Below are 57,671 nucleotides of genomic sequence, written 5' to 3' on the forward strand. Positions count from 1 at the left end.
AACGTCCGAAGGGTGGTTCAGGCGGCGGTTTTCGATCTGAGACACGTGTACCAGACCGTCGCGCTTGCCAAAGAAGTTCACGAAGGCGCCGAAATCGACGATCTTCACGACGGTGCCGGTGTAGACCGCGCCCTCTTCGGGCTCTGCCACGATCGAATAGATCATGTCGTAGGCCTTTTTGATGGCGTCGCCATTGGCGCTGGCGATCTTGATGATGCCTTCGTCGTTGATGTCGACCTTGGCGCCAGAGACTTCGACGATCTCGCGGATCACCTTGCCGCCGGACCCGATCACTTCACGGATCTTGTCGGTGGGGATCTGCATGGTCTCGATGCGCGGTGCGTGCACGGAGAAGTCCGCTGCGCCGGAGATCGCTTTGTTCATCTCGCCAAGGATGTGGATACGGCCTTCTTTGGCCTGAGCCAGAGCTTTTTCCATGATCTCGGGCGTGATGCCTGCAACCTTGATGTCCATCTGCAGCGACGTGATGCCCGCTTCGGTCCCGGCCACTTTGAAGTCCATGTCGCCGAGGTGGTCTTCGTCACCCAGGATGTCCGACAGGATCGCGTAGGAGCCGTCATCTTCGAGGATCAGACCCATCGCCACACCGGCCACAGCCGATTTCAGCGGCACGCCCGCGTCCATCATCGAAAGCGAACCACCGCAGACGGATGCCATGGAAGACGAGCCGTTGGATTCGGTGATCTCGGACACGAGACGGATGGTGTAGGGGAAGTCTGTCGCTGCGGGCAGAACCGCCTGCAGGGCACGCCAAGCAAGCTTACCGTGGCCGACTTCGCGACGGCCGGGAGGGCCCACGCGACCAACTTCACCAACCGAATAGGGAGGGAAGTTATAGTGCAGCAGGAAGTTCGATTTGAAGTTGCCGTGCAGCGCGTCGATGAACTGTTCGTCATCGCCGGTGCCGAGCGTGGTCACAACCAAACCTTGCGTCTCACCACGGGTGAAGAGCGCCGAACCGTGGGTCCGCGGCAGGATGCCGGTTTCGGCCACGATGTCGCGGATTTCGTCGGTGCGACGACCGTCGATACGCTTGCCGGTTTTCACCACGTCGCCACGCAGGATGCTGGCCTCAAGGCCCTTCATCGCGGAGCCGAGGTTTTTGTCCTCAAGCTGCTCTTCGGTGAGCTTGCCTTTGATTGTCTCGCGAGCGGCGGCAACAGCGGCGGTGCGCTCTTGCTTGTCGGCAATGGCGAATGCAGCGCGCATTTCGTCTTCACCGGCGGCTTTTACAGCGGCGGACAGATCAGAGTAGTCGTCGGGCTGGAAGTCAAACGGCTCTTTCGCGGCGTCTTCGGCCAGATCAATGATCAGGTCGATAACCGGCTGGATTTGCTCGTGGGCAAATTTCACCGCACCCAGCATTTCCTCTTCCGACAGCTCATAGGCTTCGGATTCGACCATCATCACGGCGTCTTTGGTGCCGGCGACAACCAGATCGAGGCGCTGCTCGGGGTTCAGGCGCAGGTCCTGCATGTCGTCGATTGTTGGGTTCAGGATGTAGTCGCCATCCTCATAGCCCACGCGGCAGCCAGCAATCGGGCCACGGAACGGCGCGCCGGAGATCGTCAGCGCGGCGGAAGCGGCGATCATGGCGACCATATCGGGGTCGTTGACCAGATCGTGGCTCAGCACGGTGCACATCACCAGAACTTCGTTTTTGAAGCCGGGGACAAAGAGCGGGCGGATCGGACGGTCGATCAGACGCGCGGTCAGGGTCTCTTTCTCGGTGGGGCGGGCCTCACGCTTGAAGAAGCCACCCGGTACTTTACCGGCGGCATAATATTTCTCTTGGTAGTGCACGGTCAGGGGAAGAAGTCCTGGCCCGGCTTTTGCTGACGTGCGTACGTCACGTTGGCCATAACGCTGGTTTCCCCCAGCGTGGCAATCACCGACCCGTCCGCCTGACGGGCAACCTTACCGGTTTCCAGTGTCAGCGTCTCTTCGCCCCACTGGATCGATTTTTTCGTTACATTAAACATCTACGTTTCCTTTTTGGCCCATTGGCCATTGCATAGGGGCCGTATTGCCCCTGACTCCGGTATCTTCTTTTTCAGGCGCAGGAGTCCGCGCGCCGGATTTCAGATTGCGCGGACATACAGGTTTTCAAGGCAAATGGGAAGCGTTCTGTCAGGGCGGGGGTTTAAGCGGCGGCTTCTTTCCACCGCGCCGGGCGATGGTTTGTGCGCAATAAAAAACCTCCCGGCGCGGGCCGGGAGGTTTTAGTAGTCCTGTCACCGGGAAACCCGGTGGGCGTGCGCTTAGCGGCGCAGGCCCAGACGCTTGATGAGGTCCTGATAACGGGCGTCATCTTTGGCCTTAACGTAATCCAGCAGCTTGCGGCGCGTCGCGACCATTTTCAAAAGACCACGGCGGCCGTGGTTGTCTTTTTTGTGGGTCTTGAAGTGCTCGGTCAGCGTGACGATGCGCGAGGTCAGAATGGCAACCTGTACTTCGGGCGAACCTGTGTCGCCTTCTTTGGTGCCGAAATCTTTCATGACTTTTGCTTTTTCTTCAGCAGTAATCGACATCGGGGTCTCCTTTCGAAAAGAGTTTAAATGGATGGCGCAGGCCGGGATGTCGTCCAGCTCAGGCCCATGGAGATATCACCCGCTGACGGAATCAGCAGGCGATGGGGGCGTATAGGGCGAATTTGCGCCTTTGGCAAAGGGTGATTTGTGCGGCGGCGGTTGCATGCGTCACGCGGCAGGAACAAGTGCAAGGGCCGCGCTGAGCGGGATCAGAGCAATATCTTCCAGCGCGACACTATCTCCGGCGACCCGCGCGACGATGATGTCATCCAGCAGGACGAGCGTCTGGTTCGGTTGGTCGGGATCGGGAAGGATGGAAAGGGGCGGCTCTGACCCGGTGGCGGTGCTGTCATCCCAGACAAACAAAAGCGAATCATTCTGTGCGTGATAGTCCATGATCTGTGCCGCGCCCTGCTCGGTAATCCAATCCCCCAAAACAATTTGATCCGTACCTTCGCCTGACGTCACAACGTCCTGCGCGCCTGCGACAATCAGGTCATCCCCGCCGCCGCCATTAAGGTAGTCGCGGCTCTGCTCGTCATCCGCCCCGGTGAGCGTGTCATCCCCCAGCCGCCAAAAAGCGTATCTTCGTCGTTGCCACCCCGCAGCGCATCATCGCCAAGCCCGCCTTGGAGTGCGTCGTTTCCTGCGTCGCCATTCAGCAGGTCATCACCCGCAGAGCCTTGCAGCGCGTCATCACCCGCGCCGCCATAGAGAAAGTCATCGCCATTGTGGCCAAAAAGGCTGTCGTTGCCCGCGCCGCCGAAAAGGTCATCATCACCGTCATTGCCGTGCAGGCTGTCGTTACCTTCGTCGCCGTGCAGCGTGTCATTGCCGTCATGGCCGTGCAGATCATCATTGCCAGCAGCACCATTCAGCAGATCATTCCCGCCGTAGCCGCCAAGTTGGTCCTCGCCGCTACCGCCCTGCACCGCCTCACCGGCATCGCTGCCGGTAAGGATGTCCCCCAAAGTAGCGCTGCCGCCGCGCGGGTGTCGGCTTCAGGCGTATCATCCTCTGACGGTGTTTCGATTTCCACAAATGTGACAGCGCCAACCGCCATTAATCCCATCATTCCAGCCAGCCACAGCATCCGCAGTTCCACCGTTCATTGCCTAATGCCCTACACATCATCCCACCCTTAAAAGGCCATGGCGCGGCTTTAAAATCAAAGGAATAGACGGAGAATGGTTAACGCGTGGTTGCTAGCGCAGTGCGCTAGGGCTGCCACAAAACCGGCTCCTGGGTATAGGGCAGGTAAAGCGGATGGCGCGGGTGGCCAGCTTTGGAGAGACCAAGGTGGTAAAGCGGTTTATCCCCCGCGCCAACCGAGCGGCGACGGCCAAACCCCGGTCCAGATGTGCGCCATGCACGCCCCAAGCGGCGATGATCCGGTCAGCCCAACCGGCCCCCTCGATAAGCGTGGCGTCATTCTCGGGGCCGATGGGATCAACCGCCGCGCGCATGTCGCGCGGATCGGTGGCGCGGAAGGCAAAGATATTGGTCACCCGGAAACCGCCAAAGCCCAGCACCCGCGCCCGGCGCTCGCAACGCTCGACGGTGGGATCGTTCTGCACCTCGGTCGCGGTGGAGGGGTTCAGCATGACAAACATCACCCGCGGCGCAGCGTTGTCCCAGATCCGTGTGAGGCTGTAGCGATACTGCTCACAGGGGGAGTAGACAGCGGTCGAGGGCGCATCGCCCTTGGTATGGCTGCGGGTGATGAGGGCCATTCAGCCCTCGTTCGTGTCCGAAGATAGGTTGAACACCCGGCTGGGGTGCAATTCGCCTGCTTTGAAGCGGCCCACGGCGACGGGCTGGCCATCGAGCGAGGCCCAGCATTCATCGCCGTATTCCACGTCATGGGCGATTACCATGCCGGGGTTGCCGTTGCGCAGACGCGTCGCGCCTTCGGGGGTGGCTTTGACCTCGGGCAACTCCGCCAGCCCTTCGGCGAGCGGCAGCAGATGCGTGTCGAGTTCCGGGGTGCGGGCGATCTCGTCGATCTGTGCCAGTGTTAGGGCATTTGCCGCCTCAAACGGGCCGGACCACGTGCGGCGCAATTCGCGGACGTGGCCAAGGCAGCCAAGCTTCTGCCCCAAATCTCGCGCGATGGAGCGGACATAGCCGCCCTTGCCGCAGACCATTTCAAGCGTGACGTGATCGGCGTCGGGCCGGTCGAGCAGCAGGAGGCTTTCCACCCAAAGCGGACGGGCGGCGATCTCCATCTCTTCGCCATCGCGGGCGCGTTTATAGGCGCGCTGGCCGTCGATCTTCACGGCAGAGAACTGCGGCGGCACCTGCTGGATGTCCCCGATGAAATCGCTCAGCGCGTCCTTGATGGCCGCATCGTCGGGGCGCAGATCAGAGGTGCCGATCACTTCGCCTTCGGCATCGTCGGTGTTGGTGGCAATGCCCAGACGCACGGTGAACTCATAGGCTTTCAGCGCGTCGGTGATATAGGGCACGGTTTTGGTCGCTTCGCCCAAGGCGATGGCCAGAACGCCGGTCGCTTCGGGGTCCAGCGTGCCCGCGTGGCCCGCCTTTTTGGCCTCCAGCGCCCAGCGGACCTTGTTGACCACGGCGGTCGATGTCGGCCCGGCGGGTTTGTCCACCACCAGCCAGCCTGAAATATCGCGACCCTTGCGTTTGCGTGCCATGTCTTGCCCCTTCGCCTTTGTGGTGCTGCCCTCTAACGGAGCCATGCCGCGCTGCCCAGCCCCCAAGCAGGGAAAAGGTCACTTTGCAGGCGTGACGATGCCGACGATCGGCCCCAGCGTGGTGAACCCCGCCCCGGTGCGGCGCAATCCCGGCGCCCGCAGACGCGAGATATTGCCGTCGAAATACAGCGCGTTAGGCAGGTCCAGCTCATCCCGGTAGAGCCGGGCAAACTCATGAAAGGTGACCACGTCATTGGAAATCGCAAAGACCGCGCGTTTGCCATCGGTGCTGGTACCAACCCCATTGCGGATATAGCGCGAGGTGCTGTCGGGCAAAAACCGCGGATGCAAAGCGCCATCGATTACCAACATCGGGCCGGATTGCGTGGCAAAGCGGCAGGCGGGCCTGTTCCTAAGATAGCGCTTGGTCTCGATCACATCGGCGCGGCCATCGCGCAGGCAGAAGACGCCATTGGGCAGCAGGCCAAAGTTGCCGGGCCCTGCGCTGTCGATCACGCCGCGCGCCTCGACACCCTCTTCGATGTAATGTCCGACCGGAGAGCGATCCTCGTGGTACATGCCCGCGTTCATCGCAAAGCCGAGCCGCAAGCCCTGCGCCTTCAAGGCCTCATCAAGCGAGCCGAAGAACCCATAGGGCGCGCCTGCGTCATCGTTGAGAAAGAGCCGCAGATCGTCACGCTCCAGATCGACCTCGCAAACGGTGTAGGAGCTGCCGTCGAACGTGATGTTGCGGCATTCAGCAGCGTCCGAAGGCGTGCCTTTCAGCGCGATCAGCGCCATTGCGATCAGACCGGCGCGGATCACTGATCCGGCGCGCTGTCTGCAGCGTCATCGTCTGGCGCGTCCGCATCGCGGCGCACCACATCTTGGTTCAGCATCCGGCGCGTGTCGTCCATCCGGTCGAATGTCCGATCCAATTGGAACCGCAGATCAGGAGAGAACTTGAGCGTGAGTTTCTTAGCCACTTGCCGGCGCAATTCGTTCTTATTGCGCGCCAGCAGTTTGAGCACCTCATCCTGACCTTCACCGCCCAGCGGCAGCACATAGGCCGTTGCGATCTTGAGATCAGGAGAGATGCGCACCTCGCCCACGGTGATCGACAGCCGGTTGAGATCGGTGTCATGCACGTCCCCACGTGCGAGAACATCAGACAAGGCGCGGCGGACGGTTTCGCCCACGCGGAGTTGTCGTTGCGACGGGCCTGCGCCCTCATGAAACTTGTTCTTTGCCATGAACCCCATCTAAGGCTTCGGTTGCACTTTGCCAAGCGCTCGCCGACGGGCTAAACCAGCCGAGCCATTCATGCCCCCGAACCGCAGGAGTTACCTCATGACACAGACCCCCGGCATCGCCGTTACAGGCGCCTCTGGCCGCATGGGCCAAATGTTGATCCGTGAGATCACCGCCAGCGAGAAGATGCATCTGGCCGCAGCGGTAGAGCGGACGGGTCATGATTGGGTGGGGCGCGATGTGGGCGAGGCGATGGGTGGTGCGGCGCTGGGCGTCACCGTGACCGATGATGCCGCTGAGGCGTTTGCCAAGGTGCAGGCCGTGATCGACTTCACCGCGCCCCAAGCCACGATCGCCTTTGCCGCTGCGGCTGCGAAGGCCGGGATCGTGCATGTCATCGGCACCACCGGGATGACCGATGAGGAAATCGCGCAGCTTGCCCCAGCCGCCGAACAGGGGGCCATCATCATCCGTGCAGGCAATATGAGCCTTGGCGTGAACCTGCTGACACAGCTCACCCGTCAGGTCGCCGCTGCACTGGACGTGGATTACGACATTGAGATCATCGAATCGCACCACAACCAGAAAGTCGATGCCCCCTCTGGCACGGCTCTGATGCTGGGCGAAGCCGCCGCCGAAGGGCGCGGCGTAAAGCTGGCTGATGTGTCAGACCGGGGCCGCGATGGGATCACCGGCGCGCGGCAGCAGGGCGATATCGGTTTCACCGCGATCCGGGGCGGTGACATCGTGGGGGAGCATGACGTGATGTTCGCCGCCGCCGGGGAGCGGATCATCCTGCGCCACATCGCGTCTGACCGCGCCCTTTTCGCGCGCGGCGCGCTGAAGGCCGCGCTTTGGGGGCAGGGGCAGACGCCGGGCGAATATGACATGCTTGATGTGCTGGGCCTGAAACGCTGAACCAGATGCAGATTATCTGAAACTTTACCTCTTTTGCTTACGTGAATGCCAAAGGCAATTCACCAAGGGAGGTTTCGATGAGGATTACCTTTGCACTCGCCGCGACTGCGGTGCTGGCGCTAAGTGGCCTGCCCGCGGCGGCGGAGTATGCCCGTATTCAGAGCAAGTCAGATTTTGTCGCGGCAGTGAATGGCAAAAGGCTGACCCGTCCGCTCGTCAATCTGCAGGTGACCCCCGGCGGGGCCATCGCTGGCAAGGGGGCCGCTTGGCAGATCACCGGCAGTTGGTCGTGGAAAGACGGCTATTTCTGCCGCACGCTGGTTTGGGGCGGCAAGGATTTGGGCTATAATTGCCAAGTCGTGATGCGCGATGGCGCGAAACTCCGCTTCACCTCTGACAAGGGTGCGGGCGAGTCGGCGGTGCTGACCCTGCGCTAAGGCCGCTTAGAAATCGACGGCGATGCCTTTTTTCTCCCAATCGCCATAGCGCACCGGCTCTGGCCCATCGCGCCCGCCCAGTTCAGCGGGCAGGTCCAGCGCGGCTGCGGCCTTGCGGCGCGCGGCGGCCTCGGCCAGCGCGCGCTGTGCGGCGGCAGGCAGATCGGGGCCGGGCTGCGGCGTCGGGTCATGCGGCGTGTCGGGGATGGGCTTTGGCCCCGGTTTGGGCTGCGGTGGCAGGTCCGGCGCGGGGCTAGGGGTTGGGTCAGGGCCGGGTTTGCTGTCGGGAATGGGGCGTTGATCGGGCATCATGGTCCTCTTGAGCCAAGTTCTCCCTTGATATACGTCGCGCGCTGGCCCAGACAACCCGGCAACCCCTCAAGCGAGACCCAGATAGGACATGACCATGGCAGACACAGGCGTTCAGGCCCGCAGAAGCGCGGTATATCTGCTGGATCAGATTTTGGGCGAAGAGCCGCGACTGATGTCCGAGCTTCTGGCCTCGGGTGCGCTGGACAAGCTGCCCCCCGATGACCGGGCGCGGGCACAACGTCTGGCACAGGACACGCTACGCGGGTTGGAGCGTGCCGACCGGCTGTTGCAAAAACATCTGCAAAAGGCCCCGCCGTTGACCGTGCGCAACGTGCTGCGCGTCGGCACGATTGAGCTGTGTCAGGGCGGCGCGGCGCATGGGGTCGTGAACACGATGGTCAATCTCGTGTCGCAGCATCGCACGCTGAGCCATCTCAAGGGGCTGACCAACGCCGTGCTGCGCAAGATCGCCGCACAGGGGCCTGAGGCTTGGGGCGCCCTGCGCGCACCGCGCTTGCCCAAATGGCTGCGCGGTCCACTGGCCGAGGCTTGGGGCACCGACGCCATCGCCAAGATGGAAGAGGCGCATTTCGCGGGCGCACCGCTGGATCTGACCGCCAAGGGTGATCCGGCCGCCTTGGCCGAGGCCGTGGGCGGCACGCTCTTGCCGACAGGATCGGTGCGCGTAATGAACGCAGGGCAGGTCTCCACCATGCCGGGATTTGCCGAAGGTGACTGGTGGGTGCAGGATGCCGCCGCCGCGATCCCGGTGCGGGTGCTGGCCCCGACGGAAGGTGAAGCCGTGCTCGACCTCTGCGCCGCGCCGGGGGCAAGACCATGCAGCTTGCCGCTGCGGGGGCCGTTGTCACTGCCGTCGACCAATCGCATCCACGGATGCAGCGGGTGAAGGAAAACCTTGCCCGCGTGGGGCTTAAGGCCAAGACGCTCACCAAGGACGCCCGTGCCGTAGAGGGCGCGTTCGACGCGATCCTGCTTGACGCGCCCTGTTCCGCCACCGGCACCATCCGTCGCCACCCCGATCTGCCCCATGCCAAGGATGGCTCGGAATTCGGGGACCTGATTGAACTGCAATCCGAGTTGATCGACCACGCATGGACCCTGCTGAAACCCGGCGGGCGGCTGGTGTTCTGTACCTGTAGCCTGCTGCCCGACGAGGGCGAAGTGCAGGTCGATGAGGCGTTGGAACGGCACGGCGACATGACGGTCGACCGCGCTGCGCTGGAGTTGCCGGGGGTCGCGGCTGAGTGGGTCACCGAAGAGGGCGGGTTGCGTCTGCGTCCTGACTTTTGGGCTGACAAAGGCGGGATGGACGGTTTCTATATCGCGTGTCTGCGGAAGGGCTGACCCTCACGCCCCGTCGGGTGGGGAGGGCACAGCGAGGTATGCGGATTTCGGTATCTCGACCAGGCCGCGCAGGCCCAGCGTCGCGGCATCCTCGGGCGTAAGCCCGGCGATGGCATCGCGGACCGCTGCAAATGTGGCTTCGCGATCGGTATCTGCCGCCGCGATATAGGGCAGGCCGGGCGTCGGCGTCGTGGTTTCCAGCACCCGCAAGCCACCCGCGAAAGCGTCATACCGCTGGATCAGCCGCCACGACACCCCGTCCAGCGCCGCAATATCCGCCCGCCCCTCGGCCACGGTTTTGGCGGAGTTCCGGTGCCCGTGGCTTTGACTGCGATCTGCAAACCAGAAACCCTCTGCGCTGCAATGCGCGTAGGCGGCGGCGTAGCCTGACTGCGAAAACGTCTGGTTGTAGGTGAACCGCGCTGCGCGAAAGTCGGAAATTGTTTCACGGGGATCATTGGCGCGGACCACGAAGACGCTGTTGTAATAGCCCGGCGGGCAGCCCTCGACGGCAAAGTCTGGTGTCCCGATCAGCGCAACTTGGTCGTGCAGCCACAGGCGGTAGGGCATCCCGCAGGTTTGCGAAAGGGTCAGGTCGCGGGCTTTCCAGACCGCGAATTCCTCTCGCGCATTGTCCAACTCTTCCGGGGCCACAACGCCTCGCGCGCGCAGCCCGTCGCGGATCAACGCCCAGTAGCGGGCCGTGGCCGCGGCGGTTTCTGGCCGTAGGTACATCATCAGGCTGGCGATCATCGGTGCGCTCCGGTTGCGGTGCCCTTGTTTAGGCGGCACCCCTGCGGGCTGGCAACCGTCCGTTCCCCGCCGATCCCCCGGCGCGCGGGGAAAATCCGGTGACTCATTGCAGGGCCGCGGTTATGCTGCCGCCAAACGCCATCAGAGCGTCAGGGGCAGCTTGATATGATTAATCTTTCCAGCGTCATGGCCCGAAGGGTGCGGTTTTTGAACCGCTGGCACGCTTGGCGTGCGACCCGGGGCCGGGGGCGGGTGGCGGGTTTCACCGCGTCGCCCGAGCCGCGCACCATCGGCTCTTTCGCGCGGGGGCGGCAGTTGATGGCGGGCAATTACCTTTTTGCCGGCAGCCTGCTGACCGCGCCGCAGACCGCGATGTGGGATCTGACCCCGCCTGGCCCTGCCTTTGCGGCGGAACTGCACGGTTTTGCATGGCTGGATGATCTTGCCGCCGTGGGGGATGCACGGGCGCGGGCGTCAGCGCAGGATTGGCTTTGGGGCTGGATCGACCGTTTCGGGCGCGGGCAGGGGCCGGGCTGGACCCCGGCGCTGACCGGTCGGCGGCTGATCCGCTGGATCAACCACGCACTTTTCATGCTGCGCGGGACGGACACCGCGCAGAGCGATGCCTTCTACCGGTCCCTCGAACAGCAGACCCGTTTCCTGTCAAAACGCTGGCGCGCCTCTGCGCCGGGCCTGCCGCGTTTCGAAGCGCTGACCGGGTTGATTTACGCGGGCCTGTCGCTGGAGGGGCTAGAGGAACTGGCCGATCCCGCCATCAAGGCATTAGCACGCGAATGTGCCAGCCAGATCGACGCCGAGGGCGGTCTGCCGACCCGAAACCCCGAAGAACTGCTCGCCGTTTTTACCCTGCTTACATGGGCCGCAGCGGCGCTCAGCGATGCAGGCCGCAGCACGCCCAAAGAGCACCTTACCGCGATTGAGCGTATCGCGCCGACCCTGCGCAGCCTGCGTCATGCCGATGGCGCCTTGGCGCGGTTTCATGGCGGCGGGCGCGGTATGGAGGGCTGGCTGGACCACGCGCTGGCGGCGGCCAAGGTCAAGACGCGGCAGCCTGATGGGCTGGCCATGGGCTATGCAAGGCTGTCGGCAGGGCGCACCAGCGTGATCGTCGATGCGGCGGCTCCGCCGGGCGGCGCGGCGTCGGGCAATGCCCATGCCTCGACACTGGCGTTCGAGCTGACCTCGGGGCGGCGGCCCTTGGTGGTGAACTGCGGCTCAGGCGCGTCTTTCGGGCTGGAATGGCGGCGGGCGGGGCGGGCCACGCCGTCGCATTCGGCCCTGTCGCTTGTCGGCCATTCCAGCGCCCGCCTGGCGGAGCCCGACCCCCACAGCGGGACAGAGGCGCTCATCGCGGGTCCGCGCCAAGTGCCAGTGGAGATCGGAGAGGCGGCGGATGGGCTGCGTTTTGAGGGCGGCCATGACGCCTATCTGCGCAGCCACGGGCTGACCCATGCGCGGCGGCTCGAACTCACCTCGGACGGGCGCGGGCTGACGGGGGAGGATATGCTGCTGGCGATAGAGGGGGCAGAGAAGCGGCGCTTTGATAAGGTGTTGAGCGCCACACAACTGAAGGGCGTGCCTTTCGACATCCGTTTTCACCTGCATCCGGATGTCGATGCCACGGTCGACCTTGGCGGGGCTGCAATATCCATGGCGCTGAAAAGCGGTGAAATTTGGGTGTTTCGCCATGACGGTACGCATAATCTGTCTTTGGAACCGGGGGTTTACCTTGAGACGACGCGGCTGAAGCCACGTGCTGCGCAGCAGATCGTGCTGACCGGATATGCCATGAACTATGCCACGCGGGTGCGCTGGTCGTTGTCAAAAGCGCAGGAAACTGCGATTGGCGTGCGAGATTTGTCGATCGACGATCCCTATGCTGATGAAGACTGACCAAGGAACCAGCCCCATGCCCGACCTCTATCCCATCAAACGCGCGCTTCTTTCCGTATCCGACAAGACCGGTCTTTTGGACCTTGGCAAAGCTTTGGCGGCGCGGGGCGTTGAGTTGCTCAGCACCGGCGGCACCGCTAAAGCGCTGCGCGAGGCGGGGCTTGAGGTGCTGGATGTGGCCGATGTGACGGGCTTTCCCGAGATGATGGACGGGCGCGTGAAAACGCTGCACCCGGTGGTCCACGGCGGTCTGCTGGCCCTGCGCGACAACGATGAGCACGTCGGCGCGATGACCGAACATAACATCGGCGCGATCGATCTGGTGGTGGTGAACCTTTATCCGTTTGAGGAAACCGTCGCCAAGGGCGCGGAATACGGCGAGGTGATCGAGAACATCGACATCGGCGGCCCGGCGATGATCCGTTCGGCGGCCAAGAACCACGGCTTCGTCAACGTCGTGGTCGATGTCGAGGATTACGCCGAGGTGATCGCTGAGATGGAGGCCAACGACGGCCAGACCACCTATGCCCTGCGCCAGCGCTTGGCCCAAACCGCCTATGCCCGCACCGCGGCCTATGACACTGCCGTCAGCACTTGGATGGCCGAGCAGGTCGCAGGCACCCCGCGCCGCCGGACCTTTGGCGGCACGCTGGCGCAAACCCTGCGCTATGGTGAGAACCCGCACCAGCAGGCGGCTTTCTACACCGATGGCTCCACCGCCCCCGGTCTGGCGAACGCCGTGCAGCATCAGGGCAAGGAACTGTCCTACAACAACATCAACGACACCGACGCCGCCTTTGCGCTGGTCAGCGAATTTGACCCTAAAGTCGGCCCCGCCTGCGCGATCATCAAACACGCCAACCCCTGCGGCGTGGCACGTGGCGAGACGATGCTGGAGGCCTACAAACGTGCTTTTGACTGCGACCGCACCTCGGCTTTTGGCGGCATCATCGCGCTGAACCAGCCACTCGACGGCCCCACCGCCGAAGCGATTGCTGCGATCTTTACCGAGGTCGTCATCGCCCCCGGCGCGGATGAGGATGCCAAACGCATCTTTGCCGCCAAGAAGAACCTGCGTCTGCTGACCACCGAAGGTCTGGCCGACCCTGCCGCCGCCGCTTTGGCCGTGCGTCAGGTCTCGGGCGGGTTCCTTGTGCAGGACAAAGACGTGGGCCGCGTGAGCCGCGATGACCTCAAGGTCGTGACCAAGCGCAAGCCGTCGGATCAAGAACTCGACGACATGCTGTTTGCTTGGACCGTGGCAAAACACGTCAAATCCAACGCCATCATCTATGTCAAAGACGGTGCCACAGTCGGCGTTGGCGCAGGCCAGATGAGCCGGGTGGACAGCACCCGCATCGCCGCGCGCAAGGCCCAAGACATGGCCGAGGTGATGGACATCGACGCACCCCTGACCCAGGGCTCGGTCGTGGCATCCGATGCGTTCTTCCCCTTCGCGGACGGTCTGATCACAGCGGCAGAAGCTGGTGCCACGGCACTGATCCAGCCCGGCGGCTCCATGCGCGACGACGAGGTGATCGCCGCAGCGGATGAAGCGGGCCTTGCCATGGTCTTCACCAACATGCGCCACTTCCGGCACTAAGCGAAGGGCAGCACTATGCGGACATTCGGCATCGCGGCCTTCGTGGCCTTTCTCATCGACCAGATCAGCAAATATGTGGTCATTCACATGATGGAACTGGCACGTATCCGCTCCATCGAAGTGCTGCCTCCGGTGCTGAATTTCCGCTATGGCGAAAACCGGGGCATCAACTTTGGCCTCGGTGGGGATATGAGCCAATGGGTGCTGATAGCGGTGGCGCTAGCGATCTGCGCGGGCGTCACTCTCTGGTTCTGGCGCAGCCCGCATGGGCGGTGGGCACAGCTGAGCGGCGGCCTGTTGGTCGGCGGGGCGCTGGCGAATGTGGCGGACCGGCTGATCTATGGCTATGTGCTGGATTTCCTGAACAACTCTTGCTGTGGCATTAACAACCCTTTCGTCTACAACTTGGCGGATGTCTTTATCTTTGCCGGGGCCTTGGGGCTGATCCTCTTTACCGGAGAGCCAAAAAGCGCGCCCAAGCGCCGGGGCAAAAAAGGTCAGTGACATTGCCCGCTTGCCTGCGATATTGAACAAGCAGACCCCGAAAGGAGACACCATGCGTCGCATTGCCCTCATCAGCTTGATCCCGCTGGCCCTCGCCGCCTGCAGCAATCAGGGCCTTCGCGATTTGCAGCCGACTTCTGATGGGCCGGATGAATTCCTGATCCAGCCGGTCAAGCCGCTGGAACGCCCCGACAATCTGAACGCCCTGCCGACCCCCGTGCCGGGACAGGCGAACCTGACCGACCGGTCGGCGGTGGCCGAAGGAGTGGCGGCATTTGGCGGGCGTTTGGACACTTCTACCGCCATCCCCGCAGGGGACGCCGCACTGGTGCAGCACGCAGGCCGGATGGGTGTACAGCCCGGTATTCGGGCCGACTTGGCCCAGTCTGATGCGGAGTTCCGCAAGGGCAAAGGGCGCTTCACCCAGTTCCGCATCGTGCCGGTGGACCGCTACAGCCAAGCCTATAAGCGCCAAACCCTTGACGCCCATACTGAGGCGGAACGCTGGCGCAATGCGGGCGGGCGCACGCCGTCTTACCCTCCGCAAGACACACGTTTTCGCTAGGCTTCTTGAAAGTAGCGCCAGACCGCGTAGGTAATGCGGGAGGCGATATATTTCGAGGTAAGCAATGATCCGACTGCCGATGATGGCGGCCCTGGTGGCGACGCTCTTCACAGCCCCCTCCGCGCAGGCGCGCGATAACGAGAATGAGGCGGTAACCCATTTCACCCTCGATAACGGCATGGAGGTTGTTGTCGTCGAAGACCACCGCGCCCCGGTCGTGCAGCAAATGGTCTGGTACCGCGCAGGCTCAGCCGATGAACCCAAAGGGTCGTCCGGCGTGGCGCATTTTCTTGAACACCTGCTGTTCAAAGCCACCGATAAGCTGGAGTCGGGCGAGTTTTCGGCCACCGTCGCGGCCAACGGCGGGCGCGACAATGCCTTCACCAGCTACGATTACACCGCCTATTTCCAGCGCGTCGCTGCCGACCGCCTCGGCCTGATGATGGAGATGGAGGCCGACCGGATGAAGAACATCCGCCTGACCCCCGAAAACATCGAAACCGAACGCGATGTGATCTTGGAAGAGCGCAACCAACGGACCGAGAACAACCCCGCCGCGCTTTTCAGCGAACAGCTCAACGCCGCGCAATTTCTCAACCACCGCTACGGCGTGCCGATCATCGGGTGGAAACATGAGATGGAGGAGTTGGACCTTGAAGATGCGCTGTCGTTCTATGAGCTCTACTATTCGCCCAACAACGCCATCCTCGTTGTCTCCGGCGATGTGACGCCAGAGGACGTGCGCGAATTGGCCGAAGCCACCTATGGCCAGATCCCCGCCAACCCTGACCTGCCCGAGCGCCTGCGCACCGAGGAGCCACCGCAGATTGCCGAACGCCGGTTGATCTACAAAGACGCCCGCGTGGCCCAGCCCTATGTGCGCCGCTCTTACCTCGCTCAAGAGCGTGACAGCGGTGCGCAGGAAGAGGCGGCGGCGCTCTTTCTTCTCAGCGAATTGCTGGGCGGCGGCACCACCTCCTACCTCGCTGAAAAGCTGCAATTCGACGAACAGATCGCCAACTACACCGGTGCCTTCTACAAGGCCGATACGCTCGACGACACGACCTTTGATGTCGTGGTGCTGCCCGTGCCCGGTGTCAGCCTCCAGCAGGCCGAAGAGGCGCTGGACGAGGTGCTCGTGCAGTTCATGGAAGCCGGGGTGGACCCCGAGCATCTTGAGCGCCTCAAATCACAGTTGCGCGCCGATCAGATTTACGCCCGCGACGATGCCGACCGCGTTGCAAATCGCTACGGCTCGGCCCTTGCCATCGGCCTGACCGTCGAAGACGTGCAGGACTGGCCCGATGTGCTGCAAGCCGTCACCGCCGAAGACATCATGCAGGCGGCCCGCACCCTGTTCGACAAACGCGCATCGGTCACCGGTTGGCTGATGAAGGAGGACGCGCAATGAAACTGTTCTACGCCCTGATCCTGACGGTTTTCGCCGCACTTCCCGCCCGTGCCGAAGTCGACATCCAGCCCGTCACCAGCCCCGGCGGCATCGACGCTTGGCTGGTCGAAGAGCATTCTATCCCCTTTGTAGCGTTGGAAATCCGTTTCCGGGGCGGCGCGTCACTGGACGCCCCCGGCAAACGCGGCGCGATCAACCTGATGACCGGCCTCTTGGAAGAGGGCGCAGGCGACATGGACGCGCGCGCCTTTAGCCGCGAGACCGAAGCGCTGGCAACCAACCTCAGCTTTGACGTGTCGGACGATTCGCTTTCCGTCTCGGCCCGTTTCCTGACCGAAAATCGCGAAGCCTCCATCGAGCTTCTGCGCGCCGCATTGTTAGAGCCGCGTTTTGACGAAGACGCGGTAGAGCGGGTGCGCGGTCAGGTGATCTCGAACATCCAGTCGAACCAGAAAGACCCGAACGACATCGCCCGCCAGACCTTCGACAAGATCGCGTTCGGCGACCACCCCTACGGCAGTTCGCTCAACGGCACGCTTGAGACGGTGGCCGGGTTGACCCGCGAGGACCTGATTGGGGCGCATAAGGCCGTGCTGGCCCGTGATCGCATCTATGTCGGCGCGGTAGGCGACATCACCCCCGAAGAACTGGGCGAGTTGCTCGATACGCTGTTGGGCGATCTGCCCGCCAAGGGCGCGCCGATGCCCCCGACTGCAGATGTGGATATCCCCGCGGGCACGACAGTGGTCGATTTCGCCACACCGCAATCCGTTGCGATCTTCGGCCAGCCCGGCCTCGCGCAGGATGATCCCGATTGGTTCACGGCAACGGTGCTGAACCATGTCCTCGGCGGTGGCGGTTTCGAATCCCGCCTGATGACCGAGGTACGTGAGAAGCGCGGTCTGACCTATGGCGTCTATTCCTACCTCGCCCCGCGCGATCTGGCTGAGACCTACCTCGGCTCCGTCAGTTCAGCCAACGACCGTATCGGTGAGGCTATTGAGGTGATCCGCGCCGAATGGGCCAAAGCCGCGACCGAAGGCATCACCCAAGAGGAACTGGAGGCCGCCAAGACCTATATCACCGGCGCCTATCCGCTGCGGTTTGACGGCAACAGCCCGATTGCCAATATCCTCGTGGGGATGCAGATGCTCGGCCTGCCGACCGACTATATCGCGACCCGCAACGACAAGGTCGAAGCGGTCACGCTGGACGACGTCAAGCGCGTCGCGGCGGATTTGCTGGACCCCGAAAACCTGCATTTCGTCGTCGTCGGCCAGCCCGAAGGGCTTGAGGCTTCTACCCCACCACAAGAATGAAAAAAGCGCCGCTCCCACGGGGGCGGCGCTTTCAACTTGTCTCTGGTGACAGGGCTTATTCGCCGTAAGGCACCCAGATATTCTTAACCTCTGTCGCGGCTTGCAGGAATTCGCGCCCCGTGCCATCGGTCCCGAACCAATCGCGCGCCATACCGTGGTTTACCCAGGTACGCTTGATATTGCTCGCCGCCCCTTTTTCGACCACGGCCGAGAGTTCCGCCGCGCCAAAGCTCCATACGGCATCAATGTCCATATGCCGCGCCATCGGGTCGGCCAGATCGGCCTGCGACCCGGTCAGGATATTCACCACACCCGCAGGCACGTCGGAAGTCTCCAAAACCTGCACGAAATCGGTCGCCGCCAGCGGGAAGGGTTCGCTCGCCGACAGGATCACGCGGTTGCCCATGGCAATGGCGGGCGCCATGCAAGAGATCAGGCCCAAAAGCGGTGCCTCTGCCGGGCAAAGTGCCCCGATCACGCCCACAGGTTCCTTCATCGCCAAGGCCACGCCCCGGATCGGCACGCCGTGAACCTGACCATCGTATTTGTCGGCCCAGGCGGCATAGGTGAACAGCCGGTCAATAGCGGCATCGACCTCTTTGCGACCATTCTTTGTCCCTTGCATCGCATCCAGCCGCGCGGCGAATTCATCGCCCCGCGCCGAGAGGTTTTCGGCGATGTAGTAGAGGATCTGCGCCCGCAGATGGCCAGTGGTTTTCGACCACCCCTTCGCCGCATGCGCTGCTTCAACCGCGTTGCGGACATCCTTGCGACTGGCAAGGCTCACATGCCCCAACAGCCCACCAGACTTGCCCCAGACCGGTGCGGAATAGCCCCCATCGGGCCGCGCCTGCTTGCCCCCGATATAAAGCTTTGCGGTGCGGTCGATCCCGTCTTCCGGGCCACCTTCACCGCTGAATGCTTCGATCTCTTTCAACGGCTTCTGAGCGGTCTTCGGCTTCGTATAGCCCGCCAGACCTTCCCAGCCGCCCTCACGGCCAAAGCCACTCTCGCGCTTGCCGCCAAAACCGGCAGCGGCATCCATCATATTGGTGCCGTTGACCCAAACGATTCCGGTCTCCAACTGCGGCGCAATGTCGAGTGCGAGGTTCACATTTTCGGTCCAGACCGTCGCCGCCAGCCCATAGCGCGTGTTATTAGCAAGCTGCACCGCCTCGCCAGGCGTACGGAAAGTGGTCGAGACCAACACCGGCCCGAAAATCTCTTCCTGCATCAAAGTATCGGCAGGGTTCAGCCCGGTAATCAGCGTCGGCGAATAGAAACAACCATTCTCAGGCATCTGCCCCGGCGTGACAAACCGCTCGCCGGCAGTGTTCGCCTCAACCATCTCGCTCACGCGCTTGTATTGCACCGGGTCCACCAGCGCGCCCACGTCAATGCTCTTGTCCAGCGGATCACCAATGCGCAGCTTCTCCATCCGGGTGCGCAGCTTGGCATAGAAGCGATCCGCAACAGGCTCATGCACCAACAACCGCGAGCCCGCACAGCAGACCTGCCCCTGATTGAACCAAATCGCGTCAACCAGCCCCTCTACGGCACTATCCAGATCGGCGTCATCAAACACGATGTAAGGCGACTTGCCGCCCAACTCCAAAGTCAGCGCCTTGCCCGAGCCTGCAGTCGCCTCACGAATGCGGCGCCCCACGGCGGTGGAGCCGGTAAAGGCGATCTTGTCGATATCCTCATGGGTAACAATCATCTCGCCCACAGCGCCATCACCGGTGACAATGTTAACCACACCCTTCGGCAATCCAGCCTGACGGCAAATGTCAGCAAAAAGCAGCGCCGTCAGCGAAGTATACTCCGCAGGCTTCAACACCACCGTGTTGCCCATCGCCAGCGCAGGCGCGATTTTCCACGCCAGCATCAGCAGCGGGAAGTTCCACGGAATGATCTGTCCACACACCCCAAGCGCCTGCGCATCGGGCAGCTCACTCTCCATCAGTTGCGCCATGCCGGCGTGGTAATAGAAATGCCGCTGCGCCAAAGGCACATCGATATCACGCGCCTCACGGATCGGCTTGCCGTTGTCCAATACCTCCAGCACGGCAAAGAGCCGCGCGTGTTTCTGCAGCAACCGCGCCAGCGCATAGATATGACGCGCCCGGCCATGGCCGCCCAGCTTCTCCCACTTCGGCTGCGCTTTTCGCGCGGCCTTCACGGCGCTATCGACATCGCCTTGCGTCGCCTGCGTCAGGCTGGCCAAAACCTCTCCCGTTGCCGGGTTGGTGCTGTCGAAACCCGCGCCCGGCGCGGTGAACGCCCCATTAATGAAATGGCCAAAACGCCCGCCCTGATCCACGATCCAAGCCAGCGCATCTGCCGCCGATTCCGGGGCTGGCCCGTATTCCATGCTCTCAAAAATCTCAGACACGCTCATGCCTTCATCCTTTTCCAAATACCGTCCCGCAGCCTGCAACAGGCTCAGGAGGTCGCGTGACGGTAAGCCGCCGAATAATTGCCGGTCACATGATGTTCCAACTGCCGCTCGATATCGCCCAAAAGCGAAGACGCGCCAAAGCGGAACAGGTCAGGCTGCAACCAACGGTCGCCCAGCTCTTCTTTCATCAGCGCCAAATAGGTGATCGCATCCTTGGCTTTGGAAATGCCACCCGCAGGTTTGTAGCCCACCCGCACCCCGGTGCGCTCATAATACTCACGGATTGCCCGGATCATCACGAGGCTGACGGGCAGGGTGGCATTAACGCTCTCCTTACCTGTCGAGGTCTTGATGAAATCGGCCCCGGCCATCATGCAGACCAGCGACGCGCGCGCCACATTGCGCAGCGAGCCCAATTCGCCCGTCGCAAGGATCGCTTTCACATGGGCCTCGCCACAGGCCTCACGGAAGGCGCGCATCTCATCATAAAGCGCCTGCCAGTCGCCCGAGAGCACGTGGCGGCGCGAGATCACGATGTCGATCTCTGTCGCCCCTGCTTCAACGCTCATCTCGATCTCACGAATGCGCAGTTCCAGCGGCGACAGGCCCGCCGGGAAACCGGTGGAGACGGCAGCAATCGGGATATTGGTGCCTTCCAACGCGCGCCGCGCGGCGGGGATCATCTCGTGGTACACACAGACCGCACCGGTGGTGATCGAGGCCATGCCAAGCGCATCAAGCAGATCGGGCGCAATCGGTTGGCGGGCCTTGGCGCAGAGCCGCTCGACCCGGCGCGCAGTGTCGTCGCCCGAAAGGGTCGTCAGGTCGATACAGGTCACGGCGCGCAGCAGCCACGCGGCCTGATGTGCTTTTTTCAGCGAACGGCGGGCGGGCAGGGCGGCGGCGCGGCGCTCGATCGCTGAGGTGTTCGCCTGCACCGAGCGCAGCCAGTCCATATCAAGCGGCATAGGCTCGACACGTCGTTCGGTCACCTGCGGCAGATGGCCGGTGGCGCCGGTTTCAGTCGTGCTTTCGCGCGGGGTCGTTTGGGTGGCCATCGGGTCTCTCCGGTTTGGTCAGGCGGGCAAAATGGCATGGGGCAGGGGCCAAAGCAAGCGACGCTAACCCCGCGTCACGGGGCGATTGCCCGAAAAACAGGCAAGATACCGCAATTGTTAATGAGAACCATTCGCAATTGTTGACTTACATGAGAATCGTTCTCATTAATAACCCATGAAACATGCATCTGACCCTTTTCGCCCGTCCCGCCGCTCCGCTCTGATCGGTGGTATGAGCGCCTTTGCCCTTCTGGGGGCTGCGCCCGCCGCCTTTGCTGCGCAAAAGCTTAACGTTGTCGCCACGACAGGTATGATTGCCGACGCCGCCCGCCGCGTGGGGGGCGACTTGGTCGAGGTCCGCTCGCTCATGGGCTCAGGGGTCGATCCGCACAGCTACCGCCAGACGCGCAGTGACATCGTGGCGCTGACACGGGCCGATCTGGTGCTCTGGCATGGTCTCTACCTTGAGGCGCAGATGGAGCGGTTTTTTGAGGATCTGGGCCGCAAGCGCGCCGTGGTCGCTGTGGCCGACGCGCTACCCAAGGATGATCTGCTCAGCCACCCGGATTACGAGGGGCGCTATGACCCCCACGTCTGGATGGACCCGAAAACTTGGATCGCCGTGGTTGATGAGGTGACCCGCGCCCTGACCGAGGCCCATCCCGCAGGGGCCGAGACCTTTGCAGAAAACGCCAAGACCTACCGCGCGGAGCTAGACCAACTTGCCGCCTATGCCGCCGAAACCGTGGCGCAGGTGCCCGAAAGCCAGCGCGTTCTCGTCACGGCGCATGACGCCTTCAGCTATTTCGGACGCGCCTTTGATTTTGAGGTGATTGGTATTCAGGGCATCTCGACCAACAGCGAGGCCGGGCTGAACCGTATCTCTGGGTTGGTCGATGAACTGGTCGACCGCGAAATCGGCGCCGTCTTTGTCGAAACGTCGGTTTCCGACCGCAACATGCGCGCGCTGGTCGAAGGCGCTGCGGCGCGCGGTCATGAGGTCGTGATCGGCGGATCGCTCTATAGCGACGCCATGGGGGAACCGGGCAGCTATGAGGGCACTTATATCGGTATGATCGATCACAATGTCACCACCATCGCCCGCGCGCTCGGCGCGCCGGTGGCTGCGGGCGGGATGAACGGCAAGCTGGTACAGGGAAGCTGATCTATGACACTTGAACTCGCCAGTAGCCGCGAAACCGCGCCCACGTCCCGCGCCAATAGCCCGCTTGCCGTGCGCGGCATGACCGTCTCTTATGGGCAGAAGCCTGCGGTCTTTTCGGTCGATATGACCGTTGAGCCGGGCAAGATGACGGCGATCATCGGCCCGAATGGCGCGGGCAAGTCGACTTTGCTCAAGGCTGCTTTGGGCATTCTGACCCCGCTGGCGGGCACCGCCACCGTCTATGGCAAGCCGGTGGCCGAACAACGCCACCGCATCGCCTATGTGCCGCAGCGCGCCAGCGTGGATTGGGATTTCCCGACCCGCGTGATCGACGTGGTGCTGATGGGGCTCTATCCGCAACTGGGCCTGCTGGGCCGCATCCGCCCTGTGCACCGCGCCCGCGCCACCGATTGTCTGGCCCGCGTCGGCATGGAAGATTTCGCCACCCGTCAGATCGGCCAATTGTCTGGGGGCCAGCAACAGCGGGTCTTTCTCGCCCGCGCATTGGCGCAGGATGCAGACCTCTATCTGCTGGACGAACCCTTTGCCGGGGTCGATGCGGCAACTGAAAAGGCGATCATCGCCGTGCTGAAATCCCTGCGCGACGCAGGCAAAACGGTTGTGGCGGTTCACCATGACCTATCCACCGTGGCCGAGTATTTCGACAACGTCTTCCTGATCAACACCCACCGCGTCGCCGAAGGCAGCGTCGAAGAGGTATTCCAAGCCAACCACCTGCAAGATGCCTATGGCGGCCGCTTGGCGGGTGCGCAGATGGATGCGTTGCAACTGTCATGATCTGGGACGCGCTGACGCTGCAACTGGGCTATAACGCCACGCTGGTAACACTTGGGGCGACGCTGCTGGGCATGGCTGCGGGCGTTGGCGGCACCTTTCTATTCCTGCGCAAACGGGCGCTGGTCAGCGACGCGATTTCCCATGCGACGCTGCCCGGTGTGGCGCTGGCTTTCATGGTGATGGTCGCGTTTGGCGGGGACGGCCGCAACCTGATCGGCCTGCTGCTAGGCGCGGCCTTGTCTGCGGCGGCGGGGCTGCTTTTGGTCTCATGGCTCAGCAACCGCACACGTCTGGCCGAAGATGCGGCGATTGGCTCGGTCCTGTCGGTTTTCTTTGGGCTTGGCATCGTCTTGCTGACAGTGATCCAGACCATGAGTGCCGGACGGCAGGCGGGGCTTGAGGATTTCCTTTTGGGCTCCACCGCCGGGATGCTGCGCAACGACGCTCTGATCATTGCGGTGGCCGCGGCGCTGACGCTGGCGCTGGTGCTGCTGCTTCGGCGTCCGCTGACGCTCGCCTCGTTCGATCCTGAATATGGCACCGCCATTGGCCAGAACGTACCGCGCACGGATCTGGCGATGATGGGGCTGGTGCTGGCGGTGACCGTGGTGGGCCTTAAAATCGTTGGGCTGATCCTGATTGTCGCGCTCTTGATCATCCCGCCCGTCACCGCCCGGTTTTGGAGCGAGCGCACCGATCACGTGGTGCTGATCTCCGGTGCGCTTGGCGGTATCGCGGCCTATGTCGGCGCAGCGCTGTCTGCGGCCCAGCCGAACCTGCCGACGGGCCCGATCATTGTGCTGGTGGGCTTTGCGCTCTTTGCGCTGTCGCTGCTGTTGGCACCGGGGCGCGGCGCGCTTTCGGCTCTGCTGCGCCACCGCCGGTATCAGCGCCGGGTGCATCTGCGACAGGGGCTGCTGGCGCTTGCCCATGGACAACCGATCTACGAACAACTGACCCTGCGCCTGCTGCGTGCCGAAGGCTATGCGCTGCCCGATGGGGTCGCCACCAAAGCGGGCCGGGGCCGCGCCGCCAAGGCGCTGCGGGACGAAACCCGCTGGCAGTTGATCCGCCGCGATCCAGCTTACGAGGCGGCGGCCCAGCAATATGACGGTCTGACCCCCATCGAGACGGTGCTGACCGCCGACCAAATCCGCGAAATTGACAGCCGCATCGACATGCGCGGCGGGGTGATGGCATGAACGGTTCTGAATTTGTGCCCCTGTCGTTGGTGCCGATGCTGACCGGCATCTTCGTCGCCGTGGCCTGTGCCCTGCCGGGGAATTTCCTCGTCCTGCGCCGCCAAGCGCTGATCGGAGATGCGATCAGCCATGTGGTGTTGCCGGGGATCGTGGTGGCGTTTCTGCTGACCGGCGTGGTCAGCACCTGGCCGATGCTACTGGGCGCTGCGGGGGCGGCGTTGGTCGCCGTGCTGGTCATCGAAGGCGTGCGCCGCTTGGGCAAGATCGAATCCGGTGCGGCGATGGGCGTGGTCTTTACCGCGATGTTCGCGGGCGGGGTGTTGTTGCTTGAGCAATCGGACACCAGCAATGTGCATCTCGACGTGGAACATGCGCTTTATGGCAACCTTGAAAGCCTGATCTGGCTGGATGCGACCGGCTGGGGGTCGCTGTTCGACCCCGAGGCGCTGGCGACCCTCCCGGTGGAGCTGCCGCGCATGGCGGTGACGCTGCTCTTCGTCGCGCTTTTTACCGCGATCTTCTGGCGGCCGCTCAAGATCAGCACCTTCGACGAGGGCTTCGCCCGTACCATCGGCATGAAGACCGGGCCACTGGGTCTTGGTCTGGTCACCGTTGCGGCGATTGCCGCTGTGGCTGCCTTTGACGCGGTGGGCAGTATCATCGTCATCGCCATGTTCATCTGCCCCCCGCCGCCGCGCGGATGATGACCAACCGATTGGAGTACCAGATTGCGTGGTCGGTGCTCTTTGCCACTTTGGCCGCTGTGCTGGGCTATGTGCTGGCCGGATACGGGCCGCTGTGGATCGGCATGCGGGATTCGGTGTCAGCGGCGGGGATGATCGCCACGGTTTCGGGTGTTATCCTTGGGTTTGCGGCACTTATGGGGCCGCATCGGCAAAGAGGCGCCGCTGCCCCCGCCGCTTAATCGAATCGCAACGATTCGTTTTCTGGGCAACCGATTCGATTTTGCTTTGACCTGTGATTCGTCCTGCGTCTATACAGGGTGCAAGCTCCGCCGGAGACGACTTGTACCCGGGTCGCCCGCCGCTCTGATAAGACCGGAATAACAAAAGCACCAGTGCGCCGAGTAGCCGACCCAGAAGCGGATCGCCCCAGTCTTGGCGGCGGTCCGCTGACTCTGTCTTCCCCTCTGATAGACGCAATCCGATCTGGCAGAATCGGAATGGCCCATGCTAGGTCTTGCGGTATGCCAAGCCCGACCCCCAATATAAGCGAAAACCGCCCCGTCATCCGCCAGTTGGACGATTCCGCGATCAACCGCATCGCTGCGGGCGAGGTGGTCGAGCGCCCCGCCTCCGCCGTGAAGGAACTGGTCGAAAACGCCATCGACGCGGGCGCGCGGCGCATCACCGTGGAATATGCCGACGGCGGCAAGACGATGATCCGCGTGACCGACGATGGCTGCGGCATCGCGCCCGAGGATTTGGCGCTGGCCTTGTCGCGCCACGCGACCTCCAAAATCGATGGCTCTGACCTGCTTGATATCCACACTTTCGGGTTTCGGGGGAGGCCCTGCCGTCCCTCGGTGCTGTCGGGCGGCTGACCATCACCAGCCGAGCGTCGGGGTTTGACGGGGCCGAGATCACCGTCGACGGTGGCCGCATGGGCGAGGTGCGCCCGGCGGCGCTGAATAGCGGCACCATCGTCACCCTGCGCGATCTGTTTTTCGCCACACCTGCGCGGCTCAAGTTCCTGCGCACCGACCGGGCCGAGGCGCAGGCGATTGGCGATGTCATCAAGCGGCTGGCCATGGCCGAGCCTTTCGTGCGCTTTGTGCTGCGCGATGTCTCGGGTGACGGTAAGGGCCGCGATGTATTCCGCGCCGAGGCTGAGCAGGGCGATCTGTTTGAGGCGCTGCATGGCCGTTTGGCGCAGGTGCTGGGCCGAGAGTTCGCGGAAAACTCCCTGCCCATCGACGCCATGCGCGAAGGGCTGCATCTGACGGGGTTCGCAGCACTGCCGACCTACTCGCGTGGCTCTGCGGTGGCGCAGTATCTCTTCGTGAATGGCCGCCCGGTGCGGGACAAACTGCTGACTGGTGCGCTGCGCGGCGCGTACTTCGATTTCCTCAGCCGGGACCGCCACCCGGCGGCGGCGCTGTTCGTGGAATGCCCGCCAACGCTGGTCGATGTGAACGTGCACCCGGCGAAATCCGAGGTGCGTTTCCGCGATCCCGGTCTGGCACGGGGGCTGATCGTCTCGGCCCTGCGCCATGCGCTGGCCGAGGCGGGGCACCGCGCTTCGACCACCGTGGCTCAGGCGACTTTGGGCGCGATGCAGCCGGAACCGCAGGGCGCGCGGGTCTACCAGATGGACCGCGCGGGCATGGACCGCCCCAGCCCCGCCGCGCGGCAAGCGGCCTATAACGCGCAGGCGCCGGGCTTTGCCGAAACTGCAGGCGTCTGGGGCCGGGTGGAGGGCACGCCGATGCCCGAAGCGCCCGCGCCGTTCACTGCCGCGCCCGAGGGCGAAGAGGCGGCCCCCGCCCCGGACTACCCGCTCGGCACCGCGCGGGGGCAGGTGCATGAGAATTACATCATCGCGCAAACCGCCAGTGGCATGGTCATCGTAGACCAACACGCCGCGCATGAGCGGTTGGTTTACGAGAAGCTGAAGCGCCAGATGGAAGCCAACGGCGTCGCCGCCCAAGCGCTGCTGATCCCCGAAATTGTCGAGCTTTCCGCCAATGACTGCGCGCGGCTGCTGGAACTGGCGGACGAGCTTGCGAAACTCGGCCTTGGCATCGAAGCCTTCGGCGGCAGCGCTATCGCCGTGCGCGAAACGCCCGCGATCCTTGGCACCGTGAACGCCCGCGCGCTGATCCTTGATGTGCTTGACGAATTGGACGAAGGCGACAGCAGCAACATCGTGCAGGCCAAGATCGAAGCGATCCTGAGCCGTGTCGCCTGTCATGGGTCGATCCGTTCGGGCCGCTGGATGCGCGCCGAGGAGATGAACGCCCTGCTGCGCGAGATGGAGGCGACCCCGCATTCCGGCCAGTGCAACCACGGGCGGCCCACCTATGTCGAACTCAAACTCGCCGACATCGAACGGCTTTTCGGGCGCACTTGATGGAGCTTGGCGGCACGACGTTGAACCTGTCTGACCCTGTGACGCTGGCCGCCCTTGCCGGGGCCGGGTTGCTGTTGCTCATCGTTATCTTGCTGATCATGGCGGTGCGCGCCGCTGGCCGCTCGGCCCGTGTGGCGGCCCCCTTGGCGCAGCAGATGCGCGTGCTTGGGGGGCATGTGCAACAGTTGGGGCAGGGTCAGGAGCAGCTGCGCGGCGGGTTGCAGATGGTCTCGGATACACAAAGCAACACCCAAGCGCAGATGATGCAGAGCATGGAGGCGCGGCTCGCCTATGTGCAGCAGCAGATGCAGGACCGGCTGGCCGACAACGCCGCCCGCTCGGCCCGGTCCTTGGCCGAGATGCAGCAGCGCATGACCGAGACGCTGCACGGCTCGTCGAAACGCACCACCACCAGTCTTGCGCAGTTGCAGGAGCGTCTGGCCTCGATCGACAAGGCGCAGGATAATATCACGAAACTGTCGGGCGACGTGCTGTCGCTGCAAGACATCCTCAGCAACAAGCAAACGCGCGGATCCTTCGGTGAAATCCAACTGCGCGATATCGTGTCGAAAGCCCTGCCGAGCGACAGCTATTCTTTGCAAGCCACACTCAGCAACGGCAAACGGCCCGATTGTCTGATCCACCTGCCCAACCCGCCGGGGCCGATCGTAATCGACAGTAAATTCCCGCTGGAAGCCTATGAGGCCCTGCGCCGCGCCAAGACCGAAGCCGAGACCCGCGCCGCCGCCCAGCAGATGAAGGTCGCCGTGCGGGTGCATCTGAATGCGATTGCCGACAAGTATATTCTGGAGGGTGAGACCGCCGAAGGCGCGTTGATGTTCCTGCCCTCCGAAGCCGTCTATGCCGAATTGCACGCCAACTTTCCCGAACTCGTCCGCGAGGGGTTTGAAAAGCGCGTTTGGATCGTCAGCCCGACGACCTGCATGGCCACGCTCAACACCATGCGCGCGATCCTGAAAGATGCGCGGATGCGCGAACAGGCAGGCGCGATTCGCAAGGAGTTGGGCAATCTGAACAAGGATGTCGAACGGCTGGCGATGCGTGTCGGCAACCTTGATCGGCATTTCAGCCAAGCGCGGCGCGATGTCGAAGAGATCAAAGTCAGCAGCGAAAAAGCCGCCAAACGGGCGGGCCGCTTGCATAATTTCGACTTCGAAGAACTGGCAGAAGACAAAACCGAGGCTATTGTTCCCCTAAGGACACCCGAAGGGAACGGCTGAATGAACGACGTGGACATTACCGGGATGACGCTGGAGGCGATGCAGACGCGGGCCGCCGCGTTGCGGGGCGATATCGTGCAAACACCGGTGGTGACCCTCTCTTCTCCCATGGTCGATGATGTGCTGGGCGGCGCACAGGTTGCGCTCAAGCTGGAGTGTTTTCAGCATACCGGCACCTTCAAGGCCCGCGGCGCGCTTTCGGTGGCGCGACAGTTGGATGATGACACCCGCGGGCGAGGGATCACTGCGGCCAGCGCGGGCAACCATGCCATCGCTGCCGGTTGGGCTGCGGCAAAGCTGGGGATCAGCGCCAAGGTGGTGATGCAGGATAACGCCAACCCCTTTCGCGTCGCCCTTGCCCGTGCCACCGGGGCCGAGGTCGTGATGAAACCTGCCGGGCAAGAGACCTTTGCCGAGGCGGAGCGGCTGGTGCGCGAAGAGGGGCGGTTTTTTATCCACCCTTTCGAGGGGCTGCACACGTCGCTCGGCACCGCGGGGGTGGGGCTGGAACTGATGGCGCAGGCGGCGGATTTGGATGCGGTCGTCGTCTCTGTTGGCGGTGGCGGGTTGATCAGCGGTGTGGCCGCCGCGGTCAAGGCGATCAACCCCGCTTGTCGGGTGTACGGCGTGGAGCCGATAGGCGCCGACAGCATGTCGCGAAGCCTCGCCTCTGGCGCGCCCGTGACCATCCCTGAGGTCAATACCATCGCCGACAGCCTTGGCCCGCCGATGGCGCTGCCCTTTGGCCATGCGCTTTGTGCGGTCTATGTCGATGATGTGGTGACGGTCAGCGACGATGCGATCTGCGCCGGGATGGTGGTGCTGCAGCAGGCCGCGAAATTGGCGGTGGAACCTGCCGCCGGGGCTGCGATGGCCGGGGCGCTCGGGCCCCTGCGCGCGCAACTGGCGGGGCGGCGTGTGGGGGTGATCGTCTGTGGGGCCAATATCGACACCGAAACCTATCTGGGCCAGTTGAGCCGCGGACAAGCGGCGCTTGAAAGCCTGCTATCATAGCACCCCTTTGCGCGGTCGCAGGCAGTCTTTCGGCGGCGTGAACCTCTCCAAGAAAATGTATCGGGCAGTGCAACTTTAACTCCTTTTTACCCGTGTGTGCCCCATATCCAAAGTCCCGGACCAAAGCAGGACCCTTATGCCTTTTGAAGCTCTGAACGACAGCACCGACCCCCAGCATCCGCGCGGCCGGCGCGTCGCCGTGATTGGTGGCGGTATTTCCGGCATGGGGGCGGCGCATATGCTGGCGCCAACGGACCGCGTGACCCTGTTTGAGGCGGGAGCCAAGATCGGCGGCCATGCGCGGACGGTGATGGCCGGAAAGAACGGCGATCAGCCGGTCGATACCGGGTTTATCGTGTTCAACTATGCCAACTATCCGCATCTCGCGGCGCTGTTTGCCGAATTGGACGTGCCGGTGGTGCCGTCGAACATGAGCTTTGGCGCGTCGATTGATGGCGGGCGGCTGGAATATGCGCTGACCAGTTTCAACGCGGTCTTTGCCCAGAAACGCAATATGTTCAGCCCGCCTTTCCTGCGGATGCTGCGCGATATCGTGCATTTCAACAAGAACGCGCTGGCGGTGTCGCGTGACCCGTCGATGACCATCGCAGAGTTTCTCGACCGGCTTGGCACCGGGCGCTATTTCCGCGACTTCTATCTCTCGCCGCTTTCCGGCGCGATCTGGTCCACCCCGACCGAGAAAATCATGGACTTCCCGGCCCATGCCATGGTCAACTTTTTTGAGAACCACGCGCTGCTGAATTATTCCGGCCAGCATCAGTGGTACACGGTGAAGGGCGGCTCGCGGCAGTATGTTGACCGGTTGGAGAATGCTCTGCGCGCCAATGGCGTTGACCTGCGTACCGATTGCGCGGTGCAGGCCGTGCGCCGCACCGCGCAAGGCGCAGAGGTACGCGCATGGGGCGGCGAGTGGGAGGCGTTCGACGAGGTGATTTTTGCTACTCATTCCGATGACACGTTGGCGATGCTTTCCGATCCGACTAAGGCCGAGAAGCGCGCCTTGGGCGCAATCCGCTATCAGCCCAACGACATCGTTTTGCACGCCGATGCCAGCATCATGCCCAAGCGGCGTTCTACTTGGGCGTCATGGGTCTATACCGAGGATCGAGAACAAAAATCAGACCGGATCGACCTGACCTATTGGATGAACTCGCTGCAGCCGATCCCACAGGACGATCTGCATTTCGTGACGCTCAATACCAAACGCAGCATCCGCGAAGATCTGATTTATGATCAAGTCACCCTGCGCCATCCGGTCTATGACCTTGCCGCCTTGGCCGCACAGGACGAGGTGCGCGCCTTCAACGGCAGCCAGAATACATGGTTCTGCGGCGCTTGGATGCGGCATGGCTTTCACGAAGACGGGCTGGCCAGCGCGGTGGATGTGGTCGAGCGGATGCAGGCCGCGCGGGCGGCACCCTTGGCGGCGGAGTGACGGCGGGCGTCGATCATATCCGGGGCCAAACCTTTCATGGCCGCAAAGGTGCGGTAGAGAACCGTTTCCGCTATTCGGTCGACTATGTGATCTGCGATGCCGAGGCCACGGCGCTGAGGGCGCCCACTCTTTTCACCCGCAATGGCGCTGGCCTGACCAGCCTGCAAGACAGTGACCATGGCGGCGCGCCGGGGCAGGGGCGCGGTGCGCTTTGGGTGCGCGAGGTCTTGGCGGCGCATGGCATCACAGGCGTTGCGCGAATAGAGTTGTTGGCGCAGCCGCGGGTGCTGGGCCATGTCTTCAATCCGGTCAGCTTTTGGCTGTGCCGTCGGGCGGATGATGCGCTGATCGCGGTGATCGCCGAGGTGACGAACACCTATGGCGACCGGCATTCCTATCTGTGCCATCATGCAGACCTACGCCCGATCGCGCCCGACGACAGGCTGAAGGCGGCAAAGCTCATGCATGTCTCCCCTTCCAAGATGTCTCGGGTGGCTATGTCTTTCGTTTCGATATCACCTCTGAGCGGATCGGCATCTGGATCGATTTCTCGGATGGGGAGAACGGGTTGATTGCCACTTTGACCGGGCCGCGTGCGCCGCTGACCAATCGCGGTATCCTTTGGTCCCTGCTGCGCCGCCCTTTCGGTGCGCGGCGGGTGCTGGCGCTGATCCATTGGCAGGCGCTGAAGCTTTGGCTGAAGCGGGCGGGGTTTCGCGCCCGCCCCGAGGCGCCCAATGTCGACGTATCCCGTGATGCGGCGCATGGCGCGGGTGGCCGATGACAGGACGCGCGGCCCGGCTGCCCGCCTATGCGCTTTTCGCGGCATTGCTCGCGTCGGCGGGGCTGCCGATCTACATTCACGCGCCGAAGTTCTATGTCGATGAATACGGGGTCTCGCTGACGGCACTTGGGTCGGTGCTTTTTGGTTTGCGGCTGTTGGACGTGGTGCAGGACCCCGCCCTTGGTTGGTTGGCCCAAAAGCTGCGCGACAAGCGCGGCACTGCGGTGACGGTGGCAGGCGCGGTGATGGCGCTGGCGATGCTGGGGCTTTTTGCCATGCCCGCGCCGGTGGCGCCGGTGCTGTGGTTCGCGCTGATGCTGACGCTGGTGTTTTCCGCCTTCAGCTTTCTGACCATCTGTTTCTATGCACAAGGGGTTGCCAAGGCCGACAGCCTGCCGGGCGCGGGGCATTTGACCCTTGCCCGCTGGCGCGAGACGGGCGCGCTTTTGGGGGTTTGTCTGGCCTCTGTCGCGCCTTTGCTACTGGGCGTCGGGCTGGATCGTCCCTTTGCCGGGTTTGCTGTTGGCTTTGCGATCTTGGCGCTTTGGGCCACGGTCGCCATGCGGGGCGAGTGGCGGGCGGCGGTGCTGCCGATGGAAAGTGGCTTCGGCACCGTGTTGCGCGATGCGCAGGCGCGGCGGCTGTTGTTGATCGCGCTGGTCAATGCCGCCCCGGTTGCCGTGACCTCGACCCTGTTTCTTTTCTACGTCGAACTGGCGCTTGAGGCGCCGGGGTGGGAGGGGCCGCTTTTGCTGCTGTTTTTCCTTGCAGCGGCAGCGGCGGCACCGCTTTGGGGGATCTTGGCAGAGCGGCACGGCCCGCGTCGGGTGCTGCTGGTCGCAATGGCTTTGGGCATCGCATCCTTCGGCGGGGCGATGTTGCTGGGGCCGGGGGATGTTGCGCTTTTCGCCTTGGTCTGTCTGGCCTCAGGCGCGGTATTGGGCGCGGATTTGACCCTTTTGCCTGCCATGTTCGCCAGCCGCATGGCGCAGATTTCCCCTCGGCTGCCGAAGGTTTTGGCCTCTGGTCCTTCGTCTCCAAATTGACCTTGGCTTTCGCGGCCGTTGCTCTACTTCCAGCTTTAGAACGCGCAGGGCTGCAGACCGCAGCGGGAACCAGTTCCGACACATCCATATCCCTGTTGATCTGGTTCTATGCCGGTGTACCTTGCGCCTTGAAATTGCTGGCGATCGCTCTGCTCGCCAGTGCAAAAGACGTGGAGACACCGTGACAGAGCCGTTGATCTTTATCGCTGTCGGGCTTGGCCTTGGTCTATTGCTCACTTTTTTGCGCCGCCGTTTGGGGGAGTTTCATGGCCAGTCGCCAAGCGACTATGTCGATTCTTTCCCCGTCTTCGACCTGCGGTTGCATCTGCGCGATGAAATGATTTGCGAAGGCGTGATTTTCGGCCCCTAGGCCGGGTCACCAGCAGCTTCACGGCCAATTTCGACGTGTCTTGGGAGGGGAATGTGGCCACCGTGGCCGAAACCTTTCGCTATAACGACGGTTCGCGTCAGGAGCGCGAATGGACCGTCACATTGGGCGAGAACGGCAATTTCACCAGCACCGCCCCGGATGTGATCGGCGTGGGGCAGGGCGTTCAGGCTGGACCGACCTTGCAGCTGCGCTATCGTATCCGACTGCCCGAAGAACTGGGCAGTCATGTGCTGAAAACTGTCGATTGGATGTATCTCACCCCCGATGGCACCATCGTGAACCGCAGCCAGTTTCGGAAATTCGGGATCAAAGTAGCAGAATTGGTCGCCACGTTGCGACCGGCGGAGGAAAGATGAAAGACTGGCAAGGCAAGACCTATTGGCTGGTGGGCGCAAGCGACGGGCTTGGGGCGGCACTGGCACATCAGCTTAGCCGCACCGGGGTCGAGGTGATCCTCTCGGCTCGCTCCGAGGACAAGCTGACCGAGCTGGCGCAGGCCCTGCCGGGCCGGGCGCGGGTGCGGGTCTTGGATGTGACCGATGACGCGGATGTGGCGCAGGCGGCAAAGGATGTGGGGCCAATCGACGGGTTGGTTTATCTGGCGGGGGCCTATTGGCCCTTTGCTGCGCAGGAGTGGCAGGCCGAGCATGGCGTGACCATGGCCGATGTGAACTTCACCGGGTTGATGCGTGTCCTGGGACAAGTGGTGCCAGAGATGGTCGCGCGCGACCACGGGCATATCGTCATCACCTCAAGCCTGACCGCCTATCGCGGTTTGCCCGGCTCAATCGGCTATACGGCCTCCAAGGCGGCGACCCTGTCTTTGGCGGAATCGATGCACGCCGATCTGCGCAAGACCGGCGTACAGGTTCAGGTGATCAACCCCGGTTTCATCAAGACCCAGTTGACCGACAAAAACGATTTCAAAATGCCCTTTTTGATGGAGCCGAAAGACGCCGCGCGGCGGGTCTATGAGCATATGAACGGCGACAGTTTCAAACTGGATTTCCCCTACGGGTTTTCGCTGCTGTTCCGTTTGGGGCGGTTCCTGCCGGACTGGCTTTACTACCGGTTCTTTTCCTGACCTCAGACCTTTGCGACATGCTGGTCAAACAGCTCCCGCGCACCTTGCCAGACGGGATTGTCTACCTCTGGCAAGGCCCGCAGGGTCGGTAGCAACTGCCCTGCAAAATCCTCAGAGCTTTCGCGCGGCAGCATTGAGGGCAGGTTGTCGATGGCCATGACATCCAGCGGCGGGGCGTCATGCACACGCAGCGCTGGCTCCGCCCAAGTGGTCGCCCGGGCATAGACCTGCACAGGGTTGAAGGCGCTGTCTGGGTCGCAGGCGATGTCGCCGATCACCCGCAGCGCGCGCTCTGCCTTTGGGGCATCGGGGCGGACGAAGGCCGGAGTCTCGGGGCCTGCGAGGATGCAATTGAAGAAATAGGCATGCTTGAGGATCTCAGGGAATGGCCCGCCGTGGGCGGTCTCAGGCATATCCCAGCCGGTGACGGGAATGCCCAAAGCCTCGCAAAGATCGCTCGCCCCGCGCCCCACGCGGCCCAAAGCGCCGATCACCAGCGCGCGGTCTTGGCCCGCATCGACCTGCGCGAGGTCCTCGGCCAGCGCCGATTTTAGGGCTTCGGCATCGGGGTAGGGCTGCACCGGGCCGCAAGTCTCTCCGCGCAGCTGCGCGATGCGGCATTTGACAGACACCGCAGCCCCGGCAAATCCCGCCCAATAGCCAAAGGCGGCAACGCGGCGGCCAGTATCATCGGTCAAATATTCCAAATCCAGCAAGGTGCCGCCACCGGCCTTGAACCGTTCCAACAACGTCCGCCCCGAGGATTGGCCCTTGTAGGCGTGGCCGAACATGATGTGGACATGGGGCAGGGGCGTCCCGTCTTCGGGCAGTTCCTTCAGGCCAAAGATCACGGCATCGTGCGGGGCGTCAGGCCAGCTATGCGCGGGGACGATCTCGCAGCCCGCTTGCGCATAGGCGGCGGTGGGGATCACGCGGCTGTCGCTGTCTTCGACGCTCACCTTCATGCCTGTCGCGATCAGCGCGGCGGCCCCTTCGGGCGTCAGCCCAGTGCGGGTCTCATTGTCGCGCTGTTCGGCGCGCAGCCACAGATGGGTCATACCAGCATTCCTTTTTCACGGATGGCTTTCACGCTGGCGCGGTCCTCCATGCGGGCGGCGAAAGCCTTTAGCTGGGGGAAATTGGCGCGGTCGACCCCGTCCCCCTCGAGCCAGCCCGACACGACAAAGAGATAAGGATCGGCCAGCGATAGCCTGTCGCCCGCGACGTAATCGCCCCGGAAGGCGTGGTTTTCGACATAGGCCGCGCAATCGGCCATGGTCTGCGGCACCTTGGCTTTCATGTCGTCAAAGCTCGATTGCTGGTCGGCCCAGCGGTGGCCGCGCATTTTATGCGCGTGGGCCACATGCATGGTCGAGGCGAGGTAGTACATCACCCCGCGCATATGCGCCGCGGCCTCAGGGTCAGCCGGGACCAGCGCCGCATCGGGCGCACGGGCGGCGACATAGTCCAAAAGCGCGCCGGTCTCGGTCAGGGCGCTGCCCGCTTCGGTCACGAGGGTCGGCACGCGGCCTTTTGGGTTCAACGCCAGATAGGGCGCGCCGGTCTGTTCGGCGGCGGCGAAATCGACCTTCACCGGCTCATAGGCCAGCCCCGCTTCTTCAAGTGCAATGGCAACGGCGACTGAGATTGTGCCGGGGGCGTAGTGGAGTTTCAGCATGGGGGCAGCCTTTCGCGGGCGAGGGATCAGATATGCGTTTGTGCAAGGCGGCGGTCGGGACGGTCAAGGTGCGGCACGGCATTGAACAGCACGGGCGACCAATGCCCGCCGATGGGAAAGAGCCGGTGCATCGAAGTATGCATGATCGCCAGCGCCAAGCGCGCCATCGCCGGAATGCCCACGCCCATGGCCTGCGCCATCGCCAAAGAAATCAGCCCGCCCGAGGTCACCACCAGCGCCGGGCCTTCGCCCTCGGCAATCTCGGCCAGCGCGGATTGAACACGGGTCTCAAAGTGCTCGTAGGTTTCGGGCGTGTCGGCAAGCTTGCCCGCTTTCCAATAGTCGAAGACCTGCGGCAGATGGTGCACAAACTCGCCCGCGCGGGGGAAGGGCACCTTGTGCTGTTGCTCCATCAGATTGGCAAGGGTGAAATATTCCAGCTCATTCAACCGGGCGTCACGGATGGGTTCCAGCCCGGTCTTCATCGCCTCGGCGGTTTCGATATGGCGGGTCAGGGTGCCGGTATAGAGCCGCGTGTGGTGGCTTTCGCTGTGACGCAGATGCTCGCCCAACCATGCGGCTTGCTCATGGCCAAGCGGGCTAAGTTGGTCATAGCTTAGCTCGTCCTTGGCGGTGGAATTGGCTTGGCCGTGGCGGATCAGGGTAATGTGGGACATCAAATGGCTTTCACTGTTCGCCCAAGTGATAGGGCAGCTTGTCGGGCCATACAATCCAATGCGCTGCGGCGGCGTTTATCCGTGACGGGGTGTCGGGATTGGCCCCTGACACGGGCCGGGTTTTGTCTATAGTTTGGTCAATAGCCAGCGGGAGGGGTAGCCATGTCCGAGAGGATCACATTCACGCTTGATGGTCAGACCGTCGAGGCCGAAACCGGCATGACCATCTGGGAAGTGGCCAATGGCCGGGGTCTGAAGATCCCGCATCTCTGCCACAAACCTGCCCCCGGTTACCGCCCCGACGGCAACTGCCGCGCCTGTATGGTTGAGATTGAGGGCGAGCGCGTGCTGGCGGCTTCGTGCATCCGCGAACCTGCCGAGGGGATGGTTGTCACGACCAACAACGCGCGGGCCGAGAATGCCCGCAAGATGGTGATGGAACTGCTGCTGGCCGACCAGCCCGCGCAGGACGTGGCCCACGACAAGTCGAGCCATATGCGCGAGATGGCGGCGCTGAGCGGGGTGGAAAGCAGCCGTTTTCCCAAGCTTGAGCGGGACCGCATTCCGCTGTTGGACGACAGCCATGTCGCGATGCGTGTGAACCTTGATGCCTGTATCCAGTGCAACCTCTGCGTCCGCGCCTGCCGCGAGGTGCAGGTCAACGACGTGATCGGCATGGCCGGGCGCGGTCACGATGCCTATCCGGTGTTTGACATCGACGATCCGATGGGCGCATCGACCTGTGTGGCCTGCGGCGAATGCGTGCAAGCCTGCCCGACGGGGGCGCTTATGCCTGCCACGGTGGTGGATGAGGCGCAGATAGGTGACTCTGCGGATTACGACAGTGAGATCGAAAGCATCTGCCCCTTCTGTGGTGTGGGCTGTCAGATTTCGCTCAAGGTGAAGGACAACAAGGTCAAATATGTTGAAGGTATCAACGGCCCGGCGAACGAAGGGCGGCTCTGCGTTAAGGGCCGCTTTGGCTTTGACTATATCCACCACGATCACCGCCTGACCAAACCGCTGATCCGCCGCGAGGACGCGCCCGCCAAAGGGCTGAATGTCGATCCGGGCAATTGGGGCGAGGTGTTCCGCGAGGCCACATGGGACGAGGCGCTGGATTTCGCGGCACAGGGCCTCAAGGGGCGCGGGCGCGAGGTGGCGGGCTTTGGCAGTGCGAAATGCACCAATGAAGAAGCCTATCTGTTTCAAAAGATGATCCGCCAGGGCTTTGGCCATAACAACGTCGATCACTGCACGCGGCTGTGCCACGCCTCATCCGTGGCGGCGCTGATGGAGAACGTCGGCTCAGGCGCTGTCACGGCCACCTTCAATGAGATCGAAAATGCCGATGTGGCCATCGTCATCGGCGCGAACCCGGTTGAGAACCACCCCGTCGCCGCGACCTATTTCAAGCAATTCACCAAACGCGGTGGCAAGCTGATCGTGATGGACCCCCGCGGCGTGGGGTTGCGGCGCTTCGCCAGCCATATGCTTCAATTCCGCCCCGGCACCGATGTGTCGATGCTCAACGCGATCATGCATGTGATCGTCGAAGAAGGGCTCTATGACGAACAATATATCGCGGCCTATACCGAGAATTGGGAGGCCGAGAAGGCACATCTGAAGGACTTCAGCCCCGAGAAGATGGCCCCCATCTGCGGGATCGGGGCCGAGGTGCTGCGCGATGTGGCGCGAACCTTTGCAGGGGCCAATGCGGCGATGATCTTTTGGGGCATGGGGGTGAGCCAGCACATCCACGGCACCGACAATTCGCGCTGTTTGATCAGTCTTGCGCTGATGACCGGCCAAATCGGCCGCTCCGGTGCTGGGCTACACCCGCTCAGGGGCCAGAATAACGTGCAGGGCGCGTCTGATGCGGGGCTGATCCCGATGTTTCTGCCTGATTACCAACCGGTGGAGGACGACGGCGTGCGCAGCGCCTTTACCGACGTCTGGGGCTCGGGTGATTTTAGCGCCGAGAAGGGGCTGACCGTGACCGAGATCATGGACGCGGTGCATGACGGCGACATCAAGGCGATGTATGTGCTGGGTGAAAACCCGGCGATGTCGGACCCGGATGTTGACCACGCCCGCGCGGCCCTTGCCAAGCTTGATCATCTGGTGGTGCAGGACATTTTCCTGACCGAAACGGCGAATTACGCCGATGTGATCCTCCCCGCCAGCGCCTTTGCCGAAAAGGCGGGCACTGTGACCAACACCAACCGACAGGTCCAAATGGGCCGCCCCGCGGTGTCGCCCCCGGTGAGGCGCGCGAGGATTGGTGGATCGAGGTGGAACTGGCCAAGCGGCTGGGGCTGGGTTGGGACTACGAAAGCCCGGCGGATGTCTTTGCCGAGATGAAGCGCAACATGGCCTCGCTCGACAATATCACATGGGACCGGCTGGCGCAGGAGAATGCGGTGACCTACCCGTCGCTCAGCGAAAACGATCCCGGGCAGGCGATTGTCTTTAGCGAGGGTTTCCCGCGTCCCGAAGGCCGTGCCAAATTCACCCCCGCCGCGATCGTGGCCCCTGATGATGTGCCCGATGCGGAGTATCCGATGATCCTGACCACGGGGCGCCAGTTGGAGCATTGGCATACCGGGTCGATGACGCGGCGGTCCAAGGTGCTCGACGGGCTGGAGCCGGAGGCGAATTGCTCGTTGCACCCGTCGACCCTGCGTCGCCTCGGCGTCGCCCCGGGCGAACATGTGCGGCTGTCGACCAAACGCGGCAGTATCGAAATCATGGCCCGCGAGGATCGGGCGGTATCACCCGACATGGTTTTCCTGCCCTTCGCCTATGTCGAAGCGGCGGCGAATATCCTGACAAATCCAGCGGTTGACCCCTACGGCAAGATCCCGGAGTTTAAGTTCTCTGCCGTTAGGGTGGAGGCGGCGAAAGGGGCCGTCGCCGCCGAGTAAAGAAAGTTTTAAAGATGAAGATTGATGCCGCCCGATTTCTGAAAGACCTGCATGACCTGCGTGCCATTGGCGCAGCGGGTGTGGGCAAGGGCGTGGTGCGCCCGGCCTATTCCGCTGCCGATGTGGAGGCGCGAGAATGGCTTGCCGGGCGGATGCGCGACGCAGGGCTGACCGTTGAGGTCGACGCCATGGGTAACCTCTTCGGACTTGCCGAGGGGCCGTCGATCCTGCTGGGGTCGCATTCCGACAGCCAGCCCGAAGGCGGCTGGCTTGATGGTGCCTTGGGTGTGATCGCCGCACTTGAAGTGGCCCGCGCAGCACAGGAGGCCGGGGGCCTGCGGTCTCGGTCGTGTCGTTTCAGGACGAAGAGGGGCGCTTTGGCGTGACCACCGGTTCGACCGTCTGGTCCGGCGCTTTGGATCAGATGGATGCTGACAGTCTCACCGATCACGCCGGGGTCAGCCTGGCCGAGGCGCGCCGCGCGATGACGGGTATGGTCACCGGCCCCGTCGATCCCGCGCAGTTCACCGGTTATATCGAGTTGCACATCGAACAGGGTCCGACGCTGGATGACAGTGGCGAGCAGATCGGTGTCGTCACTGATATCGTCGGCATTCGCGATATGAAGGTGACCTTTGAAGGCCAGCAGAACCACGCGGGCACCACGCCGATGGCTGTGCGCAAGGATGCCTTTCAAGCGGTATCTGCCTTCAACAGCCTGCTCAATGACCGGCTGCGCAATGTGGTGACGCCCAGCACCGTCTGGACGATCGGCCATGTCAGCCTGCATCCCAATGCCTCGTCCATCGTGCCGGGCAAAGCGGTATTTTCCATGCAGTGGCGGGACGGCGACAGCGACCGTCTGTCCCGGATGGAAGCGATCATCCGCGAGACTGCCGAAGAGGTCGCCCAGACCCGCGGGATGGAGCTGTCTTTTGGTCCGATGTTGGGGTTGGAGCCGGTGGCGATGGATGCCCGGCTGCGCGACGCGCTGGCCGATGCGGCGGAGACGGTAGCGCCGGGCAAGTGGCGCAAGATGCCCTCGGGGGCTTTGCACGACGCGACCAATGTGGCCCGGCTGATGCCCGTGGCGATGTTGTTCGCGCCGTCGATCAATGGGATCAGCCATGCTTTCGAAGAGGACACAGCCGAAGACGATCTGGTCGCGGCGGTTGAGGTGCTGGGCCGGGCCGTCGCGGCGCTTTGAGCGCCGTCAGTCCCAATCCACATCGCCAAGGAAGATATAGCCCGCGCCATAGATCGTCTTGATCAACTGCGGGTTCTTCGGGTCTTCGCCAAGTTTCGTGCGCAACCGCGAGATGCGCACGTCCATCGCCCGGTCAAAGCTTTCCGAGGCGACGCCGCCAAGGCTTTCTTGCATCTGCGCGCGGCTGATCAGGCGTTTCGGTGCGTCTAGGAACAGGCGCAGCACCTCGCCTTCGGCGTGGGAAAATGTCACCTCGGTGCCTGTCGCATCCTGCAAGACATAGCGGTCGAAATGCGCGGTCCAGCCGTTGAACCGCGCGGTGGTGCCAGCCTGTGGCGTCGGCTTGGCGCTGCGCAGGCGCGCGCGAATGCGGGCGACCACTTCCGCCGGATCGAAAGGTTTGATGATGTAATCGTCGGCCCCCAGTTCCAGCCCGGTCACCCGGTCTTGCACCTGCGCGCGGCCCGAGATGATGATCACAATCGCGCCTTGTTCCAGCGCCAGCCGATGTACCAGCGTCAGCCCGTCGGTGTCGGGCAGGCTGAGATCGACAAGGCAGACATCGGGCGTATGGTTGGCCAAGGCGGCCTCAAAAGCCCGCGCGCGGCCAAAGCTGAGCGTGTCGAAGCCCGCTTCCTGCAAGGTGTCCGACAGCATCTGCCGGATCTCGGGTTCGTCATCCAGAATGGTGACCAGTGGGCGCGGGGCGGTATCACGGCTCATGGGGCGGTGGCTTTCAATGGGGCGATCAACGCTTGCAGATCGTCTTTTTCAAAGGGTTTGCGCAGCACCGGCGCGAGGGTCTGCGCCTCGACGAAAAGCGGGTGGTCGGGGGCAAGGAGGTCATCAGCAACAGCGGCAGGCTGCTGCCGACGCGCCGGGCAAGGTCGATGCCGGTGCCTTCGCCGGTGAGTTGGATGTCCGAGAGGACAAGGGTGATGTCGGGCAGATCAGCGATCAGGGCCGTGGCCTCATCGGCGCTGGTGGCCTCGATCACCGAATGGCCCTGATCCATCAACATGTCGCGCACCACAGCGCGGATATCACTCGTGTCTTCGACCAGCAGCACCAGTCCTGTCGTGGCGGGCACGGTGGCGCGGTAGGGCAGGCGCAGGCTGATCTGCGCGCCGCCCTCGGGGGCATTGCTCAGCCGCAGATCGCCGCCTGCGGATTTGGTCATGTCGTAGACCATCGGCAGGCCCAGCCCCGACCCCTCGCTGCCCTTGGTGGTGAAAAACGGCTCGACCCCACGCTCCAGCGCAGAGGGAGAGAAGCCCGGCCCGGTATCGTGGATCACCCATTCGGTCCATGTGTCATGCACCAGCCGTTGGGTCAGCGTGATCGTGCCCTGCGCGCCGCAGGCATCGCGGGCATTAAGGATAAGGTTCAAAAGCGCGTCCTGCACCCGCCCTTTATCAAGCAGGACAGACCCCTCCGGCGCGTCATTGCGCACCACCAGCGCGCATTTCGGCGGCAGAGTGGGGGCGGCGAGGGTCGAAAGCTCGTTCAGCAGATCGGCGAGATCGGTGGCCGCGGGGCGCAGGGCGCGGGGTTCTGTCACATCGGCGATGGAACTCAGCAGCGTGCCGCCCGCCGCGCGGCGGCCAAGGTGCCTTCGACCAATTCGCCCGCTTGGCGCGGCATGTCAGGCAGGCGGGCAAGTTTCGACTGCATCCCCAGAATGATCGTCAAAAGGTTTGAGAAATCATGCGCCAGCCCAGAGATCATCCGTGAGGCGAGCTCGCGTTTCAGCGTCTGTTGCAGGGCGACGCGGGTCTGGGTTTCTTCGGTGATGTCCATCGACAGGATGTAAACCCCGCCGCGCCCATCGGGGGTGAAGGCACCGCGTATCCGGCGGGCAGAGGCGTCATGAGTGAACTCGATCACCGCCGGGCTGCCCGCATAGGCTTGGGTCAGCGCCGGTTTGATCCGCGCATAGGCGGAGGCCCCAAGCGCGTCGCTGATGTGCAGTCCGTAGATATTGCTGGGCCGTCCCGGCATGACACTGCTCAGACGGCGGTTGGAATAGATATAGCGGCCATTCTCGTCGACATGGGCGATATGGGCTGGCATCATCTCGGTCGTCAGGCGGGTGCGGGCTTCGCTTTCGGTGACCTGCCGTTTGGCTTCTTCCAGCGCCGTGATCGTCGCTTCGAGTTTGCGGTTGCTGGCGGCGAGTTGTTCGGCATGGGAGAGCAGTTGATCGCTCAGCGCATCGGACCGCGCGCGCAACAGCGCCTCTTGCCGTTTGGTGTTGGTGATGTCGGTATAGACGGTGACCCAGCCGCCCTGCGGCAGCGGGGAGCCTTCGACGCTGATGGTGCGCCCGTTCGCGCGGGTGCGTTCCATGTAATGCGGCACAAAAGCCTGCGCCTGTTCGACACGCTCGGCCACGAAGGCATCGACATCCGTGACCTCACCATATTCGCCGGTTCCGGCAAGGTGGCGGATCGTATCCTCAAACGGCGCGCCGGGGGTGACCAGTTCATCGGGCAGATCGAACATGGATTGAAACGGCCCGTTGCAGACCGCAAGGCGCAGGTCGCTGTCATAGATCGTCAGCGCCTGAGCGATCAGGTTCAGACCGGCTTGGGTCAGGGCTTTGGTTTGGTCATCGGTGATCTGCATTGGCATCCGTCGACGGTAGGGCCAGCACCGCGCAGAGGAAAGGCCAAATGGCGCTTGACCTTCTTGCGCTGGAGGCCCGGAGAAGCGCGGCAAATGAAACCCGAAAGGCAGAGCATGGACAAGAACTTTGGAATGGTGGCGGTGGCTGCGGTGGTCGCGATTGGCGGATATATGTGGTGGCGTGCCGAAGAGGCCCCGGCCCCCACAGCAAGCGGCGCGGCGATGGCAGCCGTCACCCTGCCGGACAGCCTGAGCGAGCAGGCGCAGATCGGCGCGCGTGCATTTGAGGCGAAATGCTCGGCTTGTCACGGGGTCAATGCCGCCGGGCGCGAAGGCGCAGGCCCGCCGCTGATCCATAAAATCTATGAACCCAGCCACCACGGCGATGGCGCCTTTCTGGTCGCGGCAACCAATGGCGTACGCCAGCACCACTGGTCTTTCGGCAATATGCCCCCGGTGGAAGGGATCACCCAGGCCGAGGTTAAATCCATCGTGACCTATGTGCGCGAGGTGCAGCGTGCCAACGGCATCGACTAGCCGCGAAGGGTGCTAAATCGCGCTGTAACAATTCGTTAGGATTCGGAAAAGATCAGGAAAAAGTTGACCTCCACACCTAAGACAACGTCACTTGTGAGATCATAGAATCGCACAAGCGATCGAACCCGCCGGGGAGGGCGGGCATGGGAGGAAGACAATTTGGCTAAGCCGCTGACGCGTGCCGACGGACCTCAGTCCGTGCCGGCGCTGTTGCATCGCAACGCAAGTGAATTCGCAAACGCCCCCGCTTACCGGGAGAAGGAATACGGGATCTGGCAAAGCTGGACCTGGTCGCAGACCCGCGACGAGGTTGAGGCGCTGGCGCTCGGATTTCTGGAGCTGGGATTGGACGAGGGCGATTTCGTCGCTGTTATCGGGCGCAACCGACCATACCTCTATTGGGCGATGATGGCGGCGCAGATGGCTGGCGCCATCCCCGTCCCGCTTTACCAAGACGCCAACGCCGAAGAGATGGCCTATGTCATGGGCCACTGTGGCGCGCGTATTGCCGTGGTGGGCGATCAGGAGCAGGTCGACAAGATCATCGAAGTGCAGGCGCAGCTGCCCGACTTTGAGCGGATGATCTATCTCGACCCGCGGGGCCTGCGCAAATACGACCACTCCAAGCTCGACCAATACAGCGCCGTGCAGGAAATGGGCCGCTCCAACCGCGAGAAACACATTGCGGAACTGGAAGCCCGTCAGGCCAAACTGAACTACGATTCAACTGGCGTGATGCTTTATACCTCGGGCACCACCGGCAAGCCTAAGGGCGTGGTTCTGTCCAACCGCAACGTGATCGAGACCGCGAAGTCGTCTTCGGAGTTCGACAATCTCAAACGCAATGATGAGATCCTCGCCTATCTGCCGATGGCATGGGTTGGTGATTTCATCTTCTCCGTGGGCCAAGCGCTCTGGACCGGGTTCTGCACCAATTGTCCCGAAAGCGCCGAGACGATGCATGTCGATCTGCGCGAGATCGGGCCGACCTACTATTTCGCTCCGCCGCGTGTGTTCGAGACGCAGCTGACCTCCGTCATGATCCGCATGGAAGACGCGAGCCGCTTTAAGAAATGGCTGTTCGACAAGTTCATGGCTCATGCCCGCAAGGTTGGGCCAGCGATTCTGGATGGCAAAAAGGTATCCGCTTGGGATCGCGCGAAATATGCGCTTGGTGAGCTGATGATCTATGGCCCGCTGAAAAACACGCTGGGGTTCAGCCGCGTGCGGGTGGGCTATACGGCGGGCGAGGCGATCGGCCCGGAGATTTTTGATTTCTACCGTTCGCTCGGCATCAACCTGAAACAGCTCTACGGCCAGACCGAGGCGACGGTGTTCATCACCGCCCAGCCTGACGGCGAAGTGCGCAGCGACACCGTGGGTGTGACCTGCCCCGGCGTTGAGTTGAAAATCGCGGACAATGGCGAGGTCTTCTACCGCTCGCCGGGTGTCTTCGTGGAATACTACAAGAACCCCGAAAGCACCGCCGACACCAAGGATGCCGAGGGCTGGGTCGCCACGGGCGATGCGGGCTTTATCGAAGAAGGCTCGGGCCACCTGCGCATCATCGACCGCGCCAAGGACGTGGGCCAGATGGCCGATGGGCGGCTCTTTGCGCCGAAATATGTGGAGAACAAGCTCAAGTTCTTCCCCAACATCCTTGAGACTGTGGTTTTTGGCAACCAGCGCAGCGAATGCACCGCTTTCATCAACATCGACCTCACGGCGGTGGGCAACTGGGCCGAGCGTAACAACATCGGCTACGCCTCTTACCAAGAACTCGCGCGGCATCCGCAGGTGATGGACACGATCCAAAGCCATGTGGAGGAGGTGAACCGCTCGGTCGCCGAGGATGAGATGCTTTCGGGCTGTCAGGTGCACCGTTTTGTCGTGCTGCACAAAGAGTTGGACGCCGACGATGGTGAATTGACCCGCACCCGCAAAGTGCGCCGCAAGATCATCGAAGAGAAATACGCCGACATTATCACCGCGCTTTATGACGGCTCCAAACAGGTCAGCACCGAGACGGAAGTGACTTATGAGGATGGCCGCAAGGGCTCGATCAAGGCGACGCTCGAGATTCGCGACGCCGCGGTGCAGCCGACCAGCCACAAGATGGCAGCGGAATGAGCGCGGCCGGGGCCAGCGCCGGGCAGGCGGGAACTATGGAAAGGGACAGCGTGAAAGATCAGGCTGACAGCTATGTCACCGACGACGGCCGCACCATCGGCCCGACGGTGATGGAGATGAAGAACATCACCCTGCGCTTTGGCGGCGTGGAGGCGATCAAGGACATCTCATTCGACATCCGCGAGGGTGAAATCCGCGCGATTATTGGGCCGAACGGGGCGGGGAAGTCCTCGATGCTCAATGTAATCAGCGGCTTCTACGTCCCGCAGGAGGGTGAGGTTTGGTACAAAGGCGCGCAGCGTCCGCCGATGAAACCCTACCAGGTGGCGCAGCAGGGCATCGCACGGACCTTTCAGAACATCGCGCTGTTTGAGGGCATGTCAGTGCTCGACAACGTGATGACGGGTCGTCTGACGCAGATGAAATCGGGCCTGCTGGCGCAGTCTTTGTGGAAGGGCAAGGCCGAGCGCGAAGAGGTCGAGAACCGCGAGATCGCCGAGAAGGTCATCGACTTTCTGGAGATTCAGGCGATCCGTAAAACCCCGGTCGCGCGTCTGCCTTACGGTCTGAAAAAGCGCGTTGAACTGGCCCGCGCCTTGGCGGCTGAGCCAACGATCCTGCTGCTGGATGAGCCGATGGCTGGCATGAACGTCGAAGAGAAAGAGGACATGTCCCGCTTTATTCTCGACGTGAACGACGAATTCGGCACGACCATCGCGCTGATTGAGCATGACATGGGCGTGGTCATGGACCTGTCCGACCGCGTCGTCGTGATGGATTACGGCCGCAAGATCGGTGACGGCTCGCCCCACGACGTGCGCAACAATCAAGAGGTGATCGACGCCTATCTGGGGGTGGCACATGAGTGATCTTTGCATGGCGACCGCAGGCAGCAACACTGCCGTTCTGACTTTGGGGAGGGCCAATGATGCCTGAGCAACTGGCGTTTACAATCGAGGTCTTCATGAACGGGCTGATGGCCGGGGTGCTCTATGCGCTCGTGGCGCTTGGCTTCGTGCTGATCTACAAGGCTTCGGGCATTTTCAATTATGCTCAAGGTGTTATGGCGCTTTTTGCCGCGCTGACACTGGTCGGGATCATGGACGGGCAGGTGCCCTTTAGCCATCTGATTAACGCGATCCTCGGCACCGAGGTGCATCACTTCGGTTGGCATGTGCCCGCCTTCCTTGCCATCCTGCTGACGATGGTGGTGATGATCGTGCTGGCCTATTGCGTGCAGCGGTTCGTATTCCGCTACCTTGTGGGCCAAGAGCCGATCATTCTGTTCATGGCGACCATCGGTCTGGCCTATTTCCTTGAAGGCGTCGGCGATCTGATGTGGGGGTCTGAGATCAAGACGCTCGACGTGGGGCTGCCGCAGGGCATTAACATCTGGATTGATGAATTTACCTTTGACGCCACAGGCTACGGCTTCTTTATCGACAACCTCGATATCGTGGCCTCCATCGTCGCGGCGATCCTTGTGATTGGGTTGGTGATGTTCGCGCAATACACCAAGCAGGGCCGCGCCATGCGGGCTGTGGCGGACGACCATCAGGCCGCGCTGTCGGTGGGTGTCTCGCTGAACTTCATCTGGATTTTGGTCTGGTCGCTGGCGGGTTTCGTGGCCTTGGTCGCGGGCATCATGTGGGGCGCGAAATCGGGCGTGCAGTTCTCGCTGTCACTGATCGCGCTGAAGGCGCTGCCGGTGCTGATGTTGGGTGGCTTCACCTCGATCCCCGGTGCGATTGTCGGCGGGCTGATCATCGGTGTGGGTGAGAAATTGTTCGAATTCCTGATCGGTGCCCCCTTCCTGGGCGGCGCGACTGAGAACTGGTTCGCCTATATGCTGGCGCTGGTCTTCCTCGTCTTCCGCCCACAGGGCCTGTTTGGGGAGAAGATCATTGAGCGGGTTTGATACAGGCTACCCGGAAACTGTCCGGGGACAGTTTCGCCTGTTCAAAGGGCGGAGCCCCGGATTGATACAGGCATGATGCGCCGCTGTGCATCCAACGACACAAAGATCGCAGAAGGGAAATCAGTCTAATGTTCTATCGTGAAGCAGGCGATTTCAGCACGACCTACGCCGAAGACCAGCAGACCTTTCCGATCAAGTTCGACCGGTATCGCTACTATGTGGTGCTGTTCGTTGCGATCTTTGTTATTCCCTTCATGGTCAATGACTACTGGGTAAACTCGCTGTTCCTGCCCTTCCTGATCTACGCCATTGCGGCGATTGGGCTGAACATCCTTGTCGGCTATTGCGGGCAGGTGAGCCTTGGCACCGGGGGCTTCATGGCGGTGGGCGCTTACGCCTCCTACAAACTGATGACGGCGATGCCAGATGTGAGCATGTTCATCCATATCCTGCTCGCCGGGTTGATCACCGCCGCGGTGGGCGCGCTGTTTGGGCTGCCAAGTCTGCGGATCAAGGGCTTTTACCTTGCCGTGGCGACACTGGCGGCACAGTTCTTCCTTGTGTGGCTGTTTAACCGGGTGCCGTGGTTCTACAACTACTCGGCCTCCGGCCAGATCAGCGCACCTGAGCGGGACACTTTTGGCATCCTGATCACCGGACCGAGCGCCGAAGCCTGGGCCACCTATATGTTCTGCCTGATTTTCACCGTCTTCTCGGCGCTGGTGGCGCGCAACCTGACGCGCGGCTCGGTGGGCCGTAAATGGATGGCGATCCGCGACATGGACATCGCCGCCGAGATCATCGGGGTGAACCCGCTGCGGGCGAAACTGACGGCCTTTGCGGTGAGCTCTTTCTTCATCGGCATCTCCGGCGCGTTGTTCTTTTCGATCTATCTCGGCGCGGTCGAAGTGGGCGAAGCCTTCGGCATCACCAAATCGTTCCTTGTGCTCTTTATGATCATCATCGGAGGATTGGGCAGCATCTTTGGCAGCTTTGCGGGGGCCGCATTCCTTGTGCTGCTGCCGGTGCTTCTGAAGATCGTCGGCGTCGACTGGCTGGGCTGGCCCACGGATATCGTGGCGCATTTGCAGCTGGTGATTGTCGGCGGGCTGATCGTGATCTTCCTGATCGCAGAGCCGCACGGGCTGGCGCAGCTGTGGCGCGTGGCCAAGGAAAAACTGAGATTGTGGCCCTTCCCGCACTAAGGGACGGCCATGAAAAGCGAGGCCGGAGGGAGGAAACCCGGCCCAAACACCCAAGTCGGACAATCCAAGGGAGGAAACACCGATGAAATATAAACTGGGAACACTGGCCGTAGCTGGCCTGATGGCCGCAAGCCCCGTGATGGCGGACCTTGTCTTTCCATCGCTGAGCTATCGTACCGGGCCCTACGCGGCGGGCGGCATCCCCTTCGCCGACGGTTACGCCGATTACTTCACGTTGCTGAACGAGCGTGACGGCGGCATCGGTGGCGAAACCATCCGTGTGCCAGAGTGCGAGACCGCCTATAACACCGAAAAAGGCGTTGAGTGCTACGAGTCGACCAAGGGCGAAGGCGCGCTGGTGTATCAGCCGCTCTCGACCGGCATCACCTACCAGCTGATCCCCAAAGTCACCGCAGACGACATCCCGATGCTGACATCGGGTCTGGGCCGTACCTCGGCCAAGAACGGCAACACTTTCAGCCACGTCTTTAACTTCCCGGCGAACTACTGGGATGGCGCGTCGGTTGCGATCAAGCACATCATGGAACAGGAAGGTGGCAGCCTTGAGGGCAAGAAGATCGCGCTCGTGTACCACAACTCCGCCTATGGCAAGGAGCCGATCCGCACGCTGCAAGAGCTGAGCGAGAAGCATGGTTTCGAGCTGAAAGAAGTGCCCGTCGATCACCCCGGTCAGGAGCAGAAATCGCAGTGGCTGCAAATCCGCCGCGACAAGCCTGACTATGTGATCATGTATGGCTGGGGCGTGATGAACCAAGTTGCGGTTCAAGAAGCCGCCAACATCCGCTTCCCGATGGATAAGTTCATTGGCATCTGGTGGTCCGGTTCGGAAAACGACGTTCTGGCGGCGGGTGCCAAGGCCGATGGCTACAAGGCGCTGACCTTCCACAACGTGGGCTCCGACTATCCGCTTTATGACGATCTGCAGAAGTACGTCGTCGATGCGGGCAAAGCTGCCGGCGCAGGCGATCAGGTTGGTTCGGTGCTTTATAACCGTGGCGTCTATGCCGCCATGCTGGTGTCTGAAGCGGCCCGTACGGCGCAGGAAATCCACGGTGTGAGCGACATCTCCGGCGGCCAGATGCGCGACGGGATGGAGCAGCTTGAGATCACCGAAGAGAAGATGGCGGCGCTTGGCTTGCCGGACTTCGGGCCTGAGTTCTCGGTCTCCTGTGAAAACCACGGTGGTGAGGGCTTTGTCGCCGTGACCCAGTGGGATGCGGAAGCCAAGGAATGGAACCTCGTGTCGGACTTCATGCAGTCGGATCAAGACGTGATCCAGCCGCTGATCGATGCGGATAGCTCGGCCTATGCCGACGAGAACGCCATCGAAGGCAACTGCTAAGACACCGCTCCCGGCTGCCCTTCTGGGTGGCCGGGAACCTACCCAAGCCCCAAGAAAGGTCCTTCCCATGCTGGATGCCGCCAACACCAATGACGTCGCAGTCGACAACCTGCTTGAGGTCAACAATATCGAGGTGATCTACAACCACGTCATCCTCGTGCTGAAGGGCGTCAGCCTGAATGTGCCCAAGGGCGGCATCACCGCGCTGCTGGGCGGCAATGGCGCGGGCAAGACGACGACGCTCAAGGCGATCTCGGGGCTGCTGGCCTCGGAGCGAGGCGAGGTTACCAAAGGCTCGATCAAATACCGCGGCGGTCCGATCCAGCATCAGGACCCTGCCGAGACCGTGAAGAAAGGTGTCGTGCAGGTCATGGAAGGCCGTCACTGTTTTGAGCACCTCACCATCGAAGAAAACCTGCTGACCGGTGCCTATACCCGCACCGATGGCAATGCCGCGATCCAGCAGGACCTTGAGATGGTCTATAATTATTTCCCCCGCCTGAAAGAGCGCCGCCGCTCGCAGGCTGGCTATACCTCGGGCGGCGAGCAGCAGATGTGCGCCATTGGCCGCGCCCTGATGTCCCGGCCTGAGACGATCCTTTTGGACGAGCCGTCGATGGGCCTTGCGCCGCAACTGGTTGAGCAGATTTTCGAGATCGTGAAATCGGTGAACGAACAGGAGGGCGTGACCTTCTTGCTGGCCGAGCAGAACACCAACGTCGCGCTGCGCTTTGCGCATTACGGCTACATCCTCGAATCCGGTCGCGTGGTGATGGACGGCCCCGCCAAAGACCTGCGCGAGAACCAAGACGTGAAGGAATTCTACCTCGGCATGTCCGACGAAGGCCGCAAGAGCTTTCGCGACGTGCGCAGCTACCGCCGCCGCAAACGCTGGCTGAGTTAAGCCGGTACCCGACCGGACCAGAAAGACCCAAGACAAGACCAGAGCGGGCCTGTGCCCTCTCCAGTGATGCCATAGCAGGAAAGTGACAGGGATGCTGACCAAGCCCCATTTCGACGATCTGGAAACCCGCAGCGCCGACCAACGGGCGGCCGATTTGGCGCAGGCGCTGCCGCAGCAGATCGCCCGCGCACAGGGCTTGCCGGGTTATGGCGAGACGCTCAAAGGGGTGGACGCATCACAGATCACCTCAGCCGCCGCCCTAGCCGACCTCCCGGTGCTGCGCAAATCTGAGCTTGGCAAGGCGCAGGCGGGGCAGCCGCCCTTCGGCGGGTTCACGACCAAGCCGGTGACGGAGTTCAGCCATGTCTTCCAGTCGCCCGGCCCAATCTACGAGCCCTCCAGCAACGATCCTGACTGGTGGCGGATGGGGCGCTTCCTGCATGCCGCGGGCATCGGCGCGGGCGATGTGGTGCACAACTGCTTTGGCTACCATCTGACCCCTGCCGGCATGATCTTCGAATCCGGGGCGCGTGCGGTTGGGGCGACCGTCTTGCCCGCAGGCACCGGCCAGACCGAGCTACAGGTCACCGCCGCCCGTGATGTGGGCTCAACCGCCTATGCGGGCACGCCGGATTACCTCAAGGTGATCTTGGAAAAGGCCGATGCCATGGGGGTTGAGCTGAAAATCACCAAGGCGGCAGTCGGCGGCGGCGCGCTTTTCCCCAGCCTGCGGGCCTTCTATCAAGAGCGCGGTATCACCTGTTTGCAATCCTATGCCACCGCCGATCTGGGCAATATCGCCTATGAAAGCCCGGCAATGGAGGGGCTGATCGTCGACGAGCAGGTCATCGTCGAGATCGTCACTCCCGGCACCGGAATCCCGGTCGCGCCCGGTGAGGTCGGTGAGGTGGTGGTCACCACGCTGAACCCCGATTACCCGCTCATTCGCTTCGCCACTGGCGACCTTAGTGCCGTTTTGGAGGGCGAAAGCCCCTGTGGGCGGACCAACATGCGGATCAAGGGCTGGATGGGCCGCGCCGATCAGACCACCAAGATCAAGGGCATGTTCGTCCGGCCCGAGCAGGTGGCGGCACTGGTCGCCCAGCACGAGGAGATCCAAAAGGCCCGCGTCATCGCCAGCCGGGAAGGCGAGGCCGATGTGATGACAGTTCAGATCGAAACCGCCGGAGAGGACAAGGACGCCTATGCCCGATCCGTCGCCGATCTACTCAAGCTCAAGGGCCGGGTCGAGCTGGTTGCCCCCGGCAGCCTGCCGCGCGACGGGTTGGTGATCGAAGATACCCGCAGCTACGATTGAGGCGCGGCGTCGCGCCCTCTGGCATTTCCGAGTGAAATCGTCGAAATAGGGCGCATGACGCTGAACACCGCCTCCTCTGAGACGCCTCATCTGCGCCGCGCCCGCGACGGGCTGCGCGCGCTGTCGGCTGTCGCCCTGACCGTCGCCACCATCTGTGCGCTGCCGATGCTGGCGGTCCTGATCGCCGCGCTGAGCGGCGGGACGGAGACGGTGCAGCATCTGATCGACACGGTGCTGGGCCGCTACACGGTGACGACGCTGCTTTTGGTGCTGCTGGTATCTCTCGGCACCTTTGCCATCGGTGTGGGGGCGGCATGGCTGGTGACGATGACACGTTTCCCCGGCGCCAAGCTGTTGGAGATTGCACTGGTGTTGCCGTTGGCCTTCCCGGCCTATGTGCTGGCCTACGCCTATACCCATGTGCTCGACCATCCCGGCATTGTGCAGACCATGCTGCGCGACGTGACGGGCTGGGGCCCGCGTGACTACTGGTTCCCCGAGATCCGCTCGCTTGGCGGGGCGGCGGCGATGCTGGTGTTGGTGCTTTATCCTTACGTCTACCTCCTGGCTCGCGCCGCATTTCTGCAACAAAGCGGGACGACATTCCTGGCCGCCCGCGCGCTCGGCTCCAGCGCTTGGGCCGCGTTTTTCAAGGTCAGCTTGCCGCTGGCGCGGCCCGCCATTGCGGGCGGCGTGTTGCTGGCGGTGATGGAGACCATCGCCGATTTCGGCACCGTGGCCTATTTCGGCGTCCAGACCTTTGCCACCGGCATCTACACCAGCTGGTTCTCCATGTTCGACCGGGCCGCCGCCGCGCAACTGGCGCTCTGCCTGCTGAGTTTCGCGCTATTGCTGGCGATGCTGGAGCGGGCGCAGCGCGGCAAGGCCAAGTATCACGACCCCGCGCGTCGGACCCAATCCGCACCGCCAGCCGAGCTGAAAGGCTGGCAGGCCGCAGCGGCGATCGTGCTTTGTGGTGTGCCGGTGCTCTTTGGCGCGGTGCTGCCGGTGGTCATCCTCGTGACCATGGGGCTTGATAGCGAGCAGAGCCTTTTCAGCCCGCGCTACCTCGGTTTCATGCGCAATTCGGTGACGCTGGCGGGGGTCGCGGCTGTGCTGACGGTGCTGGCGGCGATCAGCGTGGGGTTTTACCGGCGGCTGCGCCCGGGCCGGGTCTCGCAGGGGGCGGCTTATGTCGCGCGGTTGGGCTATGCGGTGCCGGGCGGGGTGATCGCCGTGGGGCTGCTGGTGCCCTTCGCGGCCTTCGACAACGCGCTCGACGCTTGGATGCGCGAGACCTTTGATGTTTCCACCGGGCTTTTGATTACCGGTTCAATTTGGCTCTTGGTGCTGGCCTATCTGGTGCGCTTCCTCGCTGCGGCGCTTGGGGCCTATGAGGGCGGGCAGTCGATGGTGCATGCGAATATGGACGCCGCCGCGCGGTCACTGGGGCAGACGCCCTTGGGGACGCTGCGCCGGGTGCATCTGCCGATCCTTGCGCCGAGCCTGCTGACCGCGCTGCTGATTGTCTTTGTCGACGTGATGAAGGAACTGCCCGCGACGCTGATCATGCGGCCATTCAACTATGACACGCTGGCGGTGCAGGCCTACCGGCTAGCCAGTGATGAACGCTTGAACGGAGCGGCGGTGCCGAGCTTGGTGATCGTGGCGATGGGGCTGCTGCCGGTGATCCTGATCTGCCGGCAGGTGGGGCGGCAGCGGTAACGCGGAAGGGCCAGCGCCTGCCCGTGGGGTGGCGATCCTGACGTGCCTTGGTGCCACTTTAGGGTGCAATCTTGGTGTGTGTTCGCTAGGGCTTGCCCTGCCTCACCAAATCGCCTCCCCGCCGGGACGGGCAGGCGATGGCCCGGCGCCTGCGGCTTGATTCCGGGCCGGGGCGCGATGAGGGGAGGGTGATGCCCGGGGTGCCCCCGGGCGGGCGCTTGCGGGAAGCGCCGCGCATAAAAAAGGCGGGCCCGAAAGCCCGCCTTCTGCATTACTCGCTAGGTTGAATTATTCCCAGCCGACCGAGTTGAAGATCTTCTGCGCGGTGCCGATGTTCTCGGCCACGTCCGACAGGTTCACCTCGTCGGCTTTGAACTCACCCAACTGCTTGACGCTGTCGGCCAGTTCTACGCCTTCCACGGTGGGGAATTCATCGTTGCCCGCCGAGAAATAGACCTGCGCCTGATCGGAGGCGAGATACTCAAGGAATTTCACCGCGTTCTCACGGTTCGGGGCGTTCTTGGCCACGCCGCCGCCCGAGAGGTTCATATGCGCGCCGTTGCCTTCTTGGTCCGGCCAGATCAGGCCGATCTTGCCGATATCGGCGCTCACGCCGTCGACGTCGGTGCGGATCGCGCGGGCGAAATAGTAGCTGTTGGAGACCGCGATGTCGCACTCACCCGAAACGATGCCGCGCAGCTGGTCGGTGTCGCCGCCTTGGGGTGCGCGCGCCATGTTGTCGACCACGCCCTGCGCCCATTCGGTCGCGGCTTCTTCGCCCTCATGGGTCACGATGGAGGCCAGCAGGGTCTGGTTGTAGGTGTTGGTCGAAGACCGGATGCAGACCTGACCTTTGTAGGCCGGATCGGCAAGATCCATGTAGGTCGCTGGCGGATTGTCCATCGTCTCTTTGTTGTAGAAGATGATCCGCGCGCGTTGGGACAGACCGAACCACTGGTTGTCGTCGTCCTGCAGGTTGCCGGGGATGCGCTCTTCGAGCGTGTCGCTCTCGACCGCTTGCAGCAGGTCCATGTCTTTGGCGCGCTTGAGGCGGCTGGTGTCCACGGTCAGCAGGACGTCGGCGGGGAGTTCGCGCCTTCGGCTTCCATACGGGCCAGCAGTTCGTCGGCTTTGCCTTCGATGCGGTTGATGGTGATGCCGGTTGCTTCGGTAAAGTCGGAGTAGAGCCGCTCGTCAGTGTCGTAGTGACGCGAAGAGTAGAGATTCAACTCGCCATCGGCCAGCGCAGGAAGGGCCAGCGCCATCAGCGCGGCGGCGGCAGTCGATGTTTTGCAGAAGGTCATATCAGGGTCCTGTTCCATTTGGGATAACTTGACTGAAACAGTAAGAAACAGATTTTATCCGGCCCTGCAACCAATTCCGATAAATTTAGTCGGAAAGCCCCCGGCCGCACGAGGCCGAGGGCTATGCGGTCAGTCTTTGCCGCCGATCTTGTCTTGGGTCTTGGTGTCGAAATCGCTGGCGTCGTGCCGCTCATGCAGTTGCATCGACAGGTCATCGCCGAAGGCGCGGTTGACCATACGGCCCCGGGTCACGGCAGGGCGTGCGTCAATCGCTTCGGCCCAACGCATCACGTTTTTGTAAGAGCTCACGTCAAGGAACTCAGCCGCCGAATAGAGCCGCCCGAGCACCAATTGACCATACCAGCTCCAGATCGCCATATCGGCGATGGAGTATTCATCGGCGAAATACTCATGCTCGGCCAAATGCTTGTCCATCACATCAAGCTGACGCTTGGTTTCCATCGCGAAACGGTTGATGGGGTATTCGAACTTCTCTGGGGCGTAGGCGTAGAAATGGCCGAAGCCGCCGCCAAGGTAGGGCGCGCTGCCCATCTGCCAAAAGAGCCACGACAGCGCCTCGGTCCGGCGGGCGGGGTCTTGGGGCAGAAAGGCGCCAAACTTCTCAGCGAGATAGAGCAGGATCGCCCCCGATTCGAAGACCCGCTGGGGCGCATCGCCAGAGTGGTCCATCAGCGCGGGTATTTTGGAGTTGGGGTTCACCTCGACAAAGCCCGAACCGAACTGATCGCCCTCGGAAATATCAATCAGCCATGCGTCGTATTCAGCCGCCTTATGGCCCGCCTCTAGCAGCTCTTCGAACATCACCGTGACTTTGACGCCATTGGGCGTGGCGAGGGAATAAAGCTGAAAGGGGTGGTCGCCGACGGGCAGGTCCTTGTCATGGGTCGCACCGGCGATGGGCCGGTTGGTGCTGGCGAATTTGCCGCCGCTTTCTGATTCCCATTTCCAAACCTTTGGGGGCGTATATTCGGGCGTGTCCGACATGATGGTCTTCCTTGTTATTCAAGTCTGCTTTGAAGGTGGGGTTTTGCGCCGGGGTTGCAAGCCGTTATCCGCAACGAAAAAGGCCGCCCCCGAAGGAGCGGCCTTTAATTCTAAAAAGCTGCGAAGCTCAGCCCTGACGGGCTTTGAACCGGCGCTGCGTCTTGTTGATGACGTAAACGCGGCCTTTGCGACGCACAACACGGCAATCGCGATGCCGATTCTTGAGCGAGCGGAGCGAATTGCGAACCTTCATGGTCGTCTCCTCATGTCGTGGCGCGGGCCAGCGCCTGGGTTGCGGGCAACCTGCCAAAGGCAGGTCGATGAATAATGGTGGGCGATACTGGGATCGAACCAGTGACCCCTTCGATGTCAACGAAGTGCTCTACCGCTGAGCTAATCACCCACTTTTAAGCGTTTCCATACCGGCCCCAAAACTAAATGGGGCGCGAAATTTCGCGCCGTTGGGGTGCTATAAAAGGAGTCGGCGACGGGATCAAGGGCTTTTGGAGCGGAATAAACACGCTATGTTCGACTTAGAAGGAATTATTATGCCGATGACCGCCTACGAAGTACTGCATCCCGACCGAAACCGCTCTTGCGTGGTCTTTGCCTCGCCCCATTCGGGTCGGGATTATGCGGCGTCTTTCCTGCGGCGGTCGGTTTTGGACGAACATGCGATCCGCTCGTCCGAGGATGCTTTTGTCGATCTGTTGTTCGATTGCGCGCCGCTGCATGGGGCCTCTTTCATCAAAGCTGGTGCGCCGCGGGCCTATATCGACCTCAACCGCGCGCCCGAGGAGTTGGACCCATCGGTCATCGAAGGGATCCCGCGGCAGGGTCATAACCCG

42 protein-coding genes, 1 tRNA gene and 12 pseudogenes (2 of these 55 running past the window's edge) are annotated in these 57,671 nt (G+C 62.6%); 34 read left to right on the plus strand and 21 right to left on the minus strand.

Annotated features, from left to right (window positions below; all coding sequences use genetic code 11):
* The 8 genes and pseudogenes from pnp to rbfA form a co-directional block, all read right to left on the minus strand.
* Nucleotides 1–2,003 (minus strand): annotated as a pseudogene (gene pnp, locus ACFQAU_RS09540) (polyribonucleotide nucleotidyltransferase); it reaches 138 nt to the left of the window's first position.
* Nucleotides 2,004–2,282: 279 nt separating this feature from the next.
* Complete coding sequence (gene rpsO, locus ACFQAU_RS09545; protein ID WP_007118755.1) at nt 2,283–2,552, minus strand: 30S ribosomal protein S15; 270 nt, start codon at nt 2,550–2,552, stop codon at nt 2,283–2,285.
* A 168-nt stretch (nt 2,553–2,720) separates the two neighbouring features.
* Complete coding sequence (locus ACFQAU_RS09550; RefSeq protein ID WP_386281889.1) at nt 2,721–2,987, minus strand: hypothetical protein; 267 nt, start codon at nt 2,985–2,987, stop codon at nt 2,721–2,723.
* Nucleotides 2,988–3,043: 56 nt separating this feature from the next.
* A complete protein-coding gene (locus tag ACFQAU_RS09555) occupies nt 3,044–3,523 on the minus strand; it encodes a calcium-binding protein (protein WP_386281892.1) in 480 nt (159 codons plus the stop codon).
* Nucleotides 3,524–3,770: 247 nt separating this feature from the next.
* Nucleotides 3,771–4,285 (minus strand): annotated as a pseudogene (locus tag ACFQAU_RS09560) (DUF1643 domain-containing protein).
* Nucleotides 4,286–5,212: a tRNA pseudouridine(55) synthase TruB gene (gene truB, locus ACFQAU_RS09565; protein WP_132444133.1), complete on the minus strand. Its 927-nt coding sequence runs from the start codon at nt 5,210–5,212 to the stop codon at nt 4,286–4,288.
* A 78-nt stretch (nt 5,213–5,290) separates the two neighbouring features.
* Entirely contained in the window at nt 5,291–6,037 is a 747-nt protein-coding gene (locus ACFQAU_RS09570) for a phosphodiester glycosidase family protein (RefSeq protein WP_120350030.1), read from the minus strand.
* Nucleotides 6,034–6,465, minus strand: a complete 432-nt coding sequence (gene rbfA, locus ACFQAU_RS09575; protein ID WP_067626238.1) for a 30S ribosome-binding factor RbfA — start codon at nt 6,463–6,465, stop codon at nt 6,034–6,036. The genes ACFQAU_RS09570 and rbfA overlap by 4 nt, the downstream gene beginning before the upstream one ends.
* A gap of 97 nt (nt 6,466–6,562) precedes the next feature.
* Here rbfA and dapB point away from each other — a divergent pair, with 97 nt between their 5' ends.
* Nucleotides 6,563–7,381: a 4-hydroxy-tetrahydrodipicolinate reductase gene (gene dapB / locus ACFQAU_RS09580; protein WP_132444134.1), complete on the plus strand. Its 819-nt coding sequence runs from the start codon at nt 6,563–6,565 to the stop codon at nt 7,379–7,381.
* Between the two features lie 77 nt (nt 7,382–7,458).
* Nucleotides 7,459–7,818: a dihydrodipicolinate reductase gene (locus tag ACFQAU_RS09585; protein ID WP_120350032.1), complete on the plus strand. Its 360-nt coding sequence runs from the start codon at nt 7,459–7,461 to the stop codon at nt 7,816–7,818.
* 6 nt (nt 7,819–7,824) lie between these two features.
* Here ACFQAU_RS09585 and ACFQAU_RS09590 read toward each other — a convergent pair whose 3' ends face one another.
* Nucleotides 7,825–8,025, minus strand: coding sequence for a DUF1674 domain-containing protein (locus tag ACFQAU_RS09590; protein WP_201722073.1), 201 nt, complete (start codon nt 8,023–8,025; stop codon nt 7,825–7,827).
* A gap of 199 nt (nt 8,026–8,224) precedes the next feature.
* On the opposite strand from ACFQAU_RS09590, the pseudogene ACFQAU_RS09595 reads away from it, so the two are divergent.
* A pseudogene (locus ACFQAU_RS09595) lies at nt 8,225–9,495 on the plus strand (RsmB/NOP family class I SAM-dependent RNA methyltransferase).
* Nucleotides 9,496–9,498: 3 nt separating this feature from the next.
* Here the strand turns inward: ACFQAU_RS09595 and ACFQAU_RS09600 are convergent.
* The gene (locus ACFQAU_RS09600; RefSeq protein ID WP_132444136.1) at nt 9,499–10,248 is read right to left on the minus strand and encodes a phosphate/phosphite/phosphonate ABC transporter substrate-binding protein; all 750 of its coding nucleotides are present in this window, start codon (nt 10,246–10,248) and stop codon (nt 9,499–9,501) included.
* Between the two features lie 165 nt (nt 10,249–10,413).
* Between ACFQAU_RS09600 and ACFQAU_RS09605 the strand changes: the two genes are divergently transcribed.
* The 6 genes from ACFQAU_RS09605 (at nt 10,414) to ACFQAU_RS09630 (ending at nt 17,564) form a co-directional block, all read left to right on the plus strand.
* Entirely contained in the window at nt 10,414–12,162 is a 1,749-nt protein-coding gene (locus ACFQAU_RS09605; RefSeq protein WP_206054282.1) for a heparinase II/III family protein, read from the plus strand.
* Between the two features lie 16 nt (nt 12,163–12,178).
* On the plus strand, nt 12,179–13,765 hold the full coding sequence (purH, locus tag ACFQAU_RS09610; RefSeq protein ID WP_132444137.1) for a bifunctional phosphoribosylaminoimidazolecarboxamide formyltransferase/IMP cyclohydrolase: 1,587 nt from the start codon (nt 12,179–12,181) through the stop codon (nt 13,763–13,765).
* Nucleotides 13,766–13,780: 15 nt separating this feature from the next.
* On the plus strand, nt 13,781–14,269 hold the full coding sequence (lspA, locus tag ACFQAU_RS09615) for a signal peptidase II (protein WP_132444138.1): 489 nt from the start codon (nt 13,781–13,783) through the stop codon (nt 14,267–14,269).
* Nucleotides 14,270–14,321: 52 nt separating this feature from the next.
* Nucleotides 14,322–14,834 carry a DUF3035 domain-containing protein gene (locus ACFQAU_RS09620; protein WP_132444139.1) on the plus strand — a complete coding sequence of 171 codons (513 nt, stop codon included), beginning with the start codon at nt 14,322–14,324 and terminating at the stop codon, nt 14,832–14,834.
* 64 nt (nt 14,835–14,898) lie between these two features.
* The gene (locus ACFQAU_RS09625) at nt 14,899–16,245 is read left to right on the plus strand and encodes a M16 family metallopeptidase (protein WP_240791561.1); all 1,347 of its coding nucleotides are present in this window, start codon (nt 14,899–14,901) and stop codon (nt 16,243–16,245) included.
* Nucleotides 16,242–17,564, plus strand: a complete 1,323-nt coding sequence (locus ACFQAU_RS09630; protein WP_120350039.1) for a M16 family metallopeptidase — start codon at nt 16,242–16,244, stop codon at nt 17,562–17,564. Before ACFQAU_RS09625 ends, ACFQAU_RS09630 begins: the two co-directional genes overlap by 4 nt.
* Before the next feature lie 55 nt (nt 17,565–17,619).
* Here the strand turns inward: ACFQAU_RS09630 and ACFQAU_RS09635 are convergent, their stop codons facing one another.
* Together ACFQAU_RS09635 and deoC are read right to left on the minus strand one after the other, a co-directional pair.
* Nucleotides 17,620–19,965, minus strand: a complete 2,346-nt coding sequence (locus ACFQAU_RS09635; RefSeq protein ID WP_132444140.1) for an aldehyde dehydrogenase family protein — start codon at nt 19,963–19,965, stop codon at nt 17,620–17,622.
* Nucleotides 19,966–20,009: 44 nt separating this feature from the next.
* The gene (gene deoC / locus ACFQAU_RS09640; protein ID WP_132444141.1) at nt 20,010–21,023 is read right to left on the minus strand and encodes a deoxyribose-phosphate aldolase; all 1,014 of its coding nucleotides are present in this window, start codon (nt 21,021–21,023) and stop codon (nt 20,010–20,012) included.
* A gap of 175 nt (nt 21,024–21,198) precedes the next feature.
* Between deoC and ACFQAU_RS09645 the strand changes: the two genes are divergently transcribed.
* The 13 genes and pseudogenes from ACFQAU_RS09645 to ACFQAU_RS09705 all read left to right on the plus strand — a co-directional run bounded on the left by ACFQAU_RS09645 (nt 21,199) and on the right by ACFQAU_RS09705 (nt 34,297).
* On the plus strand, nt 21,199–22,188 hold the full coding sequence (locus tag ACFQAU_RS09645; RefSeq protein ID WP_132444142.1) for a metal ABC transporter solute-binding protein, Zn/Mn family: 990 nt from the start codon (nt 21,199–21,201) through the stop codon (nt 22,186–22,188).
* A 3-nt stretch (nt 22,189–22,191) separates the two neighbouring features.
* Nucleotides 22,192–22,986: a metal ABC transporter ATP-binding protein gene (locus ACFQAU_RS09650; RefSeq protein ID WP_132444143.1), complete on the plus strand. Its 795-nt coding sequence runs from the start codon at nt 22,192–22,194 to the stop codon at nt 22,984–22,986.
* Complete coding sequence (locus ACFQAU_RS09655; RefSeq protein ID WP_120350044.1) at nt 22,983–24,188, plus strand: metal ABC transporter permease; 1,206 nt, start codon at nt 22,983–22,985, stop codon at nt 24,186–24,188. Before ACFQAU_RS09650 ends, ACFQAU_RS09655 begins: the two co-directional genes overlap by 4 nt.
* Nucleotides 24,185–25,113 (plus strand): annotated as a pseudogene (locus tag ACFQAU_RS09660) (metal ABC transporter permease). Before ACFQAU_RS09655 ends, ACFQAU_RS09660 begins: the two are co-directional and overlap by 4 nt.
* A 282-nt stretch (nt 25,114–25,395) precedes the next feature.
* A pseudogene (gene mutL / locus ACFQAU_RS09665) lies at nt 25,396–27,281 on the plus strand (DNA mismatch repair endonuclease MutL).
* A complete protein-coding gene (locus tag ACFQAU_RS09670; protein WP_120350047.1) occupies nt 27,278–28,522 on the plus strand; it encodes a DNA recombination protein RmuC in 1,245 nt (414 codons plus the stop codon). Before mutL ends, ACFQAU_RS09670 begins: the two are co-directional and overlap by 4 nt.
* The gene (locus tag ACFQAU_RS09675) at nt 28,523–29,536 is read left to right on the plus strand and encodes a pyridoxal-phosphate dependent enzyme (protein ID WP_132444145.1); all 1,014 of its coding nucleotides are present in this window, start codon (nt 28,523–28,525) and stop codon (nt 29,534–29,536) included.
* 136 nt (nt 29,537–29,672) lie between these two features.
* Nucleotides 29,673–30,992 carry an NAD(P)/FAD-dependent oxidoreductase gene (locus ACFQAU_RS09680; RefSeq protein WP_132444146.1) on the plus strand — a complete coding sequence of 440 codons (1,320 nt, stop codon included), beginning with the start codon at nt 29,673–29,675 and terminating at the stop codon, nt 30,990–30,992.
* Nucleotides 30,878–31,776: pseudogene (locus tag ACFQAU_RS09685) on the plus strand (DUF1365 domain-containing protein). The gene ACFQAU_RS09680 and the pseudogene ACFQAU_RS09685 overlap by 115 nt, the downstream one beginning before the upstream one ends.
* Nucleotides 31,773–33,007, plus strand: a pseudogene (locus ACFQAU_RS09690) (MFS transporter). Before ACFQAU_RS09685 ends, ACFQAU_RS09690 begins: the two co-directional pseudogenes overlap by 4 nt.
* Nucleotides 33,004–33,192, plus strand: a complete 189-nt coding sequence (locus ACFQAU_RS09695) for a hypothetical protein (protein ID WP_386281921.1) — start codon at nt 33,004–33,006, stop codon at nt 33,190–33,192. Before ACFQAU_RS09690 ends, ACFQAU_RS09695 begins: the two are co-directional and overlap by 4 nt.
* Nucleotides 33,193–33,245: 53 nt before the next feature.
* Nucleotides 33,246–33,569, plus strand: coding sequence for a DUF3833 family protein (locus tag ACFQAU_RS09700; protein ID WP_386281924.1), 324 nt, complete (start codon nt 33,246–33,248; stop codon nt 33,567–33,569).
* The gene (locus ACFQAU_RS09705) at nt 33,566–34,297 is read left to right on the plus strand and encodes an SDR family NAD(P)-dependent oxidoreductase (protein ID WP_120350052.1); all 732 of its coding nucleotides are present in this window, start codon (nt 33,566–33,568) and stop codon (nt 34,295–34,297) included. Before ACFQAU_RS09700 ends, ACFQAU_RS09705 begins: the two co-directional genes overlap by 4 nt.
* 2 nt (nt 34,298–34,299) lie before the next feature.
* On the opposite strand, the gene ACFQAU_RS09710 is transcribed toward ACFQAU_RS09705, so the two are convergent.
* The 3 genes from ACFQAU_RS09710 to ACFQAU_RS09720 are packed head-to-tail and all read right to left on the minus strand — an operon-like array spanning nt 34,300 to nt 36,652.
* Nucleotides 34,300–35,355, minus strand: a complete 1,056-nt coding sequence (locus ACFQAU_RS09710; RefSeq protein ID WP_132444149.1) for a saccharopine dehydrogenase — start codon at nt 35,353–35,355, stop codon at nt 34,300–34,302.
* Entirely contained in the window at nt 35,352–35,975 is a 624-nt protein-coding gene (locus tag ACFQAU_RS09715) for a glutathione S-transferase family protein (protein WP_120350054.1), read from the minus strand. The genes ACFQAU_RS09710 and ACFQAU_RS09715 overlap by 4 nt, the downstream gene beginning before the upstream one ends.
* 26 nt (nt 35,976–36,001) lie before the next feature.
* A complete protein-coding gene (locus ACFQAU_RS09720; RefSeq protein ID WP_120350055.1) occupies nt 36,002–36,652 on the minus strand; it encodes a histidine phosphatase family protein in 651 nt (216 codons plus the stop codon).
* Nucleotides 36,653–36,814: 162 nt separating this feature from the next.
* Between ACFQAU_RS09720 and fdhF the strand changes: the two are divergent.
* Both fdhF and ACFQAU_RS09730 read left to right on the plus strand, forming a co-directional pair.
* Nucleotides 36,815–39,579 (plus strand): annotated as a pseudogene (gene fdhF / locus ACFQAU_RS09725) (formate dehydrogenase subunit alpha).
* 14 nt (nt 39,580–39,593) lie between these two features.
* Nucleotides 39,594–40,786, plus strand: a pseudogene (locus ACFQAU_RS09730) (Zn-dependent hydrolase).
* Nucleotides 40,787–40,792: 6 nt separating this feature from the next.
* Here the strand turns inward: ACFQAU_RS09730 and ACFQAU_RS09735 are convergent.
* A complete protein-coding gene (locus ACFQAU_RS09735) occupies nt 40,793–41,509 on the minus strand; it encodes a response regulator transcription factor (RefSeq protein ID WP_132444152.1) in 717 nt (238 codons plus the stop codon).
* Nucleotides 41,506–43,414, minus strand: a pseudogene (locus ACFQAU_RS09740) (PAS-domain containing protein). Before ACFQAU_RS09740 ends, ACFQAU_RS09735 begins: the two are co-directional and overlap by 4 nt.
* Before the next feature lie 114 nt (nt 43,415–43,528).
* Here ACFQAU_RS09740 and ACFQAU_RS09745 point away from each other — a divergent pair.
* From ACFQAU_RS09745 to ACFQAU_RS09785, 9 genes are all read left to right on the plus strand, one after another.
* Nucleotides 43,529–43,951 (plus strand): c-type cytochrome, encoded by a 423-nt coding sequence (locus ACFQAU_RS09745; RefSeq protein WP_067916388.1) that lies wholly within the window; start codon nt 43,529–43,531, stop codon nt 43,949–43,951.
* A 198-nt stretch (nt 43,952–44,149) separates the two neighbouring features.
* A complete protein-coding gene (locus ACFQAU_RS09750; protein ID WP_260011256.1) occupies nt 44,150–46,081 on the plus strand; it encodes an AMP-binding protein in 1,932 nt (643 codons plus the stop codon).
* Between the two features lie 50 nt (nt 46,082–46,131).
* Nucleotides 46,132–46,950, plus strand: a complete 819-nt coding sequence (locus ACFQAU_RS09755) for an ABC transporter ATP-binding protein (RefSeq protein ID WP_120352129.1) — start codon at nt 46,132–46,134, stop codon at nt 46,948–46,950.
* 59 nt (nt 46,951–47,009) lie between these two features.
* On the plus strand, nt 47,010–47,999 hold the full coding sequence (locus ACFQAU_RS09760) for a branched-chain amino acid ABC transporter permease (RefSeq protein ID WP_132444191.1): 990 nt from the start codon (nt 47,010–47,012) through the stop codon (nt 47,997–47,999).
* A 128-nt stretch (nt 48,000–48,127) separates the two neighbouring features.
* Nucleotides 48,128–49,204 carry a branched-chain amino acid ABC transporter permease gene (locus ACFQAU_RS09765; RefSeq protein WP_120350062.1) on the plus strand — a complete coding sequence of 359 codons (1,077 nt, stop codon included), beginning with the start codon at nt 48,128–48,130 and terminating at the stop codon, nt 49,202–49,204.
* An 82-nt stretch (nt 49,205–49,286) separates the two neighbouring features.
* Nucleotides 49,287–50,567 carry an ABC transporter substrate-binding protein gene (locus tag ACFQAU_RS09770; protein ID WP_067630058.1) on the plus strand — a complete coding sequence of 427 codons (1,281 nt, stop codon included), beginning with the start codon at nt 49,287–49,289 and terminating at the stop codon, nt 50,565–50,567.
* A 67-nt stretch (nt 50,568–50,634) separates the two neighbouring features.
* Entirely contained in the window at nt 50,635–51,471 is an 837-nt protein-coding gene (locus ACFQAU_RS09775) for an ABC transporter ATP-binding protein (RefSeq protein WP_067630052.1), read from the plus strand.
* A 91-nt stretch (nt 51,472–51,562) separates the two neighbouring features.
* Complete coding sequence (locus tag ACFQAU_RS09780; RefSeq protein WP_120350063.1) at nt 51,563–52,789, plus strand: phenylacetate--CoA ligase family protein; 1,227 nt, start codon at nt 51,563–51,565, stop codon at nt 52,787–52,789.
* A 54-nt stretch (nt 52,790–52,843) separates the two neighbouring features.
* Nucleotides 52,844–54,514 carry an ABC transporter permease gene (locus ACFQAU_RS09785; protein WP_120350064.1) on the plus strand — a complete coding sequence of 557 codons (1,671 nt, stop codon included), beginning with the start codon at nt 52,844–52,846 and terminating at the stop codon, nt 54,512–54,514.
* Nucleotides 54,515–54,802: 288 nt separating this feature from the next.
* Here ACFQAU_RS09785 and ACFQAU_RS09790 read toward each other — a convergent pair.
* From ACFQAU_RS09790 to ACFQAU_RS09805, 4 genes and pseudogenes are all read right to left on the minus strand, one after another.
* Nucleotides 54,803–55,818: pseudogene (locus ACFQAU_RS09790) on the minus strand (Fe(3+) ABC transporter substrate-binding protein).
* 129 nt (nt 55,819–55,947) lie between these two features.
* Nucleotides 55,948–56,823 carry a glutathione-dependent disulfide-bond oxidoreductase gene (yghU, locus tag ACFQAU_RS09795; protein WP_132444156.1) on the minus strand — a complete coding sequence of 292 codons (876 nt, stop codon included), beginning with the start codon at nt 56,821–56,823 and terminating at the stop codon, nt 55,948–55,950.
* Between the two features lie 127 nt (nt 56,824–56,950).
* Complete coding sequence (ykgO, locus tag ACFQAU_RS09800) at nt 56,951–57,076, minus strand: type B 50S ribosomal protein L36 (RefSeq protein WP_005850168.1); 126 nt, start codon at nt 57,074–57,076, stop codon at nt 56,951–56,953.
* Nucleotides 57,077–57,151: 75 nt separating this feature from the next.
* Nucleotides 57,152–57,226: transfer RNA gene (locus ACFQAU_RS09805), tRNA-Val, on the minus strand.
* A gap of 145 nt (nt 57,227–57,371) precedes the next feature.
* Between ACFQAU_RS09805 and ACFQAU_RS09810 the strand changes: the two are divergent.
* Nucleotides 57,372–57,671, plus strand: a pseudogene (locus tag ACFQAU_RS09810) (N-formylglutamate amidohydrolase); it runs 560 nt beyond the window's last position.

The organism is Sulfitobacter profundi (assembly GCF_042661425.1).
Lineage (GTDB): Bacteria > Pseudomonadota > Alphaproteobacteria > Rhodobacterales > Rhodobacteraceae > Sulfitobacter > Sulfitobacter profundi.

Coding starts and splice junctions, on each gene's coding strand:
- rpsO (WP_007118755.1), bottom strand. CDS start 2,552: ATGTCGATTACTGCTGAAGAAAAAGCAAAAGTCATGAAAGATTTCGGC.
- truB (WP_132444133.1), bottom strand. CDS start 5,212: ATGGCACGCAAACGCAAGGGTCGCGATATTTCAGGCTGGCTGGTGGTG.
- rbfA (WP_067626238.1), bottom strand. CDS start 6,465: ATGGCAAAGAACAAGTTTCATGAGGGCGCAGGCCCGTCGCAACGACAA.
- dapB (WP_132444134.1), top strand. CDS start 6,563: ATGACACAGACCCCCGGCATCGCCGTTACAGGCGCCTCTGGCCGCATG.
- ACFQAU_RS09585 (WP_120350032.1), top strand. CDS start 7,459: ATGAGGATTACCTTTGCACTCGCCGCGACTGCGGTGCTGGCGCTAAGT.
- ACFQAU_RS09600 (WP_132444136.1), bottom strand. CDS start 10,248: ATGATCGCCAGCCTGATGATGTACCTACGGCCAGAAACCGCCGCGGCC.
- ACFQAU_RS09605 (WP_206054282.1), top strand. CDS start 10,414: ATGATTAATCTTTCCAGCGTCATGGCCCGAAGGGTGCGGTTTTTGAAC.
- purH (WP_132444137.1), top strand. CDS start 12,179: ATGCCCGACCTCTATCCCATCAAACGCGCGCTTCTTTCCGTATCCGAC.
- lspA (WP_132444138.1), top strand. CDS start 13,781: ATGCGGACATTCGGCATCGCGGCCTTCGTGGCCTTTCTCATCGACCAG.
- ACFQAU_RS09620 (WP_132444139.1), top strand. CDS start 14,322: ATGCGTCGCATTGCCCTCATCAGCTTGATCCCGCTGGCCCTCGCCGCC.
- ACFQAU_RS09625 (WP_240791561.1), top strand. CDS start 14,899: ATGATCCGACTGCCGATGATGGCGGCCCTGGTGGCGACGCTCTTCACA.
- ACFQAU_RS09630 (WP_120350039.1), top strand. CDS start 16,242: ATGAAACTGTTCTACGCCCTGATCCTGACGGTTTTCGCCGCACTTCCC.
- ACFQAU_RS09635 (WP_132444140.1), bottom strand. CDS start 19,965: ATGAGCGTGTCTGAGATTTTTGAGAGCATGGAATACGGGCCAGCCCCG.
- deoC (WP_132444141.1), bottom strand. CDS start 21,023: ATGGCCACCCAAACGACCCCGCGCGAAAGCACGACTGAAACCGGCGCC.
- ACFQAU_RS09645 (WP_132444142.1), top strand. CDS start 21,199: ATGAAACATGCATCTGACCCTTTTCGCCCGTCCCGCCGCTCCGCTCTG.
- ACFQAU_RS09650 (WP_132444143.1), top strand. CDS start 22,192: ATGACACTTGAACTCGCCAGTAGCCGCGAAACCGCGCCCACGTCCCGC.
- ACFQAU_RS09655 (WP_120350044.1), top strand. CDS start 22,983: ATGATCTGGGACGCGCTGACGCTGCAACTGGGCTATAACGCCACGCTG.
- ACFQAU_RS09675 (WP_132444145.1), top strand. CDS start 28,523: ATGAACGACGTGGACATTACCGGGATGACGCTGGAGGCGATGCAGACG.
- ACFQAU_RS09680 (WP_132444146.1), top strand. CDS start 29,673: ATGCCTTTTGAAGCTCTGAACGACAGCACCGACCCCCAGCATCCGCGC.
- ACFQAU_RS09705 (WP_120350052.1), top strand. CDS start 33,566: ATGAAAGACTGGCAAGGCAAGACCTATTGGCTGGTGGGCGCAAGCGAC.
- ACFQAU_RS09710 (WP_132444149.1), bottom strand. CDS start 35,355: ATGACCCATCTGTGGCTGCGCGCCGAACAGCGCGACAATGAGACCCGC.
- ACFQAU_RS09715 (WP_120350054.1), bottom strand. CDS start 35,975: ATGCTGAAACTCCACTACGCCCCCGGCACAATCTCAGTCGCCGTTGCC.
- ACFQAU_RS09720 (WP_120350055.1), bottom strand. CDS start 36,652: ATGTCCCACATTACCCTGATCCGCCACGGCCAAGCCAATTCCACCGCC.
- ACFQAU_RS09735 (WP_132444152.1), bottom strand. CDS start 41,509: ATGAGCCGTGATACCGCCCCGCGCCCACTGGTCACCATTCTGGATGAC.
- ACFQAU_RS09745 (WP_067916388.1), top strand. CDS start 43,529: ATGGACAAGAACTTTGGAATGGTGGCGGTGGCTGCGGTGGTCGCGATT.
- ACFQAU_RS09760 (WP_132444191.1), top strand. CDS start 47,010: ATGCCTGAGCAACTGGCGTTTACAATCGAGGTCTTCATGAACGGGCTG.
- ACFQAU_RS09765 (WP_120350062.1), top strand. CDS start 48,128: ATGTTCTATCGTGAAGCAGGCGATTTCAGCACGACCTACGCCGAAGAC.
- ACFQAU_RS09770 (WP_067630058.1), top strand. CDS start 49,287: ATGAAATATAAACTGGGAACACTGGCCGTAGCTGGCCTGATGGCCGCA.
- ACFQAU_RS09775 (WP_067630052.1), top strand. CDS start 50,635: ATGCTGGATGCCGCCAACACCAATGACGTCGCAGTCGACAACCTGCTT.
- ACFQAU_RS09780 (WP_120350063.1), top strand. CDS start 51,563: ATGCTGACCAAGCCCCATTTCGACGATCTGGAAACCCGCAGCGCCGAC.
- ACFQAU_RS09785 (WP_120350064.1), top strand. CDS start 52,844: ATGACGCTGAACACCGCCTCCTCTGAGACGCCTCATCTGCGCCGCGCC.
- yghU (WP_132444156.1), bottom strand. CDS start 56,823: ATGTCGGACACGCCCGAATATACGCCCCCAAAGGTTTGGAAATGGGAA.
- ykgO (WP_005850168.1), bottom strand. CDS start 57,076: ATGAAGGTTCGCAATTCGCTCCGCTCGCTCAAGAATCGGCATCGCGAT.